The 54,918-nt window shown below is 58.7% G+C and carries 57 protein-coding genes and 1 pseudogene (1 of these 58 cut by a window edge); 36 read left to right on the top strand and 22 right to left on the bottom strand.

All coding sequences use genetic code 11. The features are described 5' to 3' along the window. Positions 1-40: 40 nt before the first annotated feature. The 7 genes from ACZZ0G_RS04810 (at position 41) to ACZZ0G_RS04780 (ending at position 8,201) form a co-directional block, all read left to right on the top strand. Complete coding sequence (locus ACZZ0G_RS04810; RefSeq protein WP_463555470.1) at positions 41-1,300, top strand: D-mannose isomerase; 1,260 nt, start codon at positions 41-43, stop codon at positions 1,298-1,300. A 130-nt stretch (positions 1,301-1,430) separates the two neighbouring features. Then, positions 1,431-2,732, top strand: a complete 1,302-nt coding sequence (locus tag ACZZ0G_RS04805; RefSeq protein WP_090285552.1) for an ABC transporter substrate-binding protein — start codon at positions 1,431-1,433, stop codon at positions 2,730-2,732. 110 nt (positions 2,733-2,842) lie between these two features. Further along, positions 2,843-3,751 (top strand): carbohydrate ABC transporter permease, encoded by a 909-nt coding sequence (locus ACZZ0G_RS04800; protein ID WP_007917874.1) that lies wholly within the window; start codon positions 2,843-2,845, stop codon positions 3,749-3,751. Next, positions 3,744-4,589, top strand: coding sequence for a carbohydrate ABC transporter permease (locus tag ACZZ0G_RS04795; protein WP_093430462.1), 846 nt, complete (start codon positions 3,744-3,746; stop codon positions 4,587-4,589). Before ACZZ0G_RS04800 ends, ACZZ0G_RS04795 begins: the two co-directional genes overlap by 8 nt. Positions 4,590-4,591: 2 nt before the next feature. Continuing rightward, positions 4,592-5,752, top strand: coding sequence for an ABC transporter ATP-binding protein (locus ACZZ0G_RS04790; RefSeq protein WP_463555469.1), 1,161 nt, complete (start codon positions 4,592-4,594; stop codon positions 5,750-5,752). Positions 5,753-5,883: 131 nt separating this feature from the next. Beyond that, entirely contained in the window at positions 5,884-7,233 is a 1,350-nt protein-coding gene (locus ACZZ0G_RS04785) for a carbohydrate porin (protein WP_463555468.1), read from the top strand. Between the two features lie 113 nt (positions 7,234-7,346). Beyond that, positions 7,347-8,201: a D-hexose-6-phosphate mutarotase gene (locus ACZZ0G_RS04780; RefSeq protein WP_007917868.1), complete on the top strand. Its 855-nt coding sequence runs from the start codon at positions 7,347-7,349 to the stop codon at positions 8,199-8,201. Between the two features lie 211 nt (positions 8,202-8,412). Here ACZZ0G_RS04780 and ACZZ0G_RS04775 read toward each other — a convergent pair whose 3' ends face one another. Continuing rightward, on the bottom strand, positions 8,413-9,273 hold the full coding sequence (locus ACZZ0G_RS04775) for a MurR/RpiR family transcriptional regulator (RefSeq protein ID WP_171057240.1): 861 nt from the start codon (positions 9,271-9,273) through the stop codon (positions 8,413-8,415). A 226-nt stretch (positions 9,274-9,499) separates the two neighbouring features. Between ACZZ0G_RS04775 and zwf the strand changes: the two genes are divergently transcribed. From zwf to ACZZ0G_RS04755, 4 genes are all read left to right on the top strand, one after another. Continuing rightward, a complete protein-coding gene (gene zwf / locus ACZZ0G_RS04770; protein WP_463555467.1) occupies positions 9,500-10,966 on the top strand; it encodes a glucose-6-phosphate dehydrogenase in 1,467 nt (488 codons plus the stop codon). After that, the gene (gene pgl / locus ACZZ0G_RS04765; RefSeq protein ID WP_463555466.1) at positions 10,953-11,666 is read left to right on the top strand and encodes a 6-phosphogluconolactonase; all 714 of its coding nucleotides are present in this window, start codon (positions 10,953-10,955) and stop codon (positions 11,664-11,666) included. The genes zwf and pgl overlap by 14 nt, the downstream gene beginning before the upstream one ends. Positions 11,667-11,683: 17 nt before the next feature. After that, entirely contained in the window at positions 11,684-12,349 is a 666-nt protein-coding gene (locus tag ACZZ0G_RS04760; RefSeq protein WP_007917858.1) for a bifunctional 4-hydroxy-2-oxoglutarate aldolase/2-dehydro-3-deoxy-phosphogluconate aldolase, read from the top strand. A gap of 171 nt (positions 12,350-12,520) precedes the next feature. After that, the gene (locus ACZZ0G_RS04755) at positions 12,521-13,096 is read left to right on the top strand and encodes a hypothetical protein (RefSeq protein WP_463555465.1); all 576 of its coding nucleotides are present in this window, start codon (positions 12,521-12,523) and stop codon (positions 13,094-13,096) included. On the opposite strand, the gene ACZZ0G_RS04750 is transcribed toward ACZZ0G_RS04755, so the two are convergent. Both ACZZ0G_RS04750 and ACZZ0G_RS04745 read right to left on the bottom strand, forming a co-directional pair. Continuing rightward, positions 13,093-14,274, bottom strand: a complete 1,182-nt coding sequence (locus tag ACZZ0G_RS04750) for an aminotransferase class V-fold PLP-dependent enzyme (RefSeq protein WP_463555464.1) — start codon at positions 14,272-14,274, stop codon at positions 13,093-13,095. The genes ACZZ0G_RS04755 and ACZZ0G_RS04750 overlap by 4 nt on opposite strands. Positions 14,275-14,303: 29 nt before the next feature. Then, positions 14,304-14,540: a DUF3820 family protein gene (locus ACZZ0G_RS04745; protein ID WP_003227425.1), complete on the bottom strand. Its 237-nt coding sequence runs from the start codon at positions 14,538-14,540 to the stop codon at positions 14,304-14,306. Between the two features lie 206 nt (positions 14,541-14,746). On the opposite strand from ACZZ0G_RS04745, the gene ACZZ0G_RS04740 reads away from it, so the two are divergent. Further along, positions 14,747-15,214 (top strand): ferritin-like domain-containing protein, encoded by a 468-nt coding sequence (locus ACZZ0G_RS04740; protein WP_064391705.1) that lies wholly within the window; start codon positions 14,747-14,749, stop codon positions 15,212-15,214. Between the two features lie 272 nt (positions 15,215-15,486). On the opposite strand, the gene ACZZ0G_RS04735 is transcribed toward ACZZ0G_RS04740, so the two are convergent. Together ACZZ0G_RS04735 and ACZZ0G_RS04730 are read right to left on the bottom strand one after the other, a co-directional pair. After that, positions 15,487-15,957, bottom strand: coding sequence for a MaoC family dehydratase (locus ACZZ0G_RS04735; protein ID WP_003227420.1), 471 nt, complete (start codon positions 15,955-15,957; stop codon positions 15,487-15,489). Between the two features lie 42 nt (positions 15,958-15,999). After that, on the bottom strand, positions 16,000-16,944 hold the full coding sequence (locus ACZZ0G_RS04730; protein WP_463555463.1) for an alpha/beta hydrolase: 945 nt from the start codon (positions 16,942-16,944) through the stop codon (positions 16,000-16,002). 200 nt (positions 16,945-17,144) lie between these two features. Here ACZZ0G_RS04730 and fadD2 point away from each other — a divergent pair, with 200 nt between their 5' ends. Both fadD2 and fadD1 read left to right on the top strand, forming a co-directional pair. Beyond that, entirely contained in the window at positions 17,145-18,833 is a 1,689-nt protein-coding gene (fadD2, locus tag ACZZ0G_RS04725; protein WP_463555462.1) for a long-chain-fatty-acid--CoA ligase FadD2, read from the top strand. A gap of 347 nt (positions 18,834-19,180) precedes the next feature. Further along, on the top strand, positions 19,181-20,878 hold the full coding sequence (gene fadD1, locus ACZZ0G_RS04720) for a long-chain-fatty-acid--CoA ligase FadD1 (RefSeq protein WP_150693298.1): 1,698 nt from the start codon (positions 19,181-19,183) through the stop codon (positions 20,876-20,878). 538 nt (positions 20,879-21,416) lie between these two features. Here the strand turns inward: fadD1 and ACZZ0G_RS04715 are convergent. After that, positions 21,417-21,794: a hypothetical protein gene (locus ACZZ0G_RS04715; RefSeq protein WP_007917843.1), complete on the bottom strand. Its 378-nt coding sequence runs from the start codon at positions 21,792-21,794 to the stop codon at positions 21,417-21,419. Positions 21,795-21,992: 198 nt separating this feature from the next. Here ACZZ0G_RS04715 and ACZZ0G_RS04710 point away from each other — a divergent pair, with 198 nt between their 5' ends. The 3 genes from ACZZ0G_RS04710 (at position 21,993) to def (ending at position 23,841) form a co-directional block, all read left to right on the top strand. Next, positions 21,993-22,184 carry a CsbD family protein gene (locus ACZZ0G_RS04710; protein WP_414868301.1) on the top strand — a complete coding sequence of 64 codons (192 nt, stop codon included), beginning with the start codon at positions 21,993-21,995 and terminating at the stop codon, positions 22,182-22,184. Between the two features lie 164 nt (positions 22,185-22,348). Further along, positions 22,349-23,299, top strand: coding sequence for a YihY/virulence factor BrkB family protein (locus ACZZ0G_RS04705; RefSeq protein WP_122598756.1), 951 nt, complete (start codon positions 22,349-22,351; stop codon positions 23,297-23,299). 2 nt (positions 23,300-23,301) lie between these two features. Next, on the top strand, positions 23,302-23,841 hold the full coding sequence (gene def / locus ACZZ0G_RS04700; RefSeq protein ID WP_463555461.1) for a peptide deformylase: 540 nt from the start codon (positions 23,302-23,304) through the stop codon (positions 23,839-23,841). 127 nt (positions 23,842-23,968) lie between these two features. On the opposite strand, the gene ACZZ0G_RS04695 is transcribed toward def, so the two are convergent. Next, complete coding sequence (locus tag ACZZ0G_RS04695) at positions 23,969-24,388, bottom strand: GNAT family N-acetyltransferase (RefSeq protein WP_463555460.1); 420 nt, start codon at positions 24,386-24,388, stop codon at positions 23,969-23,971. Between the two features lie 325 nt (positions 24,389-24,713). Between ACZZ0G_RS04695 and ACZZ0G_RS04690 the strand changes: the two genes are divergently transcribed. The 6 genes and pseudogenes from ACZZ0G_RS04690 (at position 24,714) to ACZZ0G_RS04665 (ending at position 30,039) form a co-directional block, all read left to right on the top strand. Beyond that, on the top strand, positions 24,714-25,655 hold the full coding sequence (locus tag ACZZ0G_RS04690; protein ID WP_463558821.1) for a fatty acid desaturase: 942 nt from the start codon (positions 24,714-24,716) through the stop codon (positions 25,653-25,655). Positions 25,656-25,709: 54 nt separating this feature from the next. Continuing rightward, a complete protein-coding gene (locus ACZZ0G_RS04685; RefSeq protein ID WP_463555459.1) occupies positions 25,710-26,501 on the top strand; it encodes a phosphate/phosphite/phosphonate ABC transporter substrate-binding protein in 792 nt (263 codons plus the stop codon). Between the two features lie 114 nt (positions 26,502-26,615). Next, positions 26,616-27,143 (top strand): sigma-70 family RNA polymerase sigma factor, encoded by a 528-nt coding sequence (locus tag ACZZ0G_RS04680; protein WP_463555458.1) that lies wholly within the window; start codon positions 26,616-26,618, stop codon positions 27,141-27,143. Next, positions 27,140-28,153: an ABC transporter substrate-binding protein gene (locus ACZZ0G_RS04675; protein ID WP_463555457.1), complete on the top strand. Its 1,014-nt coding sequence runs from the start codon at positions 27,140-27,142 to the stop codon at positions 28,151-28,153. The genes ACZZ0G_RS04680 and ACZZ0G_RS04675 overlap by 4 nt, the downstream gene beginning before the upstream one ends. Positions 28,154-28,719: 566 nt before the next feature. Then, positions 28,720-29,496, top strand: a pseudogene (locus ACZZ0G_RS04670) (PAS domain-containing protein); the annotation flags it as partial. Between the two features lie 3 nt (positions 29,497-29,499). Beyond that, positions 29,500-30,039, top strand: a complete 540-nt coding sequence (locus ACZZ0G_RS04665; RefSeq protein WP_224789345.1) for a methyl-accepting chemotaxis protein — start codon at positions 29,500-29,502, stop codon at positions 30,037-30,039. A 135-nt stretch (positions 30,040-30,174) separates the two neighbouring features. Here ACZZ0G_RS04665 and ACZZ0G_RS04660 read toward each other — a convergent pair whose 3' ends face one another. From ACZZ0G_RS04660 to ACZZ0G_RS04650, 3 genes are all read right to left on the bottom strand, one after another. Beyond that, on the bottom strand, positions 30,175-30,720 hold the full coding sequence (locus tag ACZZ0G_RS04660) for a hypothetical protein (RefSeq protein ID WP_463555456.1): 546 nt from the start codon (positions 30,718-30,720) through the stop codon (positions 30,175-30,177). Positions 30,721-30,875: 155 nt separating this feature from the next. Next, positions 30,876-32,300 (bottom strand): MFS transporter, encoded by a 1,425-nt coding sequence (locus tag ACZZ0G_RS04655; protein ID WP_463555455.1) that lies wholly within the window; start codon positions 32,298-32,300, stop codon positions 30,876-30,878. Between the two features lie 125 nt (positions 32,301-32,425). Further along, positions 32,426-32,866 carry a PACE efflux transporter gene (locus ACZZ0G_RS04650; protein WP_463555454.1) on the bottom strand — a complete coding sequence of 147 codons (441 nt, stop codon included), beginning with the start codon at positions 32,864-32,866 and terminating at the stop codon, positions 32,426-32,428. 120 nt (positions 32,867-32,986) lie between these two features. On the opposite strand from ACZZ0G_RS04650, the gene ACZZ0G_RS04645 reads away from it, so the two are divergent. Next, complete coding sequence (locus ACZZ0G_RS04645; protein WP_463555453.1) at positions 32,987-33,859, top strand: LysR family transcriptional regulator; 873 nt, start codon at positions 32,987-32,989, stop codon at positions 33,857-33,859. Between the two features lie 141 nt (positions 33,860-34,000). On the opposite strand, the gene gntR is transcribed toward ACZZ0G_RS04645, so the two are convergent. Then, entirely contained in the window at positions 34,001-35,032 is a 1,032-nt protein-coding gene (gene gntR, locus ACZZ0G_RS04640; RefSeq protein ID WP_422607903.1) for an HTH-type transcriptional regulator GntR, read from the bottom strand. Between the two features lie 216 nt (positions 35,033-35,248). Here gntR and ACZZ0G_RS04635 point away from each other — a divergent pair, with 216 nt between their 5' ends. Both ACZZ0G_RS04635 and ACZZ0G_RS04630 read left to right on the top strand, forming a co-directional pair. Next, positions 35,249-35,782 (top strand): gluconokinase, encoded by a 534-nt coding sequence (locus tag ACZZ0G_RS04635; protein ID WP_463555452.1) that lies wholly within the window; start codon positions 35,249-35,251, stop codon positions 35,780-35,782. An 82-nt stretch (positions 35,783-35,864) separates the two neighbouring features. Next, positions 35,865-37,220 (top strand): GntP family permease, encoded by a 1,356-nt coding sequence (locus ACZZ0G_RS04630; protein ID WP_463555451.1) that lies wholly within the window; start codon positions 35,865-35,867, stop codon positions 37,218-37,220. A gap of 164 nt (positions 37,221-37,384) precedes the next feature. On the opposite strand, the gene alaC is transcribed toward ACZZ0G_RS04630, so the two are convergent. After that, positions 37,385-38,602: an alanine transaminase gene (alaC, locus tag ACZZ0G_RS04625; protein ID WP_150652114.1), complete on the bottom strand. Its 1,218-nt coding sequence runs from the start codon at positions 38,600-38,602 to the stop codon at positions 37,385-37,387. 139 nt (positions 38,603-38,741) lie between these two features. Here alaC and ACZZ0G_RS04620 point away from each other — a divergent pair, with 139 nt between their 5' ends. The 3 genes from ACZZ0G_RS04620 (at position 38,742) to ACZZ0G_RS04610 (ending at position 40,576) form a co-directional block, all read left to right on the top strand. Further along, a complete protein-coding gene (locus tag ACZZ0G_RS04620) occupies positions 38,742-39,404 on the top strand; it encodes a LysE family translocator (RefSeq protein ID WP_201228197.1) in 663 nt (220 codons plus the stop codon). Between the two features lie 68 nt (positions 39,405-39,472). Continuing rightward, positions 39,473-39,967, top strand: a complete 495-nt coding sequence (locus ACZZ0G_RS04615; RefSeq protein WP_456024842.1) for a GyrI-like domain-containing protein — start codon at positions 39,473-39,475, stop codon at positions 39,965-39,967. A gap of 120 nt (positions 39,968-40,087) precedes the next feature. Continuing rightward, positions 40,088-40,576, top strand: a complete 489-nt coding sequence (locus ACZZ0G_RS04610) for a GNAT family N-acetyltransferase (RefSeq protein ID WP_463555450.1) — start codon at positions 40,088-40,090, stop codon at positions 40,574-40,576. Positions 40,577-40,712: 136 nt separating this feature from the next. Here ACZZ0G_RS04610 and ACZZ0G_RS04605 read toward each other — a convergent pair whose 3' ends face one another. Further along, complete coding sequence (locus tag ACZZ0G_RS04605) at positions 40,713-41,318, bottom strand: pyridoxamine 5'-phosphate oxidase family protein (protein WP_463555449.1); 606 nt, start codon at positions 41,316-41,318, stop codon at positions 40,713-40,715. Between the two features lie 19 nt (positions 41,319-41,337). Then, a complete protein-coding gene (locus ACZZ0G_RS04600) occupies positions 41,338-41,823 on the bottom strand; it encodes a GNAT family N-acetyltransferase (RefSeq protein ID WP_463555448.1) in 486 nt (161 codons plus the stop codon). 141 nt (positions 41,824-41,964) lie between these two features. Here ACZZ0G_RS04600 and ACZZ0G_RS04595 point away from each other — a divergent pair, with 141 nt between their 5' ends. Genes ACZZ0G_RS04595 through ACZZ0G_RS04585 form a run of 3 tightly spaced genes read left to right on the top strand, consistent with a single transcriptional unit; the run spans position 41,965 to position 44,009 of the window. Continuing rightward, a complete protein-coding gene (locus ACZZ0G_RS04595; protein ID WP_463555447.1) occupies positions 41,965-42,390 on the top strand; it encodes a YybH family protein in 426 nt (141 codons plus the stop codon). Positions 42,391-42,430: 40 nt separating this feature from the next. Beyond that, positions 42,431-42,775, top strand: coding sequence for a YciI family protein (locus tag ACZZ0G_RS04590; RefSeq protein WP_077574226.1), 345 nt, complete (start codon positions 42,431-42,433; stop codon positions 42,773-42,775). After that, positions 42,768-44,009, top strand: a complete 1,242-nt coding sequence (locus ACZZ0G_RS04585) for an RNA polymerase sigma factor (protein ID WP_463555446.1) — start codon at positions 42,768-42,770, stop codon at positions 44,007-44,009. Before ACZZ0G_RS04590 ends, ACZZ0G_RS04585 begins: the two co-directional genes overlap by 8 nt. A gap of 769 nt (positions 44,010-44,778) precedes the next feature. Here the strand turns inward: ACZZ0G_RS04585 and ACZZ0G_RS04580 are convergent. After that, a complete protein-coding gene (locus tag ACZZ0G_RS04580; RefSeq protein WP_463555445.1) occupies positions 44,779-45,633 on the bottom strand; it encodes a LysR family transcriptional regulator in 855 nt (284 codons plus the stop codon). Between the two features lie 89 nt (positions 45,634-45,722). On the opposite strand from ACZZ0G_RS04580, the gene ACZZ0G_RS04575 reads away from it, so the two are divergent. Beyond that, positions 45,723-46,160 (top strand): multidrug/biocide efflux PACE transporter, encoded by a 438-nt coding sequence (locus ACZZ0G_RS04575; protein WP_463395163.1) that lies wholly within the window; start codon positions 45,723-45,725, stop codon positions 46,158-46,160. Between the two features lie 47 nt (positions 46,161-46,207). Here ACZZ0G_RS04575 and ACZZ0G_RS04570 read toward each other — a convergent pair whose 3' ends face one another. Continuing rightward, positions 46,208-46,966 carry an SDR family NAD(P)-dependent oxidoreductase gene (locus tag ACZZ0G_RS04570; protein WP_463555444.1) on the bottom strand — a complete coding sequence of 253 codons (759 nt, stop codon included), beginning with the start codon at positions 46,964-46,966 and terminating at the stop codon, positions 46,208-46,210. Between the two features lie 125 nt (positions 46,967-47,091). On the opposite strand from ACZZ0G_RS04570, the gene ACZZ0G_RS04565 reads away from it, so the two are divergent. Next, positions 47,092-47,988, top strand: coding sequence for a LysR family transcriptional regulator (locus ACZZ0G_RS04565; RefSeq protein WP_463555443.1), 897 nt, complete (start codon positions 47,092-47,094; stop codon positions 47,986-47,988). 124 nt (positions 47,989-48,112) lie between these two features. Here ACZZ0G_RS04565 and ACZZ0G_RS04560 read toward each other — a convergent pair whose 3' ends face one another. Next, entirely contained in the window at positions 48,113-49,726 is a 1,614-nt protein-coding gene (locus ACZZ0G_RS04560) for an inorganic phosphate transporter (protein ID WP_463555442.1), read from the bottom strand. Positions 49,727-49,973: 247 nt separating this feature from the next. Beyond that, entirely contained in the window at positions 49,974-50,996 is a 1,023-nt protein-coding gene (locus ACZZ0G_RS04555; RefSeq protein ID WP_463555441.1) for a transporter, read from the bottom strand. Between the two features lie 221 nt (positions 50,997-51,217). Here ACZZ0G_RS04555 and ACZZ0G_RS04550 point away from each other — a divergent pair, with 221 nt between their 5' ends. Next, positions 51,218-51,664 (top strand): hypothetical protein, encoded by a 447-nt coding sequence (locus ACZZ0G_RS04550; protein WP_463555440.1) that lies wholly within the window; start codon positions 51,218-51,220, stop codon positions 51,662-51,664. Between the two features lie 258 nt (positions 51,665-51,922). On the opposite strand, the gene ACZZ0G_RS04545 is transcribed toward ACZZ0G_RS04550, so the two are convergent. Both ACZZ0G_RS04545 and ACZZ0G_RS04540 read right to left on the bottom strand, forming a co-directional pair. Then, a complete protein-coding gene (locus ACZZ0G_RS04545) occupies positions 51,923-52,228 on the bottom strand; it encodes a PepSY domain-containing protein (protein ID WP_007917758.1) in 306 nt (101 codons plus the stop codon). Positions 52,229-52,389: 161 nt separating this feature from the next. Next, on the bottom strand, positions 52,390-53,517 hold the full coding sequence (locus ACZZ0G_RS04540; protein WP_463555439.1) for a glycerophosphodiester phosphodiesterase: 1,128 nt from the start codon (positions 53,515-53,517) through the stop codon (positions 52,390-52,392). A 221-nt stretch (positions 53,518-53,738) separates the two neighbouring features. Here ACZZ0G_RS04540 and ACZZ0G_RS04535 point away from each other — a divergent pair, with 221 nt between their 5' ends. Beyond that, complete coding sequence (locus ACZZ0G_RS04535; protein ID WP_463555438.1) at positions 53,739-54,065, top strand: DUF2025 family protein; 327 nt, start codon at positions 53,739-53,741, stop codon at positions 54,063-54,065. A gap of 125 nt (positions 54,066-54,190) precedes the next feature. On the opposite strand, the gene ACZZ0G_RS04530 is transcribed toward ACZZ0G_RS04535, so the two are convergent. Beyond that, on the bottom strand, positions 54,191-54,496 hold the full coding sequence (locus ACZZ0G_RS04530) for an antibiotic biosynthesis monooxygenase family protein (protein ID WP_463555437.1): 306 nt from the start codon (positions 54,494-54,496) through the stop codon (positions 54,191-54,193). Beyond that, a protein-coding gene (locus ACZZ0G_RS04525; protein ID WP_463555436.1) for a CTP synthase C-terminal region-related (seleno)protein crosses the window boundary here: on the bottom strand, positions 54,496-54,918 show its 3' portion. Its footprint extends 282 nt past the window's final position; 423 of the gene's 705 nt are visible here — the last part of the coding sequence; the start codon falls outside the window, past its right edge; it ends in the stop codon at positions 54,496-54,498. The genes ACZZ0G_RS04530 and ACZZ0G_RS04525 overlap by 1 nt, the downstream gene beginning before the upstream one ends.

The following is a 54,918-nucleotide window of genomic DNA, read 5'->3' as shown; positions in this document are numbered from 1 at the left end:
TTTAGACTCCCCGCAGACATAACAACAAAAAAGGCCACCCATGGATCTCTTCCAACCCGGCTTCAGCAGTTGGCTGAACGCCCCTGCCCACCAGCAATGGCTCGCCGCCGAAGGCCTGCGTCTGCTGGATTTCGCCAAGGCATCAAAACTGCCCGAAGGCTTCGGCAACCTCGACGAGCGCGGCCGTCTGCCAGCGAACGCACAAGCCGAAACCATGAACACCGCGCGCATGACTCACAGCTTCGCCATGGCCCATATTCAAGGCTTGCCGGGTTTTGCCGAACTGGTCGATCACGGCATCGCCGCCCTGCGAGGCCCGTTGCGTGATGCGTTACACGGTGGCTGGTTTGCCGTCGCCGAACACCGCGACGACAACACCGGTAAAAACGCCTATCTGCACGCGTTCGTCGCATTGGCCGCCAGCTCCGCTGTGGTCGCCAAACGCCCCGGCGCACAAGCGTTGCTGGATGACGCCATCGACATCATCGACACCTATTTCTGGAGCGAAGAAGAGGGCGCCATGCGCGAGTTCTTCAACCGCGACTGGAGCGAAGAAGAAGCCTATCGCGGCGCCAACAGCAACATGCACGCCACCGAAGCGTTCCTCGCACTGGCTGATGTCACTGAAGATCCGCGCTGGCTGGTGCGTGCGCAACGCATCGTCGAGCGGGTGATCCACGGTCACGCGGCTGGCAACGGTTACATGGTTATCGAGCATTTCGACCGCGACTGGCAACCGCTGCGTGAATACAACCACGACAATCCTGCCGACGGTTTCCGCCCGTACGGCACCACACCGGGTCACGGTTTCGAGTGGGCGCGGCTGTTGCTGCACCTCGAAGCGGCGCGAGTGCAGGCCGGCATGTTGACGCCCGGCTGGCTCGCCACTGACGCGGCAAAACTCTTCGAGAACAACTGCCGCAACGGTTGGAATGTCGATGGTTTGCCGGGCATCGTCTACACCCTCGACTGGGACAACAAAGCCGTTGTCCGCCATCGTCTGCACTGGACGCACGCCGAGGCCAGCGCCGCTGCCAGCGCGTTGCTCAAACGCAGCGGAGATGCGCAATACGAAACCTGGTACCGACTGTTCTGGGAATTCTGCGAAATGAATTTCATCGACCGTTGCGACGGCAGTTGGCACCACGAACTCAATCCGCAAAACACGCCAAGCGCCGATATCTGGCCAGGCAAACCCGATCTGTACCATGCCTGGCAAGCCGTGCTGATCCCTCGTCTACCCTTGTCGCCGAGCATGGCGACTGCGCTGGCGCAGTGGTCTCAGAGCGTTGCTATGTAATTAATCATGTAACCATACGGTGACATTCGCGCGTCCCTTCGTTACCTGCGAAGGGAAACGTCCTGTTTAAACTCCTGTGCAGCGCAAGCACCAGACTTGCATGCATAACAACAAGAAAGGTACATCTCAGATGAATGCGATTTCTCGCCTCGCTACTGTCATTTCTGTCGCCTCCCTGTTCCCGCTCGCAATTCTGCCTCTCAGTGTTTCCGCTGCCGAATCCAAAGGTTCGGTCGAAGTCGTGCACTGGTGGACGTCCGGTGGCGAAAAAGCCGCTGTTGATGTGCTCAAGGCGCAAGTCGAAAAAGACGGTTTCACCTGGAAAGACGGCGCTGTCGCCGGCGGTGGCGGTGCAACTGCCATGACCGTGCTGAAAAGCCGCGCTGTGGCCGGCAACCCGCCTGGCGTTGCTCAGATCAAAGGCCCGGACATCCAGGAATGGGCGTCGACCGGCCTGCTCGACACCGACGTGCTGAAAGACGTCGCCAAGTCGGAAAAGTGGGACAGCCTGCTCGACAAGAAAGTCTCCGATACCGTGAAGTACGACGGTGATTACGTGGCCGTGCCGGTGAACATTCACCGTGTGAACTGGCTGTGGATCAACCCGGAAGTGTTCAAGAAAGCCGGGATCACCAAGAACCCGACCACCCTCGAAGAATTCTATGCCGCTGGCGACAAGCTGAAAGCGGCGGGCTTCATTCCGCTGGCTCACGGCGGTCAGCCATGGCAGGACAGCACCGTGTTCGAAGCCGTAGTGCTTTCGGTCATGGGCGTTGATGGCTACAAGAAAGCCCTGGTCGACCTGGACAACAAAGCACTGACCGGCCCGGAAATGGTCAAGGCGCTGACCGAGCTGAAGAAAGTCGCGACCTACATGGACGCTGACGGCAAAGGCCAGGACTGGAACCTGGAAGCGGCCAAAGTCATCAACGGCAAGGCCGGCATGCAGATCATGGGTGACTGGGCCAAGTCCGAATGGACCGCCGCGAAGAAAGTCGCTGGCAAGGACTACGAGTGCGTAGCGTTCCCGGGCACCGACAAGGCGTTCACCTACAACATCGACTCGCTGGCCGTGTTCAAGCAGAAGGACGCAGGCACTGCGGCCGGTCAGCAAGACATCGCCAAAGTCGTGCTGGGTGAAAACTTTCAGAAAGTCTTCAGCATCAACAAAGGCTCGATCCCGGTACGCAACGACATGTTGAACAACATGGACAAGCTCGGCTTCGACTCCTGCGCCCAGACCGCTGCCAAGGACTTCCTGGCGGACGCCAAGTCTGGCGGCCTGCAACCAAGCATGGCGCACAACATGGCGACCACGCTGGCGGTGCAAGGCGCGTTCTTTGATGTCGTGACCAACTACATCAACGACCCGAAAGCCGACCCGGCCGATGCTGCGAAGAAACTTGGCGCAGCGGTGCAGTCAGCCAAATAGGCGGTAGCGACGAGCTGCGAGCCGCAAGCTACAAGTCAAAAGCTTGAGCTCTGTTGGTCTTGCAGCTTGCAGCTCGCCACTGCTCCTCTCTTTTTTTGATGGATTTCCCCATGAGTTCTGTTGCTGTGTTCAGCAAGGCCTCGCCGTTCGATGCATTGCAACGCTGGCTACCAAAACTGGTGCTGGCGCCGAGCATGTTCATCGTGCTGGTGGGCTTCTATGGCTACATCCTGTGGACGTTCGTGCTGTCGTTCACCACCTCGACGTTCCTGCCCAACTACAAGTGGGCGGGACTTGCGCAATACGCGCGGTTGTTCGACAACGATCGCTGGTGGGTCGCGAGCAAAAACCTCGCGGTGTTCGGCGGCATGTTCATCGGTATCACTCTGGTGATCGGCGTGTTGCTGGCGGTGTTCCTCGACCAGCGCATTCGTCGCGAAGGCTTTATCCGCACCATTTACCTGTACCCGATGGCGCTCTCGATGATCGTCACCGGTACCGCGTGGAAATGGCTGCTCAACCCGGGCATGGGCCTGGACAAATTGTTGCGTGACTGGGGCTGGGAAGGCTTCCGTCTCGACTGGCTGATCGACCCGGATCGCGTGGTTTACTGCCTGGTGATCGCCGCTGTGTGGCAAGCCTCGGGCTTCATCATGGCGATGTTCCTTGCCGGCCTGCGTGGCGTTGATCAATCGATCATCCGTGCCGCGCAGATCGATGGCGCGAGCATGCCGACGATCTACTGGAAAGTGGTGCTGCCAAGCCTGCGTCCGGTGTTTTTCAGTGCGGTGATGATCCTCGCCCACATCGCGATCAAGAGCTTCGACCTGGTCGCGGCGATGACTGCCGGTGGTCCGGGTTATTCCTCCGACCTGCCCGCGATGTTCATGTATTCCTTCACCTTCAGCCGCGGCCAGATGGGCATGGGCTCGGCCAGTGCGATTCTGATGCTCGGTGCGATCCTCGCGATCATCGTGCCTTACCTGTATTCCGAGCTGAGGACCAAGCGCAATGACTAGTCTCGCTGCCAAACCTGCTATCAGCCTGAGTCGCATCGCGATCTACGCAGTGCTGATCATCGCCGTACTGCTTTATCTGGTGCCGCTGGTGGTCATGTTGCTGACCAGCTTCAAGACTCCGGAAGACATCAGCACCGGCAACCTGTTGAGCTGGCCGACCGTGGTCAGCGGCATTGGCTGGGTCAAGGCCTGGGCCACGGTTGACGGTTACTTCTGGAACTCGATCAAGATCACTGTGCCAGCCGTAATCATATCCACCGCTATCGGTGCGTTGAACGGTTATGTGCTGTCGTTCTGGCGCTTCCGTGGTTCGCAGTTGTTCTTCGGTCTGCTGTTGTTCGGCTGCTTCCTGCCATTCCAGACCGTGCTGCTGCCGGCCTCGTTCACCCTCGGCAAGATGGGCCTGGCGAGCACCACCACCGGCCTGGTGTTTATCCATGTGGTTTACGGGCTGGCGTTCACCACGCTGTTCTTCCGTAACTACTACGTGAGCATTCCGGATGCGCTGGTCAAAGCTGCACGCCTGGATGGCGCGGGGTTCTTCACGATTTTCCGCCGCATCATTCTGCCGATGTCGACGCCGATCATCATGGTCTGCCTGATCTGGCAATTCACCCAGATCTGGAACGACTTCCTGTTCGGTGTGGTGTTCTCCAGCGGTGATTCGCAACCGATCACGGTGGCGCTGAACAACCTGGTCAACACCAGCACCGGCGCCAAGGAATACAACGTTGATATGGCAGCGGCGATGATCGCCGGCCTGCCGACCCTGCTGGTCTATGTGGTCGCAGGCAAGTATTTCGTGCGCGGGCTGACGGCCGGCGCAGTCAAGGGGTAATCATGGCAACGCTCGAACTTCGCAACGTCAACAAGACCTACGGTGCCGGCCTGCCGGACACCCTGAAGAACATTGAACTGTCGATCAAGGACGGTGAGTTCCTGATCCTCGTCGGCCCGTCGGGCTGCGGCAAATCGACCTTGATGAACTGCATCGCCGGTCTGGAAACCATCACCGGCGGCGCGATCATGATCGGTGATCAGGACGTCAGCGGCATGAGCCCGAAGGATCGCGACATCGCCATGGTGTTCCAGTCCTACGCGCTGTACCCGACCATGAGTGTGCGCGAGAACATCGAGTTCGGTCTGAAGATTCGCAAAATGCCTCAAGCGGCGATCGACGAAGAAGTCGCGCGCGTGGCCAAGCTGCTGCAGATCGAACACCTGCTCAATCGCAAGCCGGGTCAGCTCTCCGGCGGTCAGCAACAGCGTGTGGCGATGGGCCGCGCACTGGCGCGTCGGCCGAAGATTTACCTGTTCGACGAACCGCTGTCCAACCTTGACGCCAAGCTGCGCGTCGAGATGCGCACCGAAATGAAACTGATGCACCAGCGCCTGAAAACCACCACGGTCTACGTGACCCACGACCAGATCGAAGCGATGACCTTGGGCGACAAGGTTGCGGTGATGAAGGACGGCATCATTCAGCAGTTCGGTACGCCGAAAGACATCTACACCAACCCGGCCAACCTGTTCGTGGCGAGCTTCATCGGTTCGCCGCCGATGAACTTCATTCCGCTGCGTCTGCAACGCAAGGACGGTCGTCTGCTGGCGCTGCTCGACAGCGGCCAGGCGCGTTGCGAGCTGCCGATGAGCATGCAGGATGCCGGTCTGGAAGATCGCGAAGTGATCCTCGGCCTGCGCCCTGAGCAGATTGTTTTGGCGAACGGCGAGGGCAATGGCCTGCCGAGCATTCGCGCCGAAGTGCAGGTGACCGAGCCAACCGGTCCGGACACGCTGGTGTTCGTCAATTTGAATGACACCAAAGTCTGCTGCCGTCTGGCGCCGGACGTGGCACCGCAGGTGGGCGAGAGCCTGACGCTGCAATTCGATCCGTCGAAAGTGTTGTTGTTCGATGCCAACACGGGCGAGCGTCTGGGCACTGCCGGCCAACCACAGACCGATGCGCGGTCTGCGAACGTGGCGCAATTCAAAGGCCGCTGAAGAACAAATGTGGGAGCGAGCCTGCTCACTCCCACAAAGGAGCACGCGGTGGATTGCCTGTAGTCCATCGCACTTTATGTAAACCGCGTTAGATAAAAACAGTTAATAACAATAAAGACGAGGATGTAGGGATGAAAAAGAAACACGTCAATGCCCGGTTGATCTGCCAAGTGTCAGCTGCGGCGGCATTGGTGCTGGCCGGTAACGCCATGGCGGCGGATGCCTTCAGCTCCGACTCGAAATGGATGACCGGTGACTGGGGTGGCGAGCGGACCAAGCTGATCGAGCAGGGTATCGACATCAAGGCCGACTACGTTGGGGAAATGGGCGCCAACCTGCACGGCGGCTATAACGATGACAAGACTGGGCGCTACAGCGACCAGTTCGGTCTGGGCGTGGCACTCGATCTGCAAAAGCTGTGGGGCTGGGATAACACCCAGGCGAAGATCCAGCTGACCAACCGTAATGGCTACAACATCTCCAACGACCGCGTTGGCGATCCGCGTGCCGGAACCTTGAGTTCCTCGCAAGAAGTTTACGGTCGTGGCCACATGGTGCGTCTGACCCAGTTGTGGATTCAGCACCAGTTCTTCGACAACAAACTCGACGTTAAGGCCGGTTACTTCGGTGAAGGCGAAGACTTCAACACCTTCCCGTGCGACTTCCAGAACCTGGCGTTCTGCGGTTCCCAAGTGGGTAACTGGGCGACCAACATCTGGTACAACTGGCCAGTCAGCCAGGCCGCGATCCGTGTGAAGTACAACATCAACGACGAGCTCTACGCGCAAATCGGTGCGTACAACCAGAACCCGTCGCAGCTGGAACACGGCAACGGCTTCAAACTCAGCGGCAGCGGCACCAAAGGTACTGTTCTTCCGGTTGAATTGGTCTGGTCGCCGAAGGTCAACAGCCTGCCGGGCGAATACCGCGTTGGCTACTACAAGAGCACGGCTGATGCTGACGACGTTCGCGAAGACGTCAACGGTTTTGACGCCGCCACCACTGGCGACGCCTACAAAACCCACAACAGCAAAAGCGGTTACTGGTTCGTCGCGCAACAGCAACTCACCAGCCACAACGGTGATGCCTCGCGTGGTCTGAACATCGCGGCCAACGCCACGTTCCACGACAAGGACACCAACTTCATCGACAACTACCAGTCGGTGATGTTTGTCTACAAAGGTCCGTTCGACGCGCGTCCGAAGGATGACGTCGGTATCGGCGCGGCACGTATCCACGTCAACGACGATGTGAAGAAAAACGCCGAGTTGCTGAATGCGTCCAACGGTGTTTCGGATTACGACAATCCGGTGTTCTCGCCAATTCGCGAAACCGAATACAACTACGAGATCAACTACGGCTTCCACGTTACCAACTGGCTGACCGTACGTCCTAACCTGCAGTACATCACTCACCCGGGTGGTGTGGATGAAGTGGACAACGCTTTGGTCGCTGGCCTGAAAATTCAGTCTACGTTCTAACGCGTCTGCGATAAGCTCCTCTCTATGTGCGCATATTTGCGGACAGCCAAGGCTGTCCGCTTTTTTTTGGGGCTGGCGCAACCCAGTGAAAGACGAGTTCAGGATCGTGGCAAATGCATGAGCATCCGCTACAACGCTTCTTCAAATCCCTGCGTGAACAACCGGTGTTCGCCTGGGAGCGCTATCAGATGCGTGACGTGTTGGTGATCGATCATCCGCTGTGTCAGGCGGTGTTCAGTCGTCAGGGCGCGCAGTTGCTGCACTTTCAGCCGCGCGGGCAAAAGCCGTGGTTATGGTGTGCGGCGAAGTGGCCGCACGTGGGTGCCATTCGCGGTGGCGTGCCGGTGTGCTGGCCGTGGTATGGCCGTCATCCGAGCGAAAACGCCTGGCCATCGCATGGTTGGGCGCGACTGCTCGACTGGAAGTTGCTCGACAGCAGCAGCGCCGAAGATGGCGTGCGCCTGCACTGGCAATTGCAGCTGTGCGACTGGCAGGTCGACCTGCACGCGCATTTGGGCGAGCGCATGGAATTACGCCTGAGCACCGAGCATCAGGACGACATGCCGTGCCAGTTGAGCCAGGCTTTGCACGCTTACTGGCGTATTGGCGATGTCGGTGAGATAGCGCTGTCTGGGCTCGAAGGGGCGCAGGGTTACGACCAGTTGAATCGGCAGGTTTGCCAGCAGGAAGGTGAGTTGCGGGTGGATGGCGGGTGTCAGCGGGTGTTCCAGCATGACGGCGAATTGCAGCTCAAGGATCACGCTTGGCAACGTGAGTTGTGCATTGATACCGGTGACAGCGCGGACACGGTGGTCTGGCATCCCGGGGCGCGGCCGTTGTTGGGCGTGACGTGGGATGAAATTTCCGAGTTTGTCTGTGTTGAAGCGGCGGCGGGTGGGACTGACAGCCTGCATTTAGCGCCGGGGGAGAAGGCGCATTTGAGTTTGCAGGCGTGGGCGGCGGCTTGAGTGTGTCAGTCACATCGTAGCCCCTCACCCTAGCCCTCTCCCGGAGGGAGAGGGGACCGATCGGGGGATGCTGAAGAATTACGCCGAAATGAAAGAGCAGTGCTGAATCCATAATCGACTGGATATTTCAGGTCGATGTACAGCGCAAGACACCTCGGTCGGCCCCCTCTCCCCTCGGGAGAGGGCTGGGGTGAGGGTAGGCTTTTGACCTTTAGTTGAACTCGTCACCCACCGGATACCGGCTCGCATTCAAGCTCTCTTTGATCTTGCGCAAATGCGGCTGGAAATCCACCCCGCGACGCAAGGTCATCCCCGTCGCCAACACATCCAGCACCGTCAACTGAATGATCCGCGACGTCATCGGCATATAAATGTCGGTGTCTTCCGGCAGCGGAATATTCAGGCTCAAGGTACTCGCCTTGGCCAACGGCGAATTCTCCGCCGTCAAACCCAACACCGAAGCGCCGTTCTCGCGAGCAATGCGCGCCACCTCGACCAACTCGCGGGTGCGGCCGGTGTAGGAAATGATCACGAACAACTCACCGGTGTGCGCCACCGACGCAATCATCCGCTGCATCAATACATCGGCGTGGGCGGTGACGGCCAGATTGAAACGGAAGAACTTGTGCTGCGCATCCAGCGCCACCGGTGCCGAAGCGCCGAGGCCGAAGAAGTGGATCTGTCGGGCCTGAATCAACAGGTCGACGGCGCGGCTGATCAGGTTCGGGTCGAGCGCCTGACAAGCGCTGTCCAGCGACGCGATGGCACTGCCGAAAATCTTCTGCGTGTACGCCTCGGGATTATCGTCGGCCTCGACCGCGCGGCTGACATACGCCGCGCCACTGGCCAGACTCTGCGCCAATTGCAGCTTGAGCTCGGGATAACCGCTGACACCGAACGAACGGCAGAAACGGTTGACCGTCGGTTCGCTCACCGAGGCCGCCTGGGCGAGGGCGGCGATGCTGAAGCGGGTGGCCTGCTGCGGGTTGAGCAGGATCACCTCGGCGACTTTGCGTTCGGCCTTGTTCAGGTCTTCAAGGCGACTCTGGATCTGTTCCAGTAAATTTCGCACGCGGTCCATATGGAATTCCTAATTCACCTGCGCGAAGGTGCGCCGGGCTATGCAAATTGGGCCTTTGATATGGCCCGTAACGGTGGCCTATCCTACTGATGGCTCCGACTGACCACCACTCGGAATCTGTATTTTGCGAAAATGTTGTGGTTATTACTACATTTTCCCTTGAGTGATGCCTTGAAAAAAGGTATTTGTAGCTTAACTTGATAAAAGAACAAACATCATGCCTTCGATTACGGTTGAACCGTGCACCTTTGCCTTGTTCGGCGCGCTTGGCGATCTGGCCCTGCGCAAGCTGTTTCCTGCCCTTTATCACCTCGATGGCGCCGACTTGCTGCACGAAGACACGCGCATCATTGCGCTGGCCCGTGAAGAAGGTTCTCAGCAGCAGCACATGGCGTTCATCGCCGCCGAACTGCGTCGTTATGTGGGCAAAGAGCTGGACGAGGCTGTCGCCGAGCGTTTTCTCGCGCGCCTGACTTACCTGCACGTCGACTTCCTGAAATCCGAAGATTATGTGGCGCTGGCCGAACTGGCCGGCAGCACGCAACGCGTGATTGCCTATTTCGCCACCCCGGCAGCGGTGTATGGCGCGATCTGCGAGAACCTGGCGAAAGTCGGTCTGGCGGAAAACACCCGTGTGGTGCTGGAAAAACCGATCGGCTCCGACCTCGAATCGTCGCGCAAAGTGAACGACGCCGTGGCGCAGTTCTTCCCGGAGAACCGCACCTACCGCATCGACCACTACTTGGGCAAAGAAACCGTTCAGAACCTGATCGCCCTGCGTTTCGCCAACAGCCTGTTCGAAACTCAGTGGAACCAGAATTACATCTCCCACGTGGAAATCACCGTGGCCGAGAAGGTGGGCATTGAAGGCCGTTGGGGCTACTTCGACAAGGCCGGCCAGTTGCGCGACATGATCCAGAATCACTTGTTGCAGTTGCTCTGCCTGATCGCCATGGACCCTCCGGCTGACCTGTCCGCCGACAGCATCCGTGACGAAAAGGTAAAAGTGCTCAAGGCGCTGGCGCCGATCAGCCCGGAAGGCCTGACTACCCAAGTGGTGCGTGGCCAGTACATCGCTGGCCACAGCGAAGGAAAATCCGTTCCGGGTTACCTCGAAGAACCGAATTCCAACACCCAGAGCGACACCGAAACCTTCGTCGCCCTGCGTGCCGACATCCGCAACTGGCGCTGGGCCGGCGTGCCGTTCTACCTGCGCACCGGCAAGCGCATGCCGCAGAAACTGTCGCAGATCGTCATCCACTTCAAGGAACCGTCGCACTACATTTTCGCCCCCGAGCAGCGCCTGCAGATCAGCAACAAACTGATCATTCGCCTGCAACCGGACGAAGGCATTTCCTTGCGCGTGATGACCAAAGAGCAGGGCCTGGACAAAGGCATGCAACTGCGTAGCGGCCCGCTGCAATTGAATTTCTCCGACACCTGGCGTAGCGCGCGAATTCCCGATGCCTACGAACGGTTGTTGCTGGAAGTGATGAACGGCAATCAGAACCTGTTTGTCCGTAAAGATGAAATCGAAGCCGCGTGGAAATGGTGTGACCAGCTGATCGCCGGGTGGAAAAAATCCGGTGATGCGCCCAAGCCGTATGCGGCCGGGTCGTGGGGGCCGATGAGCTCCATTGCATTGATCACGCGGGACGGGAGGTCGTGGTATGGCGATATCTGATGTGCAACTGCCTGCGGGCGTGAACGCTCACGAATTCAACAGCCCGGTGCTGTTGGCCGAAGGTCTGGCGCTGAACGTCGCCAAGCAATTGAGCGAGGCCATTGCGGCACGCGGCAACGCGGTGCTGGTGGTGTCGGGCGGTCGTAGCCCGGTGGCGTTTTTCCAGCACCTGGCCAAGCAGGAACTGGACTGGTCGAAGGTCGTCGTGACCCTCGCCGACGAACGTTGGGTACCGGTTGAACACGCCGACAGCAATGCTGGCCTGCTCAAGCAATACCTGTTCAAAGGCCCGGCGGCGAAAGCGCAATTCCTCAGCCTTTATAGCGCTGCAGCGAACGTCGAGCAGGCTGCTGAACAGGCTGACCGCTTGCTCGCCGAATTGCCACCGATTGACGTGCTGGTGTTGGGCATGGGCGATGACGGCCACACCGCGTCGCTGTTTCCCGACAGCCCGAACCTGACCGAAGCTCTGCAAGCCGATGGCACACGCCGTTGCTGGCCGATGCTGGCGCCAAGCGTGCCGCGTCAGCGTTTGACCATGAGCCGTGCGCTGCTGGCCTCGGCCCGGCACAAGATTCTGTCGATTTCCGGTCAGTCGAAACTGACCACCCTGAATGCCGCACTGGCATCCGACGACGTCGCCGCCATGCCGGTGCGCGCGTTTCTGCAACCTACGTTAGAGATTTACTGGTGCCCATGAGCCAAGGAACAGCCGCTATGACAACCCCATCCCCGACCGTTTCCATGGCGGACAAAGTTGCCCTGATCGACAGCCTCTGCGCCAAGGCGCGGATCCTGCCGGTGATCACCATCGCTCGCGAACAGGACGTGCTGCCACTGGCTGACGCTCTGGCTGCCGGTGGCCTGACTGCGCTGGAAGTGACCCTGCGTTCGCAATTCGGCCTCAAAGCCATCCAGATCCTGCGCGACCAGCGCCCGGAACTGATGACCGGTGCCGGCACCGTGCTTGATCGCAACATGCTCTCGGCTGCCGAAGCCGCTGGCTCGCAGTTCATCGTTACTCCGGGCATTACCCGTGACCTGCTCGAAGCCAGCGTCGACAGCCCGATTCCGCTGTTGCCGGGCATCAGCAACGCTTCCGGCATCATGGAAGGCTACGGTCTGGGTTATCGCCGCTTCAAGCTGTTCCCGGCTGAAGTCAGCGGTGGCGTGGCGGCAATCAAGGCCCTCGGCGGCCCGTTCGGCGAAGTGAAATTCTGCCCGACTGGCGGCGTCGGCCCAGCCAACATCAAGAGCTACATGGCGCTGAAAAACGTCATGTGCGTGGGCGGTAGCTGGATGCTTGATCCGGAGTGGATCAAGAACGGCGACTGGGCGCGCATTCAGGAATGCACCGCCGAGGCGTTGGCGCTGCTGGACTGATTGTTACCAGACACTTCGTTGTGTGTTCTACGGCTTTACGGTGCGCTTGGTCGGTGCACCGTTTTTTTTGCCTCGAAGAAAGTGCCAGGACATCACGCGATACATAGTTACCGCACAGGCGCATTTGTGTGGCGCTAATCTGCGTTCATCTTACGGAAGAGAGAACGCCTCATGGACGACCGTCAATCTGTAGTTTTATCAGTCAACCCCCTGCGCCTGCGGCAGTTGCCCGTGGTGGGCAGTTTCGATTGGCACAACAGCCAGGGCAAGGTGCGCAACATCAGCGCGGGGATTGAAGGTTTGCCCCTTTTATTGCGGCTGGCCCTGGTTGATGCCATGACCGGCGAGCCGGTCAGCGGCGCCGTGGTCCGCATCGAGCAGCGCATTGGCACCGACATACTGTGTGGCAGCCAGACGACCGACAGTAAGGGCATCGTTCGTTTCACCAGCCTTTACCCGGATCGGCACAGTGCCTTTACGTGCATCGCTCTGAGTGTTGCCATTGCCAGTGATGATCAACAACCGCAGTTGTACCAGGAGGCCTGGGCAGGGCGCCTGCATCTGCCCTGCGTCTGCAATTGCACTGCCGTGGATGACGATGCTGTTCGGCTAGCGGTACGCCCGCTTACAGATGACGGCCCGGAGGACGGCTACTTCGGCAGTCTGACGATCGGCGTTGACACCTTTGCACTGTCATCGCAGATCGGCGTGGCGGGCTACGACAAACACCTGATCACAGTGTTTTAGCGCAACTCGTTCAATGCGCGCACCAGCAACTGCATGTCGTCAGCGGTGTTGGTCAGCCCCGGCGTGATGCGGATGCTCGGCCCGCTGGCGGCGCCGTTGCGCACCACGGTGAACAGGTTGTAGTCGTTGAGCAGACGCTCGGCCATTGCCTGTTGATCATCGTGGCGAGTGAAACGCAGCGAGGTGATGCCGCAATACAGTCGTGGATCGTCGGGCGTCATCACCTCGATACCCGGCAGATTCCGCACCGCGCTGACCCACAGATTGCGCAGATAATTGACGCGAGCGCCCTTGGCCGGTGCGCCGCCGAGTGAGCGATGCTCCTCGAACACCAGCGGCAACGTCATCAGCGCTGGAATGTTGGGCGTGCTGTAAGACGTGCGTGCCCGAATATCATTGACCGGGTAATGCATTTCACCCATGTCCGGATCGATATCGGCCAAGCGCTGTGGCGCGATATAGAGGAAGCCGAGGGTGAGTGGCGCGCCTATCCATTTGTGCAGGTTGAATCCGGCGAAAGAGATGCCCAGTGCTTCAAGATCGAAGTCGATCTGACCGAGCGCGTGGGCGCCGTCAAGGATGACATCGACGCCATGCTCCTTGGCGAGCGCGGCGATGGCTTGTACCGGCATGACCAGACCGGTGCGGTGAGTGACGTGAGTCAGGGCCATCAGCTTGAGTTTCGGGTGATCGCTGAAAGCTTCGCGGTAAGTCTCCAGCAGGCTGTCGAAACTCGCCGGGTGCGCGTGGGCAATCTCGATCACCTCGGCGCCGCGGTGTCTGGCCAGCCAGCGCATGGCGCCTTTGACCGTGTCGTATTCCAGATCACTGATCAGTACTTGATCGCCCGGCTGCAAGCGGTTGTAGTTGCGAATCAGCGATTGCAGCCCTTCGGTGGCGTTGCGGGTGAAAGCCACGCTTTGCGCGCGTACGCCGATCAATTCGGCCAATTGCGCGCGAATGTCGAGGTTGTCGTGCTGTTCGAAACGCTGGCGCACGTACACCGAGTTGCTGGTGTTGATCAGCTCGATATTGCGCTGGTACTCCTCGATCACCGTGCGCGACATGCGCCCGAAGTAACCGTTTTCCAGGTTCACGGGGCCAGGTTGAACGTCGTAACGGTCGGCGAACGTTTGCCAGAAGGCTTCGTCACGGGCGCGGCGGGTGTTATCGGGCATGGTCGGCAGACTCTAGAGAGGAGGGCGCTTCAGTGGCGCGGGGCAGGTTTGCCGTGTTTGGCGCGCAGCGGTTCAAGCAGGTCCGAGAGGCCGTTATGGTCGATCTCCTGCATCAGCGCGAGCAGGCCACCGAGTTCGCCGTGAGGGAAACCTTCGCGGGCAAACCAGTTCAGGTACGGCCCGGGCAGGTCGGCAATGATCCGGCCCTTGTACTTGCCGAAGGGCATTTCGCGGGTGATCAGCAGTTCGAGTTTTTCGGGATTCATCAGGGGATTTCGTCTGGCTTCAAATCAGCTTGGAAAATACAGGCATTCTGCATGCAGGCCAAATGACAGATCATGCAAATAACCGTGATACAGATAGTTCATTTATCTTTAATATGTTGATTTATAACGATTTTCTGTAAATAAAAAAGCTGGCACGCACACTGCAATATCCCTTGCATCTTCAACCAATCGCAAGGAATTGAAAAATGACCGACATGAATAAAGAAGCCATCTCTGTACTCAATGACCTGATTGAAACCTGCAAGGACGGTCAGGAAGGGTTCAAGACTTGCGCTGAAGACATCAAGCATCCAGAACTGAAAACCCTGTTTGTGACTCGCTCCGCCGATTGCGCCACCGCTGCAGCAGAACTGCAAGCCGAAGTTCGCAAGCTGGGCGGCGATCCGGAAACTTCTACCAGTGTCAGCGGTGACTTGCACCGTCGCTGGGTCGACGTCAAAGCCATGTTCACCGGTAAAGACGAAGAGGCAGTGCTGAACGAAGCCGAGCGCGGTGAAGACCATGCGCTGAAGGCTTATCGTGAAGCTATCGAGAAAATCAACAAGCATAACCTGGTGGGTATTCGTGACCTGGTTGAGCGTCAGTACCACGGCGTACAACGCAATCACGATCAGGTGAAGGCACTGCGTAACCAGGCTCGTGCTCGTTCGTAAGCGTTCGTCGGGTATAAAAAAACGCCAGCTAGTCTGGCGTTTTTTTATGGGGCAGGGAAAAGCAAGATCAAGATCAAGAGCCCCTCACCCTAGCCCTCTCCCGGAGGGAGAGGGGACTGACCGAGGTGTTTTTTCGAGCTACATCGACCTGAAATATTCAGGCGAACTCAAAATCTGAAAACAGCGGAGATCGGCTCCCTTTCCCCCTCGCCCCCTTGGGGGAGAGGGCTGGGGTGAGGGGGAAAAGCTCTACCTGACACACCACCAATCAATCAGCCAATGCTGATCGCCGGCAACGTCGGCAACGTCACCGTCTGCTGCTTGCGCGGCGCCAGAATCTCCGCCTCGCCATCCACCACCAGCTCATCACGCTGGTTGAACACACGAGTAGCAATGCGCACGCGAAACTTCGGCAGCTTCTCGAGGATTTCCAGACGCACTGTCAGCGTGTCGCCAATCTTCACCGGCTTCTGAAAGCTCATCTGCTGACCGATATAAATAGTGCCCGGCCCAGGCAGTTCGCAAGCCACCGCTGCACTGATCAGCGCGCCACTGAACATACCGTGGGCGATACGCTCCTTGAACATGCTTGCTGCGGCGAACTCGGCATCCAGATGCACCGGGTTGTGGTCGCCGGACATGGCGGCGAACAATTGGATGTCACGCTCTTCGACAGTCTTGCTGTAGCTGGCGGTCTGGCCGACTTCGAGGGCTTCGTAAGGGATGTTGGTAACCTGAGTCATCGGTCTTGATTCCTGTGGCGGATCAAATGAATCCGCAAAAGATTATTCACTGCGCTGAGGGCGCGGATGGCTCAGGGCCTGATCGATCCAGGCCAGCACATCAGCGATCACTTCGTCGCGGTTGGTTTCGTTGAACAATTCGTGCCGCGCCTGCGGGTAGATCTTCAGTTGCAGGTGCTGGCTGCCGGCCGTGCGCAAGGCATTGGCCAGATCTGTCAGACGCTTGCCTTCACTCACCGGATCACATTCGCCGCCAATTACCAGCAGCGGCAGGCCCGGGTCGATCTGGGCGAGATTGGACGCTTTGCTGATCTGCTGCAAGCCGCCGAGCAAGTCGATCCACAGTTGATTGGTGCAGCGAAAGCCGCACAGCGGGTCGTTGGCATACTTGTCGACTTCCATCGGATCGCGGCTTAGCCAGTCGAAGCGTGTGCGTACCGGTTTGAATTTGTTGTTGAACGAGCCGAATGAAAGCCATTCGATCAGCGCACTGCGGCCCTTGCCACCCTGACGGAGTTTTTCCAGACGGGCGATCTGCCGCGCAGCGCCGTACAGCGCCACGGGCTGAAAGTTTGAACCACTGAGAATCGCCCCGTGCAGGCTGGCGCTGTGGTGCAGCAGATAACCTTGGGCGAGGTAGCTGCCCATGCTGTGTCCCAGCAGAACGATCGGCACGCCGGGGTGCTGCTGGCCGATGTGCTGATTCAGGCTGGCAAGGTCGCCGAGCACTTTGCACCAGCCGTCGTCATCGGCGAAGTGGCCGAGGGTGCCGTGATTGGCGGTTTTGCCATGTCCGCGTAAATCAGGGGCATATACGCCATATCCTTTGTCGCAAAACGTGTCGGCCAGTCGAGCGTAACGGCCGCTGTGTTCCGCCATGCCGTGGGCCAGCAGGATCACCGCTTTCAGTGGCGCCGCCGGCAGCCATTGATTGACGAAGAGGCGGCTGCGGTCACTCGCGTCCAGCCATAGGGTGTCGTGGATCATGGCGATTCCTTTGCTCAGAGTCGGATCATTGTATAGCGCGTCTGATCAGCCCACGCCACGGCGGGAAGATTCACACGATCAATGACGGCTTTGTCCATATTTGCCTCAATGGCCATAGCTGCTAGTGTCCGTGAAGCTCCGCTTTTTCAGAAATGACAGAAAGCGGCCCCGGATCGGCTCAGGTAAAGAGGACAAGAACAATGCAACCTGATTTCTGGAACGATAAACGCCCGGCTGGCGTACCGCTGGACATCGACATGGGGGAGTTCAAGTCGGTGATCGAGGTGTTCGAGCGTTCCTGCAAGAAGTTCGCCGATCGCCCGGCGTTCAGCAACATGGGCATCACCCTGACCTACGCCGAACTCGAGCGTCAGAGCGCCGCCTTCGCCGGTTACCTGCAGGCGCATACCGATCTGGTCCCGGGCGATCGCATCGCGGTGCAGATGCCCAACGTCCTGCATTACCCGATTGCCGTATTCGGTGCCCTGCGCGCCGGACTGATCGTGGTCAACACCAACCCGCTGTACACCGCGCGGGAGATGCGCCACCAGTTCAAGGATTCCGGCGCGCGCGCGCTGGTCTACCTGAACATGTTCGGCCAGAAAGTCCAGGAAGTGCTGCCCGACACCGACATCCAATACCTGATCGAAGCGAAGATGGGCGACTTGATGCCCACCGCCAAGGGCTGGCTGGTCAACACCGTGGTCAGCAAAGTCAAGAAAATGGTCCCGGCGTATACGCTGCCCCAGGCGATTTCCTTCAAGAGTGCGTTGCGTATGGGCCGTGGCCTGGGCATCAAGCCTTTGAAGGTCAGCCTCGACGACATCGCCGTGCTGCAATACACCGGCGGCACCACCGGGCTGGCGAAAGGCGCGATGCTCACCCACGGCAATCTGGTGGCGAACATGCAGCAAGTGCGTGCCTGTCTCGCGCAACTCGGCCCGGATGGCCAGCCATTGCTGCGCGAAGGCCAGGAAGTGATGATCGCGCCGCTGCCGCTGTACCACATCTATGCCTTCACCGCGAACTGCATGTGCATGATGGTTTCCGGCAACCACAACGTGCTGATCACCAACCCGCGCGACATTGCCGGGTTCATCAAGGAGCTGAAGAACTGGCGTTTCTCGGCGCTGCTGGGCTTGAACACCTTGTTCGTGGCGCTGATGGATCACCCGGACTTCAAGACCCTCGATTTCTCCAGCCTGAAGCTCACCAACTCCGGTGGCACCGCGCTGGTCAAAGCCACCGCCGAGCGTTGGGAGCAGATGACCGGGTGCCGCATCACCGAAGGTTACGGCCTGACCGAAACCTCACCGGTGGCCTGCACCAATCCGTACGGCGATCAGTCGCGCCTGGGCACGGTCGGTTTGCCGGTGCCGGGCACGCTGCTCAAAGTCATCAACGATGACGGTGTCGAACAGCCGATGGGCGAGCGGGGCGAGTTGTGCATCAAAGGGCCGCAGATCATGAAGGGCTATTGGCACAAACCTGAGGCCACGGCTGAAGTGCTGGATGCCGAGGGCTGGTTCAAATCCGGCGATATTGCGGTGATCGATCCGGACGGTTTTGTGCGTATCGTCGACCGCAAGAAGGACATGATCATCGTCTCCGGTTTCAACGTGTATCCCAATGAAATCGAAGACGTGGTGATGGCGCACCCGAAAGTCGCCAACTGTGCGGTGATCGGTGTGCCGGACGAGCGTTCGGGGGAGGCGGTGAAGCTGTTCGTGGTGGCGCGGGAAACCGGGGTCAGCCTCGAAGAGCTCAAGGCCTACTGCAAAGAGAATTTCACCGCGTACAAGGTGCCGAAACACATCGTGTTGCGTGAGTCATTGCCGATGACGCCTGTCGGGAAAATTCTGCGGCGCGAGTTGCGCGATATCGCCTGACGGTTAAAAGCAAAAAGATCGCAGCATTCGGCAGCTCCTACCTTGGAATGCATTTCCTGTAGGAGCAGCCGAAGGCTGCGATCTTTTGCTTTACGTCCCCGAAAACCGGGGCTTTTGAGGTGTTTTAGGATTTTTGCTCTAAAATGACTGCTAGATGGTCTTGAGTCATGATAATGACTGTAGGGGCCGCTTTTGGCTCTAGTCGACCCTTGGCAAAGCTGCTACTCTCGGCGCGCTTTGTGACTTCTCGGCCTCTGTAAAAGCCAGATTCACCAATACCAAACACACACCAATAATAATCGCATCAAATGCGGTGAAGAATTCGCGTTGCTGAGGAGTGGGCTTCCATGATCGAAGACTTTTGGAAGGATAAATACCCGGCTGGAATTGCTGCCGACATCAATCCGGACGAGTATCCGAACATTCAGGCAGTGTTGAAGCAATCCTGCCAACGCTTCGCCAACAAACCGGCTTTCAGCAATCTGGGCAAGACAATCACCTACGGTGAATTGTACGAATTGTCCGGTGCGTTTGCCGCGTATCTGCAACAGCATACCGATTTGCAGCCCGGCGATCGAATCGCCGTGCAACTGCCCAACGTTCTACAGTACCCGGTGGCCGTTTTCGGTGCGATTCGCGCCGGGCTGATCGTGGTCAACACCAACCCGCTGTACACCGCGCGGGAAATGGAACACCAATTCAACGACTCCGGCGCTAAAGCCCTTGTTTGCCTGGCGAACATGGCGCACCTGGCCGAAGCCGTGGTGCCGAAAACCGGCGTCAAACACGTCATCGTCACTGAAGTTGCCGACCTGCTGCCGCCGATCAAGCGCCTGCTGATCAACAGCGTCATCAAGTACGTGAAGAAAATGGTGCCGGCCTATCACTTGCCAAAAGCCGTCAAGTTCAACGACGTGCTGAGCAAGGGCCAGGGCCAGCCTGTGGCCGAAGCCAATCCCGACAGCGGCGATGTGGCGGTGCTGCAATACACTGGCGGCACCACCGGCGTGGCCAAGGGCGCGATGCTGACCCATCGCAACCTCGTCGCCAACATGCTGCAGTGCAAAGCGCTGATGGGCTCCAACCTCAACGAAGGTTGCGAGATCCTGATCACGCCGCTGCCGCTGTACCACATCTATGCGTTCACCTTTCATTGCATGGCGATGATGCTGATCGGCAACCACAACATCCTGATCAGCAACCCGCGCGACCTGCCGGCGATGGTCAAGGAACTGTCGAAGTGGAAGTTCAGCGGTTTCGTCGGTTTGAATACCTTGTTTGTGGCGCTGTGCAATAACGAAGGTTTCCGCAAGCTGGATTTCTCGGCGCTGAAAGTCACCTTGTCCGGCGGCATGGCCCTGCAACTGGCCGCTGCCGAGCGCTGGAAAGCGGTCACCGGTTGCGCCATCTGCGAAGGTTACGGCATGACCGAAACCAGCCCGGTGGCTACGGTCAACCCTATCCAGCACATCCAGATCGGCACCATCGGTATTCCTGTGCCATCTACTTTGTGCAAAGTCATCGACGATAACGGTGTCGAGCAGCCGCTGGGTGAAATCGGCGAGCTGTGCGTCAAAGGCCCGCAAGTGATGAAGGGCTACTGGCAGCGTCAGGAAGCCACCGATGAAATGCTCGACAGCGAAGGCTGGTTGAAGACCGGTGACATCGCGCTGATCCAGCCGGACGGCTACATGCGCATTGTCGATCGCAAGAAGGACATGATTCTGGTCTCCGGTTTCAACGTTTACCCCAACGAACTGGAAGACGTGTTGGCGACTCTGCCGGGCGTGTTGCAGTGCGCGGCCATCGGCGTGCCGGACGAGAAGTCGGGCGAGGCGATCAAGATTTTCATCGTCGCCAAACCGGGCGTGACCCTGACCAAAGAGCAAGTGATGGATCACATGCGCGCCAACGTCACCGGCTACAAGGTGCCGCGTTCGGTGGAATTCCGCGATGCGCTGCCGACCACCAACGTCGGCAAGATCCTGCGCCGTGAGTTGCGGGATGAAGAGCTGAAGAAGATCAAGGCCAAGTCCGCCGCTTAAAACACCAAGCCCCGCAGATGTGGGGCTTTTTATTGGAGCGGAGCAGGGCTCGGGTTATGCGGTGAACCTGCCCCTCACCCCAACCCTCTCCCGAAGGAGAGGGGGCCGATCGGGGGCCTTTCAGAACCTGAGTTCAACTCAGGAATTTCAGGTCGGTGTACCTTGCCCAGACACCTCGGTCAGTCCCCTCGCCTTGGGAGAGGGGGCCGATCGGGGGCTTTTCAAAACCTGAGTTCGACTCGATATCTCAAGTCGGCGTACCTTGCCCGAGCACCTCGGTCAGTTCCCTCTCCCTCGGTAGAGGGAGCCGATCGGGGGCTTTTCAAAACCTGAGTTCGACTCGATATCTCAGGTCGGCGTAGCTCGCCCAGACACCTCGGTCAGTCCCCTCGCCTTGGGAGAGGGAGCCGATCGGGGACTTTTCAAAACCTGAGTTCGACTCGATATCTCAAGTCGGCGTACCTTGCCGAGCACCTCGGTCAGTTCCCTCTCCCTTGGGAGAGGGCTAGGGTGAGGGGAAAGGGGGATTGCACCAATCCTACTGACGAAACGGCGCAAAATTCACATTGGTCCCCGCCGGACGCATGTCTTGCAGATACGAATCCTTGTCCGCGCTCAATTCCAGACTCAACGCCGCTTTGCGCTTGCCTTCATTGCGAATCACCAGCCCTTCAAGCTTTTCACGCAGGAACACTGTCGGCACTTTCAGGTGCAGCAACTCGTCGGTGGCCGGGGTGTGCATCAGCAGGTGAATCCATTCGTACTGACCGATCGCCAATCGCGACACCGGCAGGTCGAACCACCAGATGTTGCGGTTACGGTTCAGTTCGGCGAAGTGGCAGTTGTTGGTGCCGAGCACAGCGCCGCCCAGTTCCTTGTTGCGACGGGCGATGGCCTGCGTTTTATCGAGTTTCATAACATTCCTGCGGGATCGGTTCATTGGCGCACAGCGCCCATAGGCTGAGCATTCTCGGGGCTTCGCACGCAAACATAAAGCCTAACCTGCTCGCCGCGACGAAATGATGCGCTGAAAATAAATGAAACTTGGCGCAAACCCGGCCAGTCAATCATTACGTACTGACTTTTCCCCCTTAATGCATCACGGAGAAACACCATGAGTAGCACAGGCGATAAAGTAAAAGGCATGGCCAACGAAGCGGTCGGCAACGTCAAGCAAGGCGTCGGTAAAGCCACCGACAACAGCAAGCTGCAGGCCGAAGGCAAGGTTCAAGAGAAAAAAGGCGAAGCCCAGCAAGCGGTCGGCAAAGCCAAGGACGCCGTGAAAAAAGGTGTCGACAAGGCGTAATTCAGCCTTGAACGAAATACATGAACGGCCATCCAAGGATGGCCGTTTTTGTGTCAAAAGCCTGCAGTGACCCGACGAGGTTCGCCAAACAGGCTACCGTGATGTAAAAAACGGCCCCTGAGTCGCCACGACTTCAACCTGTATTGCGGCGAAAGGAGACGCGAATGATATTTCCAGACATGAAAGGTCTGCCCCTGCATCGGGTGATGATGCGCACGGTCACAGAATTCGTCGACGACGAAATGTCGACCTACGCCTCGGCACTGGCCTACCAGATGCTGTTCTCACTGTTCCCGTTCATTCTGTTTCTGATCGCTCTGATCGGTTTTCTGCACCTGCCGGACTTCTTCTCCTGGCTGCGCCTGCAATCGGAACTGGTTCTGCCGCCGCAGGCACTGGAGCAGGTCAATCCGGTGATCGACCAGTTGCAGCAGTCCAAGGGTGGTCTGCTTTCGGTCGGTATCGTCATCGCCCTGTACACCGCCTCCGCGGGCGTGCGCTTGATGATGAGCGCGATGAACGCCGCGTACGACGTGGTTGAAGGGCGACCTGTGTGGAAGCGTTTCCCGCTGTCGATTGTCTACACCGTCGGCATTGCCGGCATGCTGCTGGTGGCCGCCGCGTTGATGGTGCTCGGGCCGCAGGTGATGGGCTGGATTGCCGCGCAGGTGGGGCTGGAAGACTTCATCGTCACCGTGTGGACCATCGCGCGCTGGCCGGTGATCGTGATTCTGATGATGGTCGCAGTGGCACTGATCTATTACGTGATGCCCGACGTCAAACAGGAATTCCGTTTCATCACCCCCGGGTCGGTCCTGGCCGTGGTGGTGTGGATCATCGCCTCGTTGGGGTTCGCCTTCTACGTGAAAACCTTCGCCAACTACAACGCGATGTATGGCAGCATCGGGGCGATCATCGTGCTGTTGCTGTACTTCTACATTTCCGCCGCGGTGCTGTTGCTCGGCGCCGAGATGAATGCGGTGATCGAGCACATGTCCAGCGAGGGCAAGGATGCGGGTGAGAAAGTCCCCGGCGAACTCGATGAACATCCCAAACAACACGTCTCGGGCCTGGGCCGCGATCACTCGCTCAAGCCGGACACTGACGAAGTCTGATCATGATTCGTGAAATTCTGAAAATGGGCGACGAGCGCCTGTTGCGCATCGCCCCGCCAGTACCGGCCGAGATGTTCGACAGCCCTGAGCTGTGGCAATTGATCGACGACATGTTCCAGACCATGGAAAGTGTCGGCGGCGTTGGCCTGGCCGCGCCGCAGATCGGCGTCGATCTGCAATTGGTGATCTTTGGTTTCGAGCACAGCGAACGTTACCCGGACGCTGAAGCGGTGCCGCAGACGATCCTGATCAATCCGCTGATCACGCCGCTGAGTCCGTTGATGGAGGAGGGCTTTGAAGGCTGTCTGTCGGTGCCGGGTTTACGCGGTGCGGTGGAGCGTTATCAGCAGATTCGCTATGAAGGGTTTGATCCGAAGGGCGAGCCGGTTGTGCGCACTGCGTCGGGCTTCCACGCACGCGTTGTGCAGCACGAATGCGATCACCTGATCGGCCGCTTGTACCCGTCGCGCATTACTGACTTCACTAAGTTCGGTTTTACCGAAGTGATGTTTCCGGATCTCGATCCAACAGCCGACGATTGATCCTGCGAACACCACGATCCCGTGTGGGAGCGAGCTTGCTCGCGAATGCGATACATCAGTGACGTCTTCATTGACTGACTCTCCGCCTTCGCGAGCAAGCTCGCTCCCACAGGTTTTGCGTTGCACATCAGGATTGAGAGGAGCTCAGCTCCATCGCAATCATCGGCTTGCTCCGGGCATACCGGCTCAACCGCTCCGCCATGGCCTGGGGCAGCACCGGGTCGAACGTGAACCCGCGCCGCTCATAAAAACCGCGCAGATCCGGGTGACAGAACAGCCACACCGGCTCGTTCACATCGTTCACCGCAGCCGCGATCAACTGCGCTGCGATCCCTTGTTCACGACAGCCCGGATCAACAAACAACCCGGTCAACCAATACCCACCCGCCACCGGCCGCAAGCACAACGCGCCAACGATTTCTCCGCGCCGTGCAACCCACAATTGTGCATCGCGAACCGCTTTCATGGAGGACTGGTGGCTGCGGTAAAACTTGTTCATCAACGGCCATAATGACTCGTCGAGCAAGGTGTATTGGGTGTCGGGCATGGGATCGGACTGTCGGTGGGCAAAGCGGCGATTATAAAAGAACGCACGGCTCTGGATAGGTGTATACCTGAGTTCACATCCCCTGTGAGTGGAGTACGCATCATGTCCAAAGGTATGGATTCAAAGAAAGCCGCGAAGAAGAAACCGGCCAAGACCGCGATTGAAAAACGCGCTGAGAAGAAAGCCAAGAAAGTCGACATCTTCGGCCATTGATCACGCCTTTCCGGAGCCCGGTTCTCGGGCTCCTGCCTTTACCTGAAAATAATCTGCAAGATTGCGCGGCGTCGATGCACAGAAGGGGATGAATCCCGTTTTGAGCAACGCCATGTCCCATTACTTCGACGCCGCCCATCGTCAGCAAATCGAAACCCTGCGCCAACGCTTTACCGCCCGCACCGAGTGGCCGACCTGGCTGTTGCTGATCGGCGTCTATGGCGGCTGGTTCGCTATTGTTCTCAATAGTCATTGGCTGGGCCGTGCCTTGAGCACGGTGCTGCTGATCCCGCTGGTGGTGTTGTGGTTGTCGGTGCAGCACGAGTTGCTACACGGGCATCCGACACGCTGGGTTCGCTTCAACAAGATCCTCGGCTACGCGCCGTTTGCCGTGTGGTATCCGTACACGCTGTATCGCGACAGCCATTTGCTGCATCACCGCGATGAGGATCTGACCGTACCCGGCGTCGATCCCGAAAGCCGTTACCTGACCCGCGCTGGCTGGCAGGGCAGTTCGCTGTTTGAACGCAGCTTGCACTGGTTGAACAAAACCGTGCTCGGGCGCTTTGTGATCGGTGCACCGCTGGCGCTGATGGCGCTGGCCAAAGAAGAGTTGCTGCGGCTGAAAAACGGCGAGCGCCAGGCCTGGTTGATGTGGCTGACGCATAGTGCGTTTACATTTTTGATGCTGTGGTTCATTGCCCGTTTCAGCGTGCTGCCGGTCTGGCATTACCTGCTGCTGATCAGCGTGCCGGCGCTGTCGATCGCGATGATTCGCTCCTACTACGAACATCGCCCGCATGCGCAACCCGAGCAGCGCACGGTGTTGAACGAAGCGGCTTGGCCTTGGCGCTGGCTGTTCCTGAATCTGAATTTTCATCTGGTGCATCACGACTTGCCCAAGCTTGCGTGGTACGACTTGCCCAGGGTTTACCGGATGCATCGCGAGCAGTGGATTGCGCGCAGTGGCGGGTTTCTGGTCCAAGGGTATGGCGAGTTCTGGCGGCGCAATGGCTTAAGACCAATCGACAGTCCCGTGCATCCCTTCCACTGATCTCATGAACACTACCGTCCCACATTGGATATTTGTAACTCGGAAAATATGTGTATGGCTCAATACCACGCCGAACTCCTGATGTACGTCGCCCCCGAGCCAATCCGCGCGGCCAGTGAACGCTGGATTGCGCGCATTCTCGAACGCTTGGGGCGGTCGCGGCTTGATGCGCAAAAGCTTTCTCTACCCGAGCTCTGGCTATCCCCCGATCTGCTGCTCACGCAAACCTGCGGCTACCCGCTGATGACCGCTTTGCGCGGGCAGGTGCGCATCGTCGGCCGCCCACGTTACGAACTGCCCGACGCCAGCGCCGGCAACCATTGCAGCCTGATCCTCAGTCGTGCTGATGACCCACGCCAAACCCTCGCGCAGTTCCGCGACAGTCGCGGGGTGATCAACGGTGAGGATTCCAACAGTGGCATGAACCTGTTCCGTCAGCGCCTCGCACGGTTGCATCAGGACGGTCGGTTCTTCGCGACAGTCGGCACTAGCGGCGGTCATCGCGAAAGCCTGCGCTGGTTGCGCGAAAACCGCGCCGATCTCGCGGCCATCGACAGCGTCACCTACGCCTACCTGGCGCAGCATGCGCCGCACGAGGTCAGTGCCTTGCGGGTGATTGCGCGCAGCGCCCTGAGCCCGACCTTGCCGTTCATTACTGTCGCCAGCGCTACGGACGAGCAGATCGAAAACCTTCGGCACGTGATGAACCAGACCTTGGGCGAACTGCCCGATGTCGCGCAAACGCTGGGCTTGCCGGAAGTATTGCGGGCCAGCGAGAGCGACTACCAGATTCTCCTCGACTATCAGCAAGAGGCGGAAGCGTTGGGCTATCGCCGTATCCGCTAATGCATTAATGGAATATAAGAATTCGTTTTAAGTATTTTTAAAGAATAAGGCGCCTTGCTACGATCGCGCCACCGGAACACCGGACATTCAGCGACCCCTAGCCCAGGAGCCCCTATGTCCGGCGCCGACCCATCCCATCGTCAGACCGTGGACGCCCTGTTCCGCGCCCACTATCAATGGCTGTGCACTTATCTGCGCCATCGTCTGCAGGACGCCGCCAGCAGCGAAGACATTGCCGCCGAAACCTTCACGCAATTACTCCAGGCTCCGGCACTGAAGGCCATTCGTGAACCTCGCGCCTTGCTGACGACCATCGCCCAGCGTCTGCTTTATCAGCGCTGGCGACGTGCTGATCTGGAGCGCCGTCATCGTCAGCAAATCGATATCGATTACGCCGCCTCGCCTGAAGAACTGGTCCAGCAATCGCAATCGCTCAATCGTCTCGATCACAGCTTGCAGCGCTTGCCCGGCAAGGTCCGCACGGCGTTTCTGCTTGCTCGCATCGACGGTCTGACCTACCCGCAAATCGCCGCCGAACTGGGCATCTCCCAACGCTCGGTCAGCGTTTACATGAGCCGTTCCCAAGCGTTGTGCGATCGCCACAGCGCCAACCAATTCCTGCAAGACAAGAGGTCCGCATGAGATCGATCAAAACCCTGCTCGGCACTTCGCTGCTGGCCCTGAGCCTGAGCGTCGGCGCTGTCTCGGCAACGGAAAAAACCGCGCCGATCCACTTCGGTGACATCACTTGGGAGAGCGGCAGTTTCATCACCGAAGTGCTGCGTCTGATCGTTGAAAAAGGTTACGGCTATCCGACCGACACCTTGCCCGGCAGCACGGTCAGCCTCGAAGCGGCGCTGGCGAAAAACGATATCCAGGTGATCGGCGAAGAATGGGCCGGGCGCAGTCCGGCGTGGGTCAAAGCGGCGGCCGAGGGCAAAGTGTTTGGCCTCGGTGACACGGTCAAAGGCGCGACTGAAGGCTGGTGGGTGCCGGAGTATGTGATCAAGGGCGATCCCGAGCGCGGGATCAAACCACTGGCGCCAGAGTTGAAATCAGTGGCGGATCTGCCGCGTTACAAAGATGTGTTCCGCGATCCGGAAGATCCGTCGCGCGGACGCTTCCTCAATAGCCCGACCGGTTGGACTTCGGAGATCGTCAACAGCCAGAAGCTCAAGGCTTATGCGCTGAACGACAGCTTCGTCAACTTCCGCACCGGCTCGGGCGCGGCGCTGGATGCCGAAGTGGCGTCGTCGATCAAACGCGGCAAACCGGTACTGTTCTACTACTGGTCACCGACGCCGCTGCTCGGTCGGTTCAAACTGGTGAAACTGGAGGAGCCGCCGTTTGATGCCGAGGCCTGGAAGACCCTGGCCGATGCCAACAATCCAAACCCCAAGGGCACCCGCTCGATGCCGGCGAGTCTGGCGATTGGTGTGTCGGCGCCGTTCAAGGCACAGTATCCGGAACTGGTGGCGTTCTTTGAGAAAGTCGATTTGCCGATTGATCTGCTCAACCAGACCTTGGCGGGGATGAGCGAAAAACGCTTGCAGCCGAGAGTGGTGGCCGAGGCGTTTTTGCGTGATCAGCCGCAGGTCTGGAAGCCATGGGTGCCTGTGGATGTGGCGACCAAGGTGAGTGGAAGTCTGTAGGTCATTTCTGGTGTTTTTGTAGTGCTGCAACTTTTGCCTTCGCGAGCAGGCTCGCTCCCACAGTGGAATGCGTTCCAAATGTGGGAGCGAGCCTGCTCGCGAAAGCGTCCGCCCCGCCAACAAATCTCCCCGCGCTGAACCGTTTCTTGTGCAAAAAGTGCCAGATACTGGCCGACTAGTGGCCTTGCGCAAGGCTTGCCGCTGGCTATGCTTCTCGTAACTAACTATGTCGACCGTCATGTCAAAACATGGCTGAAACACATCGTTGGTCCGTGAATTCATGCTGCCAGAGTGCGCAACCGAAGGCACCGACACTGAACCAACAAGGAGCGTCGCTTACATGGAAGTTCTTCAACGCGTTAGGGCTGGCCCGCGTGCGGGCTATCAAGAGAAGGATGTCTTGATTAGAGCGTCGCTGCATGGACGCTCCGATTGATCATCATTTATCACCTGACAACTTCCTCCCGTGGAGGAATGCGTGTGCCTGTTCTTTGGAACGTAGTGGTGGATCGTGAAAGAACTGAACTTTCATCAAATCAAAAGTCCGCGCGGAAGGTGATACAACCATGTTCAACCTACATCACAAGGCTGACCTGCAGGAAATCGAGCGCTTCAGCTGCGCCCTGACTGAAGCCAATGCCAAGTTGGCGGCGATCAGCCGTTCGATGGCAATGATCGAGTTCAGCCCTGACGGCATCGTTCTGGATGCCAATGAAAACTTCTGTAAGACCATGGGCTACAGCGCCGATGAAGTGCGTGGCAAACATCATCGGGTGTTTTGTGAAGAGGCGTTCTATCGCAGCGAGGAGTACGCCAAATTGTGGCGTGACCTGGCTCGCGGTGAGCCGATCAGCGGCACTTTTCTGCGTTTGAACAAGGCCGGCAGGGAAGTCTGGCTCGAAGCCAGTTACATGCCGGTTTATGGCCCGGACAAACAAGTCCGCAGCGTGATCAAAGTCGCTGCCGACATCACTGCTCGAGTGAATAAAGAACACGAAGAGGAAAGTATGCTGGCGGCGATCAGCCGCTCCATGGCGGTGATCGAGTTCACCCCTGAAGGCAATGTCATCACCGCCAACGACAACTTCCTCAAGACCATGCAGTACTCGCTCAACGAAATCGTCGGTCACCATCACAGTCTTTTTTGCCATCGTGCCGAAGCCGAGTCCTCGCAATACAAGGCATTCTGGGCTTCACTCAATCGCGGCGAATATCACTCACATCGTTTCGAGCGCAAGAACAAGTCGGGGCAGATGGTTTACCTGGAAGCGTCTTACAACCCATTGTTCGACGCCAAGGGCCGCTTGTACAAAGTGGTCAAGTTCGCCAGCGACATCACCCATCAAATGACCACTTTGCAAAACGCAGCGGAGTCGGCCCACAGCACTTCGGTACAAAACGACGCCTGCGCGCAAAAAGGCTCACAGGTCGTGCAGCAAACCGTGCAGATCATTCAGGACATTTCCCGCGACCTCAACGAAGCAGCGGCGAGTATCGATGCGGTGAGCAAGCAGTCGGACATCATCGGCACCATAGTTCAGACCATTCGCGGCATTGCCGATCAGACCAACTTGCTGGCGCTCAATGCTGCGATCGAAGCGGCGCGCGCCGGTGAACATGGGCGCGGTTTTGCTGTGGTTGCGGATGAAGTGCGTAGCCTTGCGGCGCGGACCAGTCAGGCGACTCTTGAGATTGTCGACGTGGTGCGCAAGAACCATGACCTTTCGCTGAGTGCGGTGTCGAGTATGCAGTCGAGCCTGAGTCGGACCGGGCTCGGCGTGGAACTGGCAAATGAGGCGGGGGAGGTGATTCTGGAGATTCAGCAGGGCTCGCGGCATGTGGTGGATGCGATCAGTCAGTTCAATGAAACCCTGCAACTGAACTGATTTCTTCAGCTGGATGCAATTTATGTGGGAGCGAGCTTGCTCGCGAAAGCGGTGTGTCATTCGGTGGAAGTTTCACTGATACACCGCCTTCGCGAGCAAGCTCGCTCCCACATTTGATTTCAGGCGACCTGGAAATCAAAGCGCAGCGAGAAACTTGTCCGCTTGCTTGTCACTGTCCTTCACATCGTTGTCTTTTTCCGCCTGCGCCAATTTCATCTTGTCCTGCAAGCGCTCGGCGATTTCTTTGCCGATGGCCAGTTGTTTCTCCGGCGGCATGGCTTTGATGTCGTCTTCGGTCAGCCCCATCGACTGCAGGATACTGTCGCGCAGACGCTGTTCCGGCGTCTTGCTCATGTAATCCTTGAATTCGTCGGTAGCGGATTTTGCCGAGGCGCTGGTGGCATCGGTCGATTGCAAACCTACGCGAGTCTTGGCGAACGCTTCGTCGACATTGTCGCTGATGCGCGTGGCTTCGCTGACTTGCTGGGTGGCGATTTGCGTGGCCGAATCCTGCACCTTGGCGGTGGCTTCAGCGGTTTGCGCCTGGGTCTGGTTTTGCAGGGTTTGCAGCATGGCGCCGTGCAGACCACCCTGCAGACCGGCGGCAGCGGTGGACGTCGCATCGTCATTCAGCGCTTTGGGCAGGTGAATGATTTGCTGTTGTTTGGCACTGATCAACATGATGTGTGGACCTGTAGGTAATTGCTGACTGGCGTATCGGAGCAATTACCGTGCCTTTTGAATAACTCTTTATATTTCAACGGGTTGATCATCGCTAAGGCATTCGAGGCGGTCATCCTTTGCCGATAAGCGGCAGAGGATGACCGTTGCCAGCCTCAGCGATGGGCAATGTTCTCCAGTGCCAGATTGCGCGTGCGCGGGCCGAACCAGCCGATGGTCAACATCACGATCAGCATGCTACTGACAATGAACGCCAATACCCCCGGCGTGCCGAAGTTGTCGAGAAACAAACCGATCAGCAGGCTGCTGAACACCGTCGACAAACGACTGAACGAATAGCAGAAGCCTACGGCGCGGGCGCGGATGTTGGTCGGGAACAGTTCGCTCTGGTACGAGTGATAACTGAAGCTCAACCAGGCGTTGCAGAAGGTGATCATTACCCCGCAGAAAATCAGTCCGAACGCGCTGGTCTGCAAGGCGAACAAGGTGCCGAAAGTCATCGCACCGAGGGCCGAGCCAACGATTTGCCACTTGTTCTCGAAGCGGTTGGCAAACTTTACGAACAGCAGCGGCCCGAGCGGATAGGCGAGGGTGATGATGAACGCGTACATCAAACTGTGAGTGACGCTGACACCCTGACCGGACAGCAGCGCCGGCAGCCAGTTGCCGAAACCGAAGAACCCGATGGCCTGAAAGATGTGGAAGACGATCAGCATCAACGCGCGTCGGCGATACGGTGGCTGCCAGATATCGGCGAAGCGGCCCTTGCCTTCGACGTCGACAGGCACGGTTTCCGGTGTATCCAACGGTTTACCGTGATCCTTCTCGCATCGTGCTTCGATGCCATCAAGAATCCGGCTGGCTTCATCAAAGCGGCCATGCTGCGCGAGCCAGCGTGGCGATTCCGGCAGACGCTTGCGCAGCCACCAGATAAACAGTGCAAACACCGCACTGGCCAACACCACCCAACGCCAGCCGCTGATGCCGAACGGCGCTTGCGGCACCAGCCACCACGACATCAGCGCCACCGCCGGCACCGACAGAAACTGCATGAAAAACGCGAAGGCAAACGCCGAACTGCGCATGCGTTTGGGCACCAGTTCCGAGAGGTAGGCGTCGATGGTTACCAGTTCGATGCCCAGGCCGATGCCAACCAGAAAGCGCATGAAAATGATGCCCAGCGCCGAACTCTGAATGCCCATCAACACCGTCGCCAGCGTGTACCAGACCAGGGCGAAGGTGAAGATCGCACGGCGGCCGAAACGATCCGCCAGCGGGCTGAGCAGGCTGGCGCCAAGGAACAGGCCGAGGAACGTCGCCGAAGCAAACGCCGCCTGATCGGAGAACCCGAACACACCCTGATTGCCGGTGGCGAAAATGCCGTCGCGGATCAGGCCGGGGCTGATGTAAGCGGTCTGGAACAGATCGTAGAGTTCAAAGAATCCTCCGATCGACAGCAGCGCCACCAGCCGCCAGATCGTCGCGACCGCCGGAAGGCGATCGATGCGGGCGGAGACCTGAGCGGCGCGTATCGGGTCGATGCCGTCGCTTTGCGCGGCGGCGGGGGAGTGAGCAGTCATTGGCTGATCCATTTTTTATTGATGGAAAAGCTTAGCCTGCTATCGGAGTTCACGGATTGTGAATATCGGCGGTTTACACCGATAAACCGCTGAATTTCTGCAATATCTGCTTACCAATTAACGATTTATGCCGCAGCCGCCGAATCCGCTAGCGCCGAGGCCGGCAAGCCGAAGATCCGGTCGAACAGCCAGTTGAAGGCGAACGTGTAGCACGGGATGAAAATGATCAGCGCCAGATCCAGGAGAAACGCCTGTACCAGACTGATGTTCATCCACCAGGCAATCAACGGAATCAGGAACACGATCAGTGTCAGTTGAAAACCGATGGCGTGAGCAATGCGTCGTTTCACCGTACGCGTGCGCGACACCTGGCGGCTTTCCCAGTGCTCGAACAACGAGGTGTAAATGAAATTCCAGGTCACGGCGATGGTGGTGATGATCACCGCCAACGGCCCGGTGCTGCCCGGCGAAGTGCCGGACAGCAGCGCCAGACCGAGGGCGGAGAAGGTCATGCCGATCACTTCGTAGAGCGATACATAGACCAGTTTGCGTTTGACGCCTTGCATGGAATTGCCTCTTTCTTGCCGTTTGTTGGCCAGTGGGACTGGCGAAGACGGCGAAAGATAGCTTCAATAGGGCTGACAGAAAAAGTCAGCTACTTTCAGTTCTATTGATAGGTGTTTAGGGTGAATTTCAACAGCGACAGCATCGAGCTGTTTCTTGCGGTGATTGAGCGCGGCTCGTTTTCAGCGGCGGCTCGGGCATTAGGTCGGGTGCCTTCCGCCGTCAGCATGAGCATTGGCAACCTCGAGGCCGAACTGGGTTATCTGCTCTTCGACCGCAGCCATCGCGAACCGCAACCCACGGCGATGGCGCTGTCGCTGGTGCCCCATGCGCGGCTGATTGCCGAGCAGCTCAAGCAGTTGCAAGTGCATGCCGTGGAATTGTCGTTGGGGCTGGAGAGCAAGCTGTCGATCGGCGTGGTCGCGGACATCGACCGGCGGCGTTTGCTGGCGGCGATCAAGCTGATCGCCGAGCGTCATCCGCTGCTCGATATCGAAGTGCTGACCGCACCGCAGGATGACGTGCTGGCGATGCTGCACAGCGGCCGGGTCAGCGTGTGCCTGGCCTTCGCCGGATTGAGCATGAACGTGCTGGAGCGTTTTCAGTTTGTCGGCAGCGAACGGATGATCGCCACGTTAGCGGCGGACAGTCCGTTGTTGCGTGGGCAGGATGTGTTTCTCGAGGATCTGGTGCATGTGCGGCAGATCATCGTTGCCAGCCGCGACTTGCCGATCAGCGAAACGCGGCCGTTGGTGGCGGAGTCGTATTGGCGCACCGACAGTCTTGAGACAGCGATGGAAATGGTTGAGGCGGGATTGGGTTGGGGCAATTTTCCGTTGTCGGTGGTGCAGCCGCGGATCGAGTCCGGGCGGCTGAAACGCCTGAATTTCCGCAATATCGAAAACGGTCTGGTGATGCCGGTGCATGCGGTGTGGCTCAAGAGCCAGCCATTGCAGAAGGGCGCGCATGCCCTCGTCGAATTGTTGGGCGGTTGATCGTTCCCACGCTCTGCGTGGGAATGCAGCCCGGGACGCTCTGCGTCCCATCAAAAGCCGAACGCGGAGCGTCCGTTGAGGCATTCCCACGCAGAGCGTGGGAACGATCAGTGAAGCCAGCTCCCACAGGGATTTCAGGGGTTAGGTGCTTTCGCGGATCTTCAATTCAAAGCCCATGTCTTCCACCGGGCGCGCGACCGAGTTGCCGGCCATCAACGTCAGCATCTGCTCCGCCGCCCGCCGGCCAATCGCTTCACGCGGGGTGTTGATGCTGCTCAGGCGCGGCACCATGTGCTCGGACATCGGCAAATCGTTGAAACCGAGAATCGCCACCTGTTCGGGAATCTTGATGCCGTTGCGCAAGGCTTCGAGCAACGCACCCTGTGCCAGGTCGTCGTTACCAAAGAAGATCGCATCGACATCCGGGTGCGCGGCGAGTAACTGTAAAAACAATTCCCCACCCAGTCCCACCGACGAAGCGCGCGGCGTCAGCACTTCCAGATCCGGGTCGTACCGTCCGGCCTTCTGCAACGCTTTGCGAAAACCCTCACCGCGCAGCAACGTCCGTTGATCGAGTTGCGCGCCAATGTAAGCCAGACGCTTGCGCCCGCGAGAAAGCAGATGCTCGGCCGCCGTTTCGCCGGCACTGAGCTGCGAGAAGCCGACGCAATTCACCCCGGCGGCGCTGTCCAGTTCCATCATGTACACGCAGGGAATGTTGCTCGCCTCGATCATCCGCCGCGAACTTTCCGTGCGATCAAACCCGGTCAACAAGAAACCGCGTGGCTGATAGGCCATGTAGTTGCGCAGCAGGTTTTCTTCTTCATCACGGGAATAGTGGAAGTTGCCGATCAGCACTTCGAAGCCTTTGGGCGTGAGCACCCGATGAATGGCTTCCAGCGTATCGATGAACAGCAAGTTGGATAACGAAGGCACCAGAACCACCACCGAATGGCTCTGCGCCGAGGCCAACGCACGGGCGGCAGGGTTGACCACGTAGTTGAGTTCGAGGGCGGCTTTCTGCACTTTTTCCACCAGTTCGGTGGCGACCGTGCTAACCCCGCGCAAGGCGCGGGAGGCGGTAATCGGGCTGACACCGGCCAGGCGGGCAACTTCATTAAGAGTGGGACGGCCGGTGGTGCGAGTGTTTTTATCGTTTTTAGGGGAGGTCATCGGGCGGCTTGCCAAACAAAAATCAAGGCACTAAGGTAGCGCTGTCCTGATGCAGCTGTAAATGCGTAAGCGAGGTCCTGCCTGATCTTCGCTTTTTGGCGTTGGGAACAAACCTGCTGCAACCCAAAAAAACGACAAGAAGGCGTCGGCAACTTCTGCCTGTGCACTAGAGTCATAGCTAGCAAAGGTAGCGCTGTCTGCGCGCTGAGGTGTTATATGAGTCATCCCATCACCGCCCTGGTCATCATGGGCGTTGCCGGTTGCGGCAAGACGTGCGTCAGCGAGGCCCTGTGCCAATTGAGCGGCGCCACTGCCATTGAAGGCGATACTTTCCATCCGGCCGCGAACATCGAAAAGATGAGCGCGGGGATCCCCCTGAACGACGACGACCGCGCCGGCTGGCTCGACAGCCTGTGCGATGAGTTGCGTCGTGTCGATGCGCTGGGCAAACGCCCGGTGCTGACCTGCTCGGCCCTTAAACACAGCTATCGCGAAGTGTTGCGCAGTGCCTTGCCGGGCCTGGGTTTCGTGTTTCTTGAATTGACCCCTGAAGTTGCCGCTGAACGTGTGTCCCATCGTCCGGGCCACTTCATGCCGGCCACGTTGATCGAAAGCCAGTTCGCCACTCTCGAATCGCCGGTAGGCGAGCCGCTGACTCTGGCCCTGAACGCTTCGATCCACAGCGTTGAAGAACTGGCGTCCCAGGCTCACGTCTGGTGGCAGGCCCACGGTCTGAAGCAGGCGGTATGAGTGTGTTGAAAGAGATAGCGCTGTCCTCCCGACTTCTGTTTAACCCGCTTTAATAACAACAACAATCCAGGAGACACCCCCAATGTTTGGCATGTCCCATGAGACGTTCCTGCTGCTCGATGCAGTGGTCACGGTAATCGGCCTGATTATCCTGATCACCAAATTCAAGATTCACCCGTTCATTTCCCTGACTATCGCCGCCGCGTTCCTCGGCCTGACGTCGGGCATGCCGATCGGCACCATCATCAAGGCGTTCCAGGACGGCTTCGGTGGCGTGCTCGGTTTCGTCGGCATCATCCTCGCGCTGGGCACCATGCTCGGCAAAATGATGGCCGAGTCGGGCGGGGCGGATCAGATCGCCCAGACCCTGATCCGTGCGTTCGGTAAAGACAAAGTCCAGTGGGCAATGATGTTCGCCGCGTTCCTGGTGGGCATTCCGCTGTTCTTCGAAATCGGCTTCGTCCTGCTGATTCCACTGGTGTTCATCGTTGCGCGTCGCACCGGTGTGTCGATCATCAAGATCGGTATTCCGCTGCTCGCCGGCCTGTCCGCCGTGCACGGTCTGGTGCCACCGCACCCGGGCCCGCTGCTGGCCATCGGCGTGTTCGGTGCGGACATCGGCAAGACCATTCTCTACGGTCTGATCGTTGCGCTGCCGACGGCAATCATTGCCGGTCCGATCTTCGGTACGTTCATCGCCAAGCACATCCCGGGTCACCCGAATCAGGAACTGGTCGATCAACTGGCCCGTGAAAACGACGACTCGGCCAAGCTGCCAAGCTTCGGCATCACTCTGGTCACCGTGCTGCTGCCGGTGTTCCTGATGCTGCTGAAAACCTTCGCTGACGTGGCGTTGCCGGACGGTCACTTCTTCCGCACCTGGATGGACATGATCGGTCACCCGATCTCCGCGCTGCTGCTGGCGTTGTTGCTGTCGCTGTACACCTTCGGGCACAAGCAGGGCATCGGTTCCCAGCAGATGCTCAAGTGGCTCGACGCGAGCCTGGCGCCAACCGCGGCGATCATCCTGATCATCGGTGCCGGCGGTGGCTTCAAGCAGATGCTGGTGACCAGCGGTGTGGGCGACGTGATCGGCCACATGGCCGTGAGTGCGCAGATTTCGCCGATCCTGTTGGCGTGGCTGGTGGCAGCGGTGATTCGTATCGCTACCGGTTCGGCGACTGTGGCGACCATCACTGGCGCGGGCATTGTAGTGCCGGTGGTGGGGATGATCCCAGGCGTCAACCGTGAGCTGCTGGTGCTGGCTACCGGTGCCGGTTCGCTGATTCTGTCCCACGTGAACGATGCCGGTTTCTGGCTGGTGAAGCAGTACTTCAACATGACCGTGGCCGAGACGTTCAAGACCTGGACGGCGATGGAAACCATCCTGTCCATCGTTGCGTTGGGCTTTATCCTGCTGTTGTCGCTGTTCGTTTAAGCGGCTTCACGCAGACACAAAAAAACCGCAGCGATGCGGTTTTTTTGTGGGTGATCGTTCCCACGCTCTGCGTGGGAATGCCTCAATGGACGCTCTGCGTCCGCTTTGGGACGCGGAGCGTCCCGGGCTGCATTCCCACGCGGAGCGTGGGAACGATCTGTGGGTCAGGCGGAAGTTTTCGGAGTCAGGCCATCCGCCCGGAACATGCCGCGAATCCCGCGTACAGCCTGACGAATCCGGTCCTGGTTTTCGATCAGCGCAAAGCGCACGTGATCGTCGCCGTACTCACCAAAACCCACCCCCGGCGAGACGCACACCTTGGCTTCGGCCAGCAGTTTTTTGGCGAACTCCAGCGAACCCAGATGCGCGTACTGCTCAGGAATCTTCGCCCAGACATACATCGACGCTTTTGGATTCTCGACCATCCAGCCCAGTTCATGCAGGCCTTTGACCAGCACGTTGCGGCGCTGGCGATACTGCTCGGCGATGTCGCGCACGCATTGCTGATCGCCTTCCAGCGCAGCAATCGCCGCCACTTGCAGCGGGGTGAAGGTGCCGTAGTCGTGGTAGCTCTTGATCCGCGCCAGCGCGTTGACCAGTTCCGGGTTGCCGACCATGAAACCGATCCGCCAACCGGCCATGTTGTAGCTCTTGGACAGGGTGAAAAACTCCACCGCGATGTCCTTGGCGCCCGGCACCTGCATGATCGACGGGGCTTTCCAGCCGTCGTAGACGATGTCGGCGTAAGCCAGATCGTGAATCACCAGCACATCGTATTGCTTGGCGAGGGCGATCACCCGCTCGAAGAAATCCAGCTCCACACACTGTGCGGTCGGGTTCGACGGAAAGCCGAGGATCATCATTTTCGGCTTCGGAATCGAGCCACGAATCGCTCGTTCGAGTTCGTCGAAGAAGTCCACGCCTGGCACCAGCGGCACCGAACGCACCTGGGCGCCGGCAATCACCGCACCGTAAATGTGAATCGGATAACTCGGGTTCGGCACCAGCACGGTGTCGCCCTGATCCAGAGTGGCCAGCATCAAATGCGCCAGGCCTTCCTTGGAACCGATGGTGACGATGGCTTCGCTTTCCGGGTCGATATCGACCTCGTAGCGCTGCTTGTACCAGTTGGAAATCGCCCGGCGCAGGCGCGGAATGCCCTTGGACGTCGAGTAACCGTGGGTGTCTTCGCGTTGGGCAACTTGCACAAGTTTTTCGACAATGTGCGGCGGCGTGGCGCCGTCGGGGTTGCCCATGCTCAAGTCGATGATGTCTTCACCACGACGCCTGGCGGCCATCTTCAGCTCGGCGGTGATGTTGAAAACATAAGGGGGGAGTCGATCTATGCGCGCAAAGCGGCGCGGCGAACCTTGTTCAGCCATTGTTGCCTCGGATAACGTAAGCGCCCGGAACCGTCCGAGCGACGCTGGTCACTGCGGTGACCTGTGGCGGAAGATAAGGTCAGTGATGGCATACTGTCCAGCGCGTTTTTCAACAAATTTTGCCCAAGGAAATCGGTAGATGGAATTCACCAGCGGCTTCTTGCTGAGCCTTTCGCTGTGCCTGGATATCGGCGTAGCCAACATCGCGATGATCACCTTGGCGATGCAGCGCGGTTACTTTCAGGGCTTTGCGCTGGGCCTCGGCACCTGCGTCGGCGACCTGATTTACGCGGTGCTGGCGCTGGCCGGCATGACGGTTTTGCTGCAATACGAAACTGTGCGTTGGGTGCTGTGGATCGGCGGTTCGGCGCTGTTGATCTACTTTGCGGCAAAGATGATTTACTCGGCGATCCATCACGAAGCGCAACTGGCCGCGACCGCCGAGGTGGGGCAGAACTCCCATCGCAAAGAATTCTTTCGGGGGATTTTCCTCGCCATGTCGTCGCCGAGTGCGATTCTCTGGTTTGCAGCGGTCGGCGGCACCTTGATCGCCCGTTCCGGTGGCGGCGGCCCTTTGAGTTCGGCGCTGTTCCTTGGCGGTTTTCTCTGCGCCGGGCTGCTTTGGTCGGCGGGTTTATGCTTCGCCGCGAGCCACGGCGGCAAGCTGCTGGGCGACAAGCTGTTGCGCTATTCCTATATGGCATCTGCAGCGATCTTCTGCTATTTCGCGGTTTACGTGATCGTATCCGGCTATAACGAGTTTGTCGGTTCGGGTGCCGTCGAGCAGTTGCATTCGCTGTAAGCGTGCGAATTGGGTTTGGCTTTCTATACTCCCAGCCGAACCCCTTTTTTTGTGCCAGGAGTCGAGTCATGGATGAGCAAACACGCGTCGAAGTGGCTGAACCTCGCTTCGAACATGGACACTTCCTGCTGATTGCAGGCTTTCGCGGTCGATTTACTCAAGACACAGCCAAAGACATCCCGGCGCTGTGGGAAAAGTTCTTGCCGCACCTGGGAAAGATCCAGGGACAAAAAAACGAAGTGACCTACGGCGTCTGCAGTAATTTCGACGGCAAGGGAGGCTTCGATTACATCGCCGGGGTGGAAATCAGCAAGCTCGATGACCTCGACCAGAAGGTATACCAATGGGTCGAAGTGCTGCCTCGCCAGTACGCAGTGTTCGAGCACAAAGGACCGCTCGAACAGTTGCCGCAAACCCTGCAATACATCTACAAGACCTGGTTGCCGACCTCTCATTACGTGGAACTCAATGCCCCGGAGTTGGAGCGTTATAGCGCCGACTTCAACCCGAAGAAGCACACCGGCAAACTGGAAATCTGTGTGCCGGTCGATACCAAGGCTTGAGCACACAGCCAAAAAGGCGGATCACTGATCCGTCTTTTTGTTTGCGCGATGAGCGCATCGATATGGCTCCCTGATTCCTTTATCCTTTCGGCACTTTCTTCTGCTGATTTCCGAGCTGCCATGAACACCGTCATTCGCAACGTCACCGCCGCCGATCTGGACCGCTGCTACGCCATCGAAACCGTTGCCTACGAGGGCGACGAAGCGGCCACTAGCGAGAAGATCGCCACGCGCATCGCCACCTGGCCGGAAGGTTTTATCGTCGCTGAGGTGGATGGCGTGGTCGCCGGTTTCGTCAATTCCGGTGCGGCGTTTGACGTGCAGATGTCGGACGAGGCGTTCAAGGAACTGATCGGCCATGACCCAAAAGGGCCGAACGTGGTGATCATGTCGGTGGTGGTGCACCCGGATTATCAGGGGCAGGGGCTGGCGAAGCGTTTGATGGGCGAGTTCATCGAGCGGATGCGCGGGATGGATAAGGCGACGATTCATTTGATGTGCAAGGAGAAGCACATTCCGTTGTATGCCGGGTTTGGTTTTGCCTACATCAAACCGTCGGAGTCGGATCACGGCGGCATGGCGTGGCACGAGATGATCCTGACCCTCTGATTCAACCCCGATGCTGATCGTTCCCACGCTCTGCGTGGGAATGCAGCCGGGGACGCTCCGCGTCCCAAAGTCGTGACGCAGAGCGTCACAAGAGGCATTCCCACGCGGAGCATGGGAACGATCATCGACGGCAGTTTCAGTAAAGGGTGTCGCTTACTCTTTTTGGCGCTTCCCGGTCGTAGGTGTCGGCGTCAAAATCGCCATCGTTCAGGCGCTTGTGGAACGCGCCGGCAGAGGGCAGGGCCGAGCGCGGCAGATGCGTTTCCGGGTTCCACGCATCCGAGCGGACGAAGGCTTTCGAGCAATGAAAAAACGCCGCTTCCACCGTCACCAGCAACACCGTTTTCGCCGGTTTGCCATTCACCGCAAAACTCTCCAGCAATTGCGGCTCCGCGCTGATCGTCGCCGTGCCATTGACCCGCAACGTCTCGCCAATCCCCGGAATGATGAACAACAACGACACTCTCGGATCGTGCAGGACATTGCGCAAGGTATCGATGCGGTTGTTGCCCGGGCGATCGGGCAGGGCGAGCGTGCGTTCATCAATGATCCGCACAAACCCGGCGTTGTCGCCGCGCGGTGAATTGTCGAGGCCATCAGCCCCCACCGAGCTGACAATCACCAGCGGCGAGAGTCGCACCATCGCCTGATAATCCTCGTTGAGAAAACCGATCTGCTTGCGCACCGCCCGCTCGTGGGGCAGTCCGTAAATCGCTTCCAGTGCTTCGATTGAGTCGATCATCGTTGCATCCCTCGATGACTTAGAAAACCAGCCCCATGCGCCGTTCGTAACCGATCCGGCCCTTGTACGCTTCGCCGCTGTCGACATAGCCGTGTTTGGCGTACAGCGCGATGGCCGCATCGTTATCCGCGTCCACCGACAATTCCAGTCCCTTGATCTCCGGCCACGCCTGACGCGCAACCTCGGGCAGCGCTTGCAGACAGGCCTTGCCGTAACCCTTGCCCTGCGCGCGGCGATCGACCTGCAACGCATGCAACGTGGCGCTGTGTTCATCGGCCCAGGCCGGCAACACCGGCGGGCGCTTGAGCAGCAGAAACGCCACCGGCACGTCATCCGCGAGCAGCGCAAAACCTTTCACGCCGGGGCCGGGCTTTGACAGCAGCGTGTGCAAGGCACCATGAATATCGCCAGAGAACTTGATCTGCTTGGCATGGATTTCAATCGCCTCGACTTGCTCACGCTGCAAGGCGTTAAGGCTGTCGTACGGCACGAGTTGGGCTGACACGGGAATTTCCTTTTTCCTACAAGGTAAGTCGCGGATTCTAGCGATTTTGTCTTCTGTAGAATTCTTTTTGTTTGCTCTGTCGATCTGCCCAATCGCCGAACGACTAAAGGTGTCTTCACAACAAAAACCACGGAGAACACCATGAGCGCACAATCTGAAATCCAGACCCTGATCAACACCTACCGCGAAGCCGTCATGACCAAGGACGTGGAGAAAGTCATGGCGTTGTACGCCGACGACATCGTCTCCTTCGACGCGATCAAGGCCCTGCAATTCAAGGGCAAACCGGCCTACCGCGAGCACTGGGTGGCGTGCATGGAAATGTGTCCCGGCCCGCACGTCTTCGAATTTCACGAAATCGCCATCGAAAGCGCTGACAACATCGCTTTCGCGCACTGGGTTGCTAATTGCGGCGGCACCAACGACAAAGGCGAAACCCAGAGCTGCTGGATGCGCGTCACCGCCTGCTATCGGCAGGTCGGCGGGGCATGGAAAATCGCCCATGAGCACTGGTCGGCGCCGTTCGATCCGATGAGCGGCGCGACCCTGTTCGATGTGACTCCCTGATCTTCAGCCATAGTTGATCCGTCCGATTCAGGAGAACGCCATGAAGTATTTATGCCTGGTCTACAGCGATGAACGCCTGCTCCATTCATCGCCCGACAGCCCGGAAGACGCCGAGTGCTGGGCTTACGCCGAGTCGATTCAGGGCAGCGGGCGAATGGTCGCGGCCGAGGCGTTGGAGTCGGTGCAGACCGCCACCACCGTCAGGATGCGCAACGGCAAACTGTCGATCACCGATGGCCCGTTCGCTGAAACCAAGGAGCAATTGGCCGGGTTCTACCTGATCGACGCCAAGGACCTCAACGAAGCGCTTCAGGTCGCCGGCAACATTCCGGCGGCGCGGGTCGGCAGCGTCGAAGTGCGCCCGGTGCGGCAGTTGAATGTCTGAAGTCCGCGCGCGGGTCGAGCAGGTCTATCGCGAAGACTCGCGGCGGATTCTGGCGACGCTGATTCGTCTGCTCGGTGATTTCGACCTCGCCGAAGAAGCCTTGCACGAGGCGTTCTTCGTCGCGGTCGAGCGCTGGCAACGCGACGGCGTGCCGGACAATCCGCGCACTTGGTTGGTGTCGACCGGGCGTTTCAAGGCGATTGATGTATTGCGCCGCCGTGCGCGGTTCAAGGCCTCGCAGCCGTTGCTGCTGGCGCAACTGGAAGAACTCGAACAGGCCGACTGGAGTGGCGAAGACGTGGAAGACGATCGCCTGCGGCTGATCTTCACCTGCTGTCACCCGGCACTGGCGGCGGATGCGCAAGTGCCGCTGACCTTGCGTGAAGTCTGCGACCTGACCACCGAGGAAATCGCCCGCGCCTTTCTCTGCGCGCCAGCGGCGATTGCCCAGCGCATCGTGCGGGCGAAAGCCAAGATCCGGGATGCGAAAATCCCTTATCAAGTACCGAGCCTGAGCGAATTGCCCGAGCGCCTCGACAGTGTGTTGCGGGTGATTTATCTGGTGTTCAACGAAGGCTATTCGGCGTCGGTCGGGGCTGAGTTGACCCGTGAAGATCTGACGCGAGAGGCGATCAGGCTGGGGCGACTGTTGATGGAATTGCTGCCGGAACCGGAAGTGATGGGGCTGTTGGCGATGATGCTGCTGCACGAATCGCGACGCTCGGCGCGCACCTCGCCGGACGGCGAATTGATCTTGCTCGACGATCAGGATCGATCATTGTGGGACAGCGAGTTGATCACTGAGGGTTGTGCACTGGTCGAGCGTGCGCTGACTACGCGGCGGTTTGGGCCTTATTGTTTGCAGGCTGCGATTGCCGCAGTGCATGCGGAGGCGCCGTCAGCAGTAGAAACCGATTGGGAGCAGATCGTTGGTTTGTATGACGTGCTGTTGCGCGCGGTGCCTTCGCCGGTGATCGAGTTGAACCGGGCGGTGGCGGTGGCCAAGCGTGATGGGGTGTTGGCCGGGTTGAATCTGATTGAAGGGATTCTTGATCGCGGCGAATTGCAGGATTACCACTTGGCGCATTCGGCGCGGGCGGAGTTTTGTCGGCAGTTGGGTCGGGTGGAGGAGGCGCGGTCGGCGTACCTTCGAGCATTGGAATTGACGCGGCAGGAGCCGGAGCGGCGGTTTATTGAAGGGCGGCTTTCGGCGCTGGAATTGCCCTCACCCTAGCCCTCTCCCAGAGGGAGAGGGAACTGATTGGGGGATGCTGTAGAAGTACGCCGACCTGAACGCTCAGCGGTGAATCCATGATCGAACCAAATTTCACGACCCTATATACCGCAGCAATCAATCCATAATCGACTCGGTCTCTCAGGTCGATGTCTGACGCAAGACACCTCGGTCGGCTCCCTCTCCCTCCGGGAGAGGGCTGGGGTGAGGGACTTTTAAGCGCATATCCAATCAATCCATAATCGACTCGGTCTTTCAGGTCGATGTACTACGCAAGACACTGCGGTCGGCTCCCTCTCCCAGAGGGAGAGGGAACTGATTGGGGGATGCTGTAGAAGTACGCCGACCTGAACGCTCAGCGGTGAATCCATGATCGAACCAAATTTCACGACCCTATATACCGCAGCAATCAATCCATAATCGACTCGGTCTTTCAGGTCGATGTCTGACGCAAGACACCTCGGCCGGCTCCCTCTCCCTCCGGGAGAGGGCTGGGGTGAGGGACTTTTAAGCGCATATCCAATCAATCCATAATCGACTCGGTCTTTCAGGTCGATGTACGACGCAAGACACTGCGGTCGGCTCCCTCTCCCACCGGGAGAGGGCTGGGGTGAGGGGCTTTTGAGCTCATATCCAATGAATCCATAATCGACTCGGTCTTTCAGGTCGATGTCTGACGCAAGACACCTCGGTCGGCTCCCTCTCCCTCCGGGAGAGGGCTGGGGTGAGGGGCTTTTGACTTCAGGCTTGCCAGCGATCAGCAGCGCCGCTATTCCAGCATCTTGCTCAACAACCAACTCCCCGCCGGCCCCGGCGGATACAGCCGCGACCACAAAGCATCGACAAACACAGGCTTAGGCCAGCCGCGCACCTTCAATTCCACCAGCAAATCATTGCCATAACGCTGCGCCAGCCAACGCGGCAACGGCGCCCAGCCAAAGCCTTTTTCGGCCATTTCCAGCAGCATCAGATAACTCGGCGCCGACCACACCCGACCTTTGCCACGGCTGTCATACGGATTGACGATGGTCGCCAGACGCAATTCGCGATGCTGCTCGAGGATCTGCTGATCAATGTGATCAAGCTTGGCCAGCGCATGGTCGCGATTGACGAACAAGGCGATTTCGGTGCGCTCGGCCACCGTCGACGTCACCAGATCCGGTGGGTAGCTCTCTTGCATTTCGGCGAACGCCAGATGCGCGCGACCGCGCTGCACCAGTTCGACCAGGTCATCGCATTCGGCGATCAGACATTCCAGCTCCAGATCCGGATAACGCTGCTCAAACCCGACCAACGCCGCTTCAAAACGGTACGACTGATAGGTGTCGGAAATCGCCACGGTCAGCTTCGGCTCGACGCCTTGGGACAACTGCCGCGCGGTCATTTCCAGACGACTGCTGGCCGCCAGAATCGCCTCGGCGCGTTGCAGCATCACATGCCCGGCCGGGGTCAGCGTCGGTTTGCGGCTGCTGCGATCAAACAGCTGCAGATCCAGATCTATCTCCAGGCTGGCCACCGCCGCGCTGATGGTCGACTGACTGCGCCCGAGTTTGCGCGCCGCCGCCGAAAACGAACCTTGCGTGGCAGCCTGGACAAACGCCAGCAGCACTTCTTGCGAGATCATCAACTATCGCCTTGATCGATGGTTACTGGTTATGAAGTATCGATGCGAGCATAGATCATGGCAACCATCTTCATTCAAGGACTCAGGCCATGACTGCCCACAAATCCATCACTGAACGTATTTTCCAGGCCATCGGTTTCGAACTGCTGGCGATTCTGATCTGCACCCCGTTGCTGGCGTGGATCATGCAAAAACCGATGCTTGAAATGGGCGCGGTGACAGTCCTGATCGCCATGCTGGCGCTGGGTTGGAACGTGGTGTTCAACCGCTTCTTCGACCGCCTGCTGGCGCGAATGAATGTTGCACACAACGCCTGGGTACGGGTGGTACACGCGTTGCTGTTCGAAGGTGGCCTGATCGTGATGGGCGTGCCGCTGATTGCCTGGTGGCTGTCGGTCAGCCTGTGGCAGGCGTTTTTGCTCGACATCGGCGTGTTGCTGTTTTTCCTGCCATACACCTACGTTTACCACTGGGGTTATGACGTGGTGCGTGAGCGCGTGATGATGCGTAATGCGTGTCAGGGTTAAACAAAAAAATCGCAGCCCGAAAGGCTGCGATTTTTTCTCCCCGATATCTACAGAAACATCCCGCCGGATGCCTCGACCCGCTGACCATTGATCCACTGCGCGCCAGGCGACAGCAACAACGCCAGCGCTCCGCCAATATCATCCGGCTGACCGGCACGACCCAGCGCGGTGTTGTCGGCGACCATCGCATTGACCGCCGCGTTGTCGCGAACGGTGCCGCCGCCAAAGTCGGTTTCAATGGCGCCTGGCGCCAGAATATTCACCCCGATTTGCCGCGCGCCCAGCTCTTTGGCCTGATAGCGGGTCAACACTTCCATAGCACCCTTCATCGCCGCGTATGCGCCGTAACCCGGCAAGCTGAAGCGGGTCAAGCCGCTGGAGATGTTGATGATTCGCCCGCCATCGTTGATCAGCGGTAACAGTTGCTGAGTCAGGAAAAACGGTCCTTTCAATTGAATATTCATCAGCAGATCGAACTGCTCCGGCGTGGTGTCAGTGAACAGCGCGAGCACGCCAATCCCGGCGTTGTTGATCAGGAAATCAAAACGCTGACGTTTGAAGGTTTCCTCTAATGCTTGCTCTACCTGCGCAGCGAAACCGGCAAAACTTTCGCTACGGCCAACGTCCAGTTGCAGCATCCCGGCTTTGCCGCCGAGAGCCTGCACTTCGGCAACCAGTGCCTGGGCTTCATCGGCGCGGCTGTTGTAGGTGCCAATGATGTCGATGCCTTGCGCGGCGAGGTGCAGGGCGGCATTTTTACCCAAGCCACGACTGGCGCCGGTGATCAATGCGATTTTGCGGTTCATGGTTTTTCCTCGATTGCCGTGAGTGATCAGGTGATGGATCAAAGTTTATTTATCCGCCCTGTGGTGATAAACAGACTGAAACCGGAATCACTGATCGCTTGAGCCGAACAATCAACAGGTGGCCCATGAACAAACTGGAACTGCTGCGCACCTTTGTCCGTGTCAGCGAACTGTCGAGTTTCACCCTCGCTGGCGAGAGCTTGGGCTTACCGCGATCGACCGTCTCCGAGCATGTGCAAGCGCTCGAAGCCCTGCTCGGCACACGCCTGCTGCAACGCACCACGCGCAAAGTACAGGCGACTCAGGACGGTCTGGTGCTGTACGAACGCAGCAAGGATCTGCTCTCGCACATGGACGAGATCGAAGGCTTGTTCCGACAGGACGAGGCGTCGCTGACCGGGCGCATTCGTGTCGATATGCCGAACATTCTCGCGCGGCGCCTGATCATGCCGCGCTTGCCGCAGTTCATGGAGCGTCATCCGAATCTGGAGCTGGAAATCAGCAGCACTGATCGCCGCGTCGATCTGCTCAGCGAGGGCTTCGATTGCGTGGTGCGCATTGGCGCGCAGCCGGATCAATCGGTGGTCGCCCGGCACCTCGGTGACTTCCCCATGATCAATTGCGCCAGCCCAGCGTACCTCGAACGCTACGGTGTGCCGCAGTCGCTGGAAGATCTCGCGCAGCATCGACTGGTGCATTACGTCGGCGTGCTCGGTTCGCGCTCGGAAGGGTTTGTGTACGAGGAGGGCGGGCAGGTTAAGCGCTTGCCGATGGCTGGCAGCATTACGGTCAACAGCACTGATGCTTATGAGTCGGCGTGCCTGGGCGGATTTGGTTTGACGCAGGTGCCGCGCACCGGCATGCAACCGCATCTGGAAAACGGCGAACTGCTGACGGTGCTGCCGCAATTCACGGCGCCGGCGATGGGGATTTCATTGCTGTATGCGCGACAGCGGCATTTGCCGTTGCGGGTGCGGGTATTCATGGATTGGCTTGGCGATCTGATTCGCTCCGCGCTCTAACTGACACCACACATCGAACTGTGGGAGCGAGCTTGCTCGCGAAGACTGAGTGTCAGTCAATTCAGAGTTGACTGATCCACCGCTTTCGCGAGCAAGCTCGCTCCCACAAGGAGATTTCTGCTGATTAGAAGATCTGGGTGAACAGCCAGTAAAGACTGCCCGACAGCAGGATCGCCGCCGGCAGTGTCAGCACCCACGCCATCAACAGATTGCGGATGGTCTTCATCTGCAACCCGCCACCATTGGCGACCATGGTCCCGGCCACGCCCGAGGACAACACATGCGTGGTCGACACCGGCAAACCAAACATGTCCGCCGCGCCAATGGTCAGCATCGCCACGGTTTCCGCCGAGGCGCCCTGGGCATACGTCAGATGCGTCTTGCCAATCTTCTCGCCGACCGTCACTACAATCCGCTTCCAGCCGACCATGGTGCCCAGGCCGAGGGCGATGGCCACGGCGATCTTCACCCACAGCGGAATAAACCGCGTGGCGTTATCGATCTGTTGCTTGAACAGTTGCAGTTTGCTGCTGGTATCGGCGTCGAAATTGCCGACCTTGTTCTTGTCCATCAGGCGAATGCTTTCGCTGGCCAGGTACATGTCGTTACGCACGTTGCCCATGGCTTCGGCCGGGACTTTCGCCAGCGAGCCGTAGCCTTTGACCTCTTCGCCGATGTGCCCGGTGAGGGCGGCGAGGGCCGGGATCAGTTGCGGCGTGGCTTCCTTGCTGCGCACGTAATCGGAGAGGACTGCACGTGGATCGGCCGGTGTCGGCAGCGGTGCACTTTTCACCAGCGCTTGCTGGGTGACTTGCGCCACAGCGGCGAACTGCAGCGATTGTTCTTCCGGCATGGTGCGGTTCAAGGCGTAGGCCATCGGCAGCGTGCCGACCAGAATCAACATGATCAGGCCCATGCCTTTCTGGCCGTCATTGGAACCGTGGGCGAAGGACACGCCGGTGCAGGTGGCGATCAGCAAACCGCGAATCCACCACGGTGGCGGCGCGTTGCCTTCCGGTGCCTTGTACAGCGAACGGTTCTTCACGAACGCGCGCAGTGCCAGCAGCAACAGCGCGGCGCAGCCGAAGCCCACCAATGGCGACAGCAGCAACGCGTAACCAATCTTGGTCGCCTGTGCCCAATCAACACCGCTGGTGCCGTCGCGGCCATGCATCAAGGCATTGGCCACACCGACGCCGATGATCGAGCCGATCAGCGTGTGCGAAGACGACGCCGGCAAACCCAGCCACCAGGTGCCGAGGTTCCACAGGATCGCGGCGATCAACAGAGCGAAGATCATCGCGAAACCGGCAGAAGAACCGACCTGCAGAATCAGCTCCACCGGCAGCAAAGCGATGATGCCGAACGCCACCGCGCCGCTCGAGAGCAACACACCGAGGAAGTTGAAGAAGCCCGACCAGACCACAGCGACATTCGGCGGCAGCGAGTGGGTGTAAATCACCGTCGCGACGGCATTGGCGGTGTCGTGAAAACCGTTGACGAACTCAAAACCCAGGGCAATCAGCAGCGCCACGCCGAGCAACAGGAACGGCGTCCAGGTGGTGACCACCGTGCCGAGTTCGTGCATGTCGTGCATCAGGCTGTAGGCGGTGAACAACATACCCATCGCCAGCACGGCGAAAAAAATCACGTAGGTAAACGGGCTGGTTTTCTTGTCGAGGGCCGGCCTGCCGCTGGCGGCGGACGCGGGGCTGGCGGTCAGGGAGGGAGTAGCCATGAGCGGACAATCCTGAGCGAGGGAAGGAGTGTCGTCCATGATCGTTGCAGAATGTTACAGAGAGACTGCGTCAGGTCAGTGTTTGCGGTTTTAGCCCCACCGCTGATCCGAAGACTGAAGAAGATCCCTGTGGGAGCGAGCTTGCTCGCGAAAGCGGTGTGTCATCCGACAATGATGGTGCCTGACATTCCGTCTTCGCGAGCAAGCTCGCTCCCACAGGGATCTGCGGTGGTAGTACATTCCACGGTCAGTAGTCTCCGCGTTTACGAAACGCCCAACGCCCGGCAATCACGGTAAACGTCGCCACCAGCGCGACCAAAATCCAGAACCCTTCGGGGTCCTGCGACAACGGCACCCCGCCCACATTCATCCCGAAAAACCCGGCAATGATGTTGATCGGCAGCGCCAGCACAGTCACCACCGTCAGAGTAAACAGCGTGCGGTTGCTCTGTTCGTTGAGGTTGGCGGCGATCTCTTCCTGCAACAGTTTGATCCGCTCGCCGAGCGCGGTGAGGTCGTTGATGATCAGCGCAAACTCCTCGGTGGATTTGCGCAGCTCCTTGACGTCCTCCTTCTGCAACCAGGGCGGCGGCCGATTGAGCAGACGCAGCAGCGAACCCGGCTCCAGCGCCAGCAACCGTTGCAAACGCACCAGCACGCGCCGGTTGGCACCCAGTTCGGCGCGGTTGGTCGACAGTCGCGAGGAAAGCAATTCGTCCTCGACCTGATCGACGCTCATGCTGGTCTTGCGCACGATCTGCGTCAGCACTTCGCCTTGATCACGGAGCAGGTGCACCAGCAATTCCGAGGGCGAACGAAAGCGCTCGCCGGCCTTCACCGACGAGCGCAATTTGTCCACCGAGTGCAACGGTTGCAGACGCGCGCTGACGATCAGTTTGCTGCGCACACAAACCCAGAGCGTCGACACGTCCGAGGAGACCATGCTGCTGAGGTTGAACACCACATCGTTGACCACCGCCAGCAACGCCGAGTCGACATGCTCGATACGTGTCGAACGCGAGCCTTCGTGCAGCGCCTCGAAAAACTCTTCGGGCAATTGCAGATGACTTTTCATCCAGCGCTCGCACGCCGCGTGGGCCAGATTGAGGTGCAGCCAAAGGAATTCACCCGTGTCGTTGTCGTCCTGCAAACAGCGCAATGCCGTGGCCGAATCAACTTCGCGACCGCGTTCGCCGGGCAGGAAGCGATAGCCATAGAGCAGGCCAAACAGATCGGGATCGCGATGGCTGATGTCGAGGCTGTGGTTCATGAAGGCTCGCTGCGAGGAGGGCGTCTGGCGTGGTTTTTACAGATTCACCTGAGCCGCATCATCGCGAGTGAATATGACGATTTGGTGAACGCCGGATGACGTCATTTGCGAGTTGCTCGCGTGTGTACCGGTTTGGATACCGAGTCGGTACACAGTCGATCTCAAATTGCGGCGGCCGTGGTCGATGACCGGTTATCTATCACCGGCATTGGAGCCTTTCCATGGTCAGCATCACTTCTGTTTCGATCAATCAGACTGTCAGCACACCTTCCAGCAAAACCGCGATCACCGACGTCGGTGACGACACGTCTACTACCGCAACCGCCAGTACGGGCGCGACGGCCGATACCGGTAAAGTTGCCGCCGGTGGTGGGGCCGCTCCGGCGGGCGACAGCAGTTCCAGCAGCAGCGAAGAATCGGATTCGGTGAAAGAGCTGCGCAAGCAGATTGCCGAGTTGCAGAAGCAATTGCAGGAAGAGCAGCAGGCGTTGCAAGCGGCGCAGGCCAAGCAGGAAAGTTCGGATGCGAAGGTCGCTGAGGTGGCTGCCGCCCAAGCGCAGATCACCGCCACCTCGGCGTCCCTGTCCACCGCAACAGCCTCGCTGTTGCAGGCGTTGCAGGACTCCGACTCGAGCACCTCGGGTTCGCTGGTCAGCACCTCCGCGTGATGCCCTTCCCCTCACCCTAACCCTCTCCCAAAGGGAGAGGGGACTGACCGTGGTGACTATTCGAGTTACGCCGACCTGAAATATCGAGGCGCACTCAGGTCTTGAAAAAGCCCCCGATCGGCTCCCTTTCCCCCTCGCCCCTTGGGGGGAGAGGGCTGGGGTGAGGGGGAAAAAATCTCACTAACAACCAATTAAAAAAGCCGAACACAAAAAAGCCGCACGATCTCTCAATCGTGCGGCTTTCGGTGGTGCGTTCAATCAAGTGTCTTGCTTGTTGCTCAACACCTTGCCAGTGGTCGCATCAAAGTCCACATCGAACTCTTTACCATCAGCCGTCTTCAGCTCAACTTCATACTCATAACCGTTGAAGTGGTTATCCAGATCCGTGTCAGTAATAGTCGCACCCGGATGCAGTTTCAGCGCTTCGGCGTTCATCGACTCCAGCGACTTGATCTTGCCGGACTTAACCAGTTCAGGAATCTGGTCAACGCGAACATCAGCCTGGGCCAGGCCAGCGGTAAGAGTCAGGGCAGCGGCGGTAAACAGGGCAGTCAAAGTTTTCATCGGTTCATTCCTTGGTTGATTCGTTTAAGTGGCCTCAGGTTAACCAGTGCAACTTAACTCACCCTTAAAATCCCGAACCCCAACAAAACGGGCAAGCCATGCACCTGCACAAAACCTGTGGGAGCGTGGCTTGCCCGCGATGAAGGCGCCTCGATTTCAGATCAGAAACCGTTGTTCTTCAACACCTGATCAACGCTGCCAGCCGCCGGGCGTTTATAGAACTTCAACAGTTCGCTGGCGCGGTTGGTGAAGATGCCGTCGACACCAGCGGCCATGACTTTCTCGAAGTCCACCGGCTCATCGACGGTGTAGACGTGCACCAGCATGCCCTGATCGTGGGTGTACTGGTTCATCCACGGTTGCACCAGATCCGAATAGCTCTGATCGCCGCCCTTGGTCAGCTTCGCCGAAGGACCGGTACCGATCGCACCTTGCGCCTTGGCGTAATCCACCCATTGCTTGAATTCGGCTTCGGACTTCGGTTCTTGTTTACCGTAGAAAACGTTTTTGTCTTTCTCGCCGGATTCGGCAAACGTCACTTTCGATTTCGGCTCGATGCTGCCTTCGCCGACCCACAACAGGAGGATTTTCGGCACTTGCGGCATTTCTTTTTGCAGCAGTTCGAGGCTGTTTTTCTCGAACGTCTGCAGGATCACTTTGCCTTTGCCCTGACCGACGCCCAGTGCGCTTTTCGCCAGTTTCGAACCGGCCGGGCTCAGCCAGCCGCGATCCTGCAGTTTCTCTTTCAGGTCTTTCTCGATCCCGGGAAACAGTTGTGGCTCCTTGGTCTCGATGTACAGGCCGGGCTTGTGTTGCGGGTTGGCCTGGGCGATGTCGATGATTTCATCGAGGGTCAGAATTTTCAGCCCGGCGTAGGATGGGCGGGCGCGATCCGGGTACTTGGCGTTGAACCAGCTACCGGCGTCGAGGGTTTTCAGTTCGGCCATGGTGAACGCGGTGGCCGAAGCGTCCTTGCGTTCCGGGAATTTGGTGGCGACGTCGGTGGTGCGTTGCAGGTTGTCGTCGTGCAGGGCGAACAGCACGCCGTCCTTGCTGCGCTGCAAGTCCATTTCCAGATAATCGGCGCCGAGATCGCGGGCCAGTTTGTAGGACGCTGCGGTGGATTCCGGTGCATCGAACGAAGCGCCACGGTGAGCGATCACCGCCGGGTGCGGGATACCGTTGGCGGCAGCGACCGCGTCGGGATCGCTGTGGCTGGCGGCGTGGGCCTGACCGAGGCCGAGCAGCAGGCTCAGGACCAGAGCGCTTTTGGTGAAAGTGGCGGGCATGTTCGAGTTCCTTTCGCAGGGCATTTTCAAAGACGTACCTTTTAACAACTGAATCGATTGCGTGCTATCGCAGGACCGACATAAACGTATTAAAAGCGATTTTTCCTGCACTTTTGTGGCGCCGTTTGCAGTACGCTTGCCCTCGGCAGACGTCCCGGCAGAGGGCGCGCCGCTCAGTTGCCCTGCGTGTAAACCATCGATCACCTTTCGTGAGGTTTACCATGCGCATCACCTCCCAACTCATCTGCCAGGCCGCCGACGATCTCAAGGGATTTGTCGGCCTCAACCGTAAAATTGGCCAGTACATCGTGCGCTTCAGCGAAGATTCGTTCGGCATGGACGTGGCCGATGACGGCATTATTCCCGTGAATGAATTCGTCTGGGCGCCGGCAACTGCGCAGACCATGACGCTTAAACGCGAGTTGATTCAGTTGTTGCTGGATCAGCATATCGATGAGCGGATCAACATCACCGAGCCGTTGCGGGTGTATATGAGCAAGGTTGAAGTGCCGGAGATTGAGGCGGTGCGCAGTCTCGTGCGCGGCTGAAGTTTTGCTGTGAAGCTAAGGGCCTCTTCGCGAGCAAGCTCGCCCCCACATTGGATCGGCGTCGATCACAAATCCACTGTGGGAGCGAGCTTGCTCGCGAAGGCGGCTGCCAATGCGCTGCCATTTTATGACCCGAACCGATACTCACGCTCAACCCGGCACACCCGCGTATGAAACGCCGAATACCACTCCAAACGCCCACGGGCCTGAATCACCTGATGCTCGGGATGCTGCCGCCACGCCAGAATTGCCGCTTCGCTATCCCAATACGACACCGTAATCCCGACGCCATGCGCCCCTCGAACCGACTCGACACCCAGAAACCCCGGCTGCTCACTGACCAATGCGGCCATACGCTCAGCCGCCTCGGCATAGCCGTTATCACCCTCGGTTCGGGTCGAGGTAAAAATCACCGCAAAGCAGGCAGTCATCAGTGTCGCTCCGCACAAGCTTCAACAAACGCGCGCACCAGCGGCGGCATCAACCCTTTGAGCGCCGCGCGTTCCGGTTGAAACAATGTCGCCACAAAGAACGGATGATCCTTGAGTTCAACCGCGCGTAAATCCCATGACGAATCATGACCGACAGCTTGTAGCCCATCGTTCAACAATTCCTGTTCGAACAGCGGATTCACACCGAAGCGGCAGCGATAACCTTCACGAATTTGCGACGTTTCGTACGCCTTGGCGATCAACGAACCGGGCACCAAGTGAATACTGTCCACCGCTTCCACTAGCGAACAGGTCAGCGGCGTGAGCACCGCGCGTTCAGATCCGGGTGATGTCTCACCATGCTCGGCATTAGCCCAGCCCAACACATTGCGGGAAAATTCCAGCACCGCATGTTGAAAACC

This window comes from Pseudomonas sp. AC169, assembly GCF_979258515.1.
The sequence above is the reverse complement of the archived record's forward strand: the minus strand, read 5'-3'. Positions and strand labels throughout refer to the sequence as shown.

Bases quoted from the DNA above. Each gene is read 5' to 3' on its own strand.
- ACZZ0G_RS04810 (WP_463555470.1), top strand. From the start codon at position 41: ATGGATCTCTTCCAACCCGGCTTCAGCAGTTGGCTGAACGCCCCTGCC.
- ACZZ0G_RS04805 (WP_090285552.1), top strand. From the start codon at position 1,431: ATGAATGCGATTTCTCGCCTCGCTACTGTCATTTCTGTCGCCTCCCTG.
- ACZZ0G_RS04800 (WP_007917874.1), top strand. From the start codon at position 2,843: ATGAGTTCTGTTGCTGTGTTCAGCAAGGCCTCGCCGTTCGATGCATTG.
- ACZZ0G_RS04795 (WP_093430462.1), top strand. From the start codon at position 3,744: ATGACTAGTCTCGCTGCCAAACCTGCTATCAGCCTGAGTCGCATCGCG.
- ACZZ0G_RS04790 (WP_463555469.1), top strand. From the start codon at position 4,592: ATGGCAACGCTCGAACTTCGCAACGTCAACAAGACCTACGGTGCCGGC.
- ACZZ0G_RS04785 (WP_463555468.1), top strand. From the start codon at position 5,884: ATGAAAAAGAAACACGTCAATGCCCGGTTGATCTGCCAAGTGTCAGCT.
- ACZZ0G_RS04780 (WP_007917868.1), top strand. From the start codon at position 7,347: ATGCATGAGCATCCGCTACAACGCTTCTTCAAATCCCTGCGTGAACAA.
- zwf (WP_463555467.1), top strand. From the start codon at position 9,500: ATGCCTTCGATTACGGTTGAACCGTGCACCTTTGCCTTGTTCGGCGCG.
- pgl (WP_463555466.1), top strand. From the start codon at position 10,953: ATGGCGATATCTGATGTGCAACTGCCTGCGGGCGTGAACGCTCACGAA.
- ACZZ0G_RS04760 (WP_007917858.1), top strand. From the start codon at position 11,684: ATGACAACCCCATCCCCGACCGTTTCCATGGCGGACAAAGTTGCCCTG.
- ACZZ0G_RS04755 (WP_463555465.1), top strand. From the start codon at position 12,521: ATGGACGACCGTCAATCTGTAGTTTTATCAGTCAACCCCCTGCGCCTG.
- ACZZ0G_RS04750 (WP_463555464.1), bottom strand. From the start codon at position 14,274: ATGCCCGATAACACCCGCCGCGCCCGTGACGAAGCCTTCTGGCAAACG.
- ACZZ0G_RS04745 (WP_003227425.1), bottom strand. From the start codon at position 14,540: ATGAATCCCGAAAAACTCGAACTGCTGATCACCCGCGAAATGCCCTTC.
- ACZZ0G_RS04740 (WP_064391705.1), top strand. From the start codon at position 14,747: ATGACCGACATGAATAAAGAAGCCATCTCTGTACTCAATGACCTGATT.
- ACZZ0G_RS04735 (WP_003227420.1), bottom strand. From the start codon at position 15,957: ATGACTCAGGTTACCAACATCCCTTACGAAGCCCTCGAAGTCGGCCAG.
- ACZZ0G_RS04730 (WP_463555463.1), bottom strand. From the start codon at position 16,944: ATGATCCACGACACCCTATGGCTGGACGCGAGTGACCGCAGCCGCCTC.
- fadD2 (WP_463555462.1), top strand. From the start codon at position 17,145: ATGCAACCTGATTTCTGGAACGATAAACGCCCGGCTGGCGTACCGCTG.
- fadD1 (WP_150693298.1), top strand. From the start codon at position 19,181: ATGATCGAAGACTTTTGGAAGGATAAATACCCGGCTGGAATTGCTGCC.
- ACZZ0G_RS04715 (WP_007917843.1), bottom strand. From the start codon at position 21,794: ATGAAACTCGATAAAACGCAGGCCATCGCCCGTCGCAACAAGGAACTG.
- ACZZ0G_RS04710 (WP_414868301.1), top strand. From the start codon at position 21,993: ATGAGTAGCACAGGCGATAAAGTAAAAGGCATGGCCAACGAAGCGGTC.
- ACZZ0G_RS04705 (WP_122598756.1), top strand. From the start codon at position 22,349: ATGATATTTCCAGACATGAAAGGTCTGCCCCTGCATCGGGTGATGATG.
- def (WP_463555461.1), top strand. From the start codon at position 23,302: ATGATTCGTGAAATTCTGAAAATGGGCGACGAGCGCCTGTTGCGCATC.
- ACZZ0G_RS04695 (WP_463555460.1), bottom strand. From the start codon at position 24,388: ATGCCCGACACCCAATACACCTTGCTCGACGAGTCATTATGGCCGTTG.
- ACZZ0G_RS04690 (WP_463558821.1), top strand. From the start codon at position 24,714: ATGTCCCATTACTTCGACGCCGCCCATCGTCAGCAAATCGAAACCCTG.
- ACZZ0G_RS04685 (WP_463555459.1), top strand. From the start codon at position 25,710: ATGGCTCAATACCACGCCGAACTCCTGATGTACGTCGCCCCCGAGCCA.
- ACZZ0G_RS04680 (WP_463555458.1), top strand. From the start codon at position 26,616: ATGTCCGGCGCCGACCCATCCCATCGTCAGACCGTGGACGCCCTGTTC.
- ACZZ0G_RS04675 (WP_463555457.1), top strand. From the start codon at position 27,140: ATGAGATCGATCAAAACCCTGCTCGGCACTTCGCTGCTGGCCCTGAGC.
- ACZZ0G_RS04665 (WP_224789345.1), top strand. From the start codon at position 29,500: ATGACCACTTTGCAAAACGCAGCGGAGTCGGCCCACAGCACTTCGGTA.
- ACZZ0G_RS04660 (WP_463555456.1), bottom strand. From the start codon at position 30,720: ATGTTGATCAGTGCCAAACAACAGCAAATCATTCACCTGCCCAAAGCG.
- ACZZ0G_RS04655 (WP_463555455.1), bottom strand. From the start codon at position 32,300: ATGACTGCTCACTCCCCCGCCGCCGCGCAAAGCGACGGCATCGACCCG.
- ACZZ0G_RS04650 (WP_463555454.1), bottom strand. From the start codon at position 32,866: ATGCAAGGCGTCAAACGCAAACTGGTCTATGTATCGCTCTACGAAGTG.
- gntR (WP_422607903.1), bottom strand. From the start codon at position 35,032: ATGACCTCCCCTAAAAACGATAAAAACACTCGCACCACCGGCCGTCCC.
- ACZZ0G_RS04635 (WP_463555452.1), top strand. From the start codon at position 35,249: ATGAGTCATCCCATCACCGCCCTGGTCATCATGGGCGTTGCCGGTTGC.
- ACZZ0G_RS04630 (WP_463555451.1), top strand. From the start codon at position 35,865: ATGTTTGGCATGTCCCATGAGACGTTCCTGCTGCTCGATGCAGTGGTC.
- alaC (WP_150652114.1), bottom strand. From the start codon at position 38,602: ATGGCTGAACAAGGTTCGCCGCGCCGCTTTGCGCGCATAGATCGACTC.
- ACZZ0G_RS04620 (WP_201228197.1), top strand. From the start codon at position 38,742: ATGGAATTCACCAGCGGCTTCTTGCTGAGCCTTTCGCTGTGCCTGGAT.
- ACZZ0G_RS04615 (WP_456024842.1), top strand. From the start codon at position 39,473: ATGGATGAGCAAACACGCGTCGAAGTGGCTGAACCTCGCTTCGAACAT.
- ACZZ0G_RS04610 (WP_463555450.1), top strand. From the start codon at position 40,088: ATGAACACCGTCATTCGCAACGTCACCGCCGCCGATCTGGACCGCTGC.
- ACZZ0G_RS04605 (WP_463555449.1), bottom strand. From the start codon at position 41,318: ATGATCGACTCAATCGAAGCACTGGAAGCGATTTACGGACTGCCCCAC.
- ACZZ0G_RS04595 (WP_463555447.1), top strand. From the start codon at position 41,965: ATGAGCGCACAATCTGAAATCCAGACCCTGATCAACACCTACCGCGAA.
- ACZZ0G_RS04590 (WP_077574226.1), top strand. From the start codon at position 42,431: ATGAAGTATTTATGCCTGGTCTACAGCGATGAACGCCTGCTCCATTCA.
- ACZZ0G_RS04585 (WP_463555446.1), top strand. From the start codon at position 42,768: ATGTCTGAAGTCCGCGCGCGGGTCGAGCAGGTCTATCGCGAAGACTCG.
- ACZZ0G_RS04580 (WP_463555445.1), bottom strand. From the start codon at position 45,633: ATGATCTCGCAAGAAGTGCTGCTGGCGTTTGTCCAGGCTGCCACGCAA.
- ACZZ0G_RS04575 (WP_463395163.1), top strand. From the start codon at position 45,723: ATGACTGCCCACAAATCCATCACTGAACGTATTTTCCAGGCCATCGGT.
- ACZZ0G_RS04570 (WP_463555444.1), bottom strand. From the start codon at position 46,966: ATGAACCGCAAAATCGCATTGATCACCGGCGCCAGTCGTGGCTTGGGT.
- ACZZ0G_RS04565 (WP_463555443.1), top strand. From the start codon at position 47,092: ATGAACAAACTGGAACTGCTGCGCACCTTTGTCCGTGTCAGCGAACTG.
- ACZZ0G_RS04560 (WP_463555442.1), bottom strand. From the start codon at position 49,726: ATGGCTACTCCCTCCCTGACCGCCAGCCCCGCGTCCGCCGCCAGCGGC.
- ACZZ0G_RS04555 (WP_463555441.1), bottom strand. From the start codon at position 50,996: ATGAACCACAGCCTCGACATCAGCCATCGCGATCCCGATCTGTTTGGC.
- ACZZ0G_RS04550 (WP_463555440.1), top strand. From the start codon at position 51,218: ATGGTCAGCATCACTTCTGTTTCGATCAATCAGACTGTCAGCACACCT.
- ACZZ0G_RS04545 (WP_007917758.1), bottom strand. From the start codon at position 52,228: ATGAAAACTTTGACTGCCCTGTTTACCGCCGCTGCCCTGACTCTTACC.
- ACZZ0G_RS04540 (WP_463555439.1), bottom strand. From the start codon at position 53,517: ATGCCCGCCACTTTCACCAAAAGCGCTCTGGTCCTGAGCCTGCTGCTC.
- ACZZ0G_RS04535 (WP_463555438.1), top strand. From the start codon at position 53,739: ATGCGCATCACCTCCCAACTCATCTGCCAGGCCGCCGACGATCTCAAG.
- ACZZ0G_RS04530 (WP_463555437.1), bottom strand. From the start codon at position 54,496: ATGACTGCCTGCTTTGCGGTGATTTTTACCTCGACCCGAACCGAGGGT.